The sequence below is a fragment of the Microcoleus sp. FACHB-831 genome (genome assembly GCF_014695585.1).
Lineage (GTDB): Bacteria > Cyanobacteriota > Cyanobacteriia > Cyanobacteriales > FACHB-T130 > FACHB-831.
This window is the reverse complement of record NZ_JACJON010000028.1, coordinates 57,672-115,342: the sequence shown is the minus strand read 5'-3', so window position 1 is coordinate 115,342 and position 57,671 is coordinate 57,672. Positions and strand designations below refer to the sequence as shown.

Genomic DNA, 57,671 nt, shown 5'->3' with positions numbered 1-57,671 from the left:
TTGACGTTCTCAATAAAGGGAATAAGCATCAACGCCAAGGGAATACCAGACATACAGGCGATACCCAGCAATTTACTAGGTAGAATTCGCAAAATCTGGAAAACAGGCCACAAGTACCATTCCGGCAGAATTTCCAACGGAGTAGCAAAGGGATTGGCTGGTTCGCCGACCACTGCTGGGTCAAGCACAGCCAAGCCGATGCACAGGGCTATCGACCCCATAATCACAACGGGGAAGATATACAGCAGGTCGTTTGGCCAAGCTGGTTCGCCATAATAGTTATGACCCATACCTTTGGCTAGCTTGGCACGCAAAGCTGGATCGGCTAGGTTGGGCTTTTTGAGTGTTGCCATTTTTTGTTCTCCTTACAAGTCTAAAAATTTTGAGCTATTGGAAGCCTAATCGCATTTTGAGTGATGAGTTTTAAATTAAAAATTCTAACTCACTCTCATCACTCAAAGCTCATCAGTGCTTACAATGGGCCAGAAATGCCCTGCTTGCGAATCATCAAGAAGTGTATCAGCATGAAAACTGCAATCAGCCAGGGCAGAACAAAGGTGTGCAGGCTGTAGAAGCGAGTCAGCGTTGCTTGGCCAACACTTTCACCACCGCGCATTAGTTCGACGATTTGATCGCCAACAACGGGTATAGCTGCGGGTACGCCGGATACAATTTTGACAGCCCAGTAACCAATCTGATCCCAAGGCAGCGAATAGCCTGTGACGCCAAAGGAAACTGTAATTACGGCTAGAATCACACCTGTCACCCAGGTTAGTTCGCGGGGCTTTTTGAAACCACCTGTAAGGTAGACCCGGAAAGTGTGCAAAATCATCATCAGCACCATCATGCTGGCAGACCAGCGGTGGATGGAGCGGATGAGCCAGCCGAAGTTGACATCTGTCATCAGGTACTGGACTGAAGTAAAGGCCTCTGTAACCGTCGGCTTGTAGTAAAAGGTCATTGCAAATCCAGTAGCAAACTGGACTAAAAAGCAAGTCAAGGTAATCCCACCCAAGCAGTAAAAAATATTAACGTGGGGAGGTACATACTTGCTGGTAACGTCATCGGCAAGCGCCTGAATCTCTAGGCGTTCCTCAAACCAGTCGTACACGTTGGCCATATAGACAAGATTTCCTAAAAATCGATTGCTGTTTTTTTCACGCTTAAACCCGTTGGCCGTGCTGCACAAAAGTTCAGAGTCTTACGCCTCCGGTTTTGAGTTAGGGCGAGCCTTGGAGCTTTGGGTCAAGGGTAGGTTAGCACGTAGGGCTAACTTTCCAACGTCAGTTGTCAGTTCTTAAGATACAACCAACGAAGGCTGCTGTCTAAAAGCCTTCTAGCAAGAGAGACACTCAAGCTAGAGACTCGTAACTAAGCGAGCTGATGGCCAGAACACTTGGTTGGTACATTTGGGCATAGCGCAGCCTCTATAAAAAAATGTAACATAGCCCGAAAGGGAGATTCTTTGTCATGCACAAACGATTTGTAAAAGCCGTATTCGTACTGATCTTACAAACTATTGTAACGTTTGGCTGGTGGGCATCGCCTGCTGCTGCTTTTACTTCTGAACAGCAACTTTTTCAGGAAGCTTGGCGAATTGTGAATCGATCTTACCTGGATGATACGTTCAATCATCAGAATTGGTCGATGCTGCGTCAACAAGCTTTGAAACAGCCACTGGAAAACCGGGAGGAGACGTACTCTGCCATTCAGGACGTACTGGGGAAACTCGACGATCCCTTTACGCGGCTTTTAAAACCAGTGCAGTATCGTAGCTTGCAGGTGAACACTTCGGGGGAATTAACGGGGGTGGGATTGCAAATTGCCCTGGATGGGGAGACTGGGGAACTGGTGGTGATCGCGCCAATTGCTGGTTCTCCTGCGGAGCAGGCTGGAATCAGATCGCGCGATCGCATTCTTAAAATTGATGGCGTTCCCACACCGTCGCTGACTATCGATGACGCAGCGGCGCGGATGCGTGGCCCAGCGGGTACCGCCGTTACGCTTACTGTTCAACAATCAGGTGTAGAGCCAACTGAAATACAGCTAGTGCGATCGCGCATTGCTCTTAACCCTGTCTATGCATCATTGGATTCTCAGTCTGGCAACGTTCCCATCGGTTATATTCGCCTCTCCCAGTTCAGCGCCAACGCACCCACTGAGGTAAGCCGCGCTGTTAGTCGTTTGAAGTCACAAGGGGCACAAGCCTACATTCTCGATCTGCGTAACAATCCTGGCGGTCTGTTGCAGGCAGGCATTGAAATTGCCCGCATCTGGTTGGATACGGGCACAATTGTCTACACTGTTAACCGCCAAGGTATTCTTGGCAGCTTTGACGCAGATGGAGGGGCGCTCACTGATTCACCCCTAGTTGTTTTAGTCAATCAGGGTAGTGCCAGTGCAAGTGAAATTCTTGCTGGTGCCCTACAGGATAACCATCGCGCCACCTTAGTGGGTGAGAAAACTTTTGGTAAAGGCTTAATTCAATCTTTGTTTGACCTCTCGGATGGCTCGGGCTTGGCTGTCACCGTCGCCAAGTATGAGACGCCAAATCACCGAGATATTCATAAACTGGGTATCAGCCCAGACAAGGTAGTTCCCCTAGAACCAATCTCGCTCGACCAAGTGGGTACGGCGGCAGATGGCCAATATCAGGCTGCTATAGAGGTATTAACATCCAGCTCTGTTCTGGCTGGTGCTGCTTAAATACAGCCCACAGCGCTGTCTTCCGCAACGTGCGCGGTTCGCCCGCGCACGACTAATATTTTGCTGACATCTCACGCAATAACCAGCAATATCCACGTTCGGAAATTTCTACTTGGCAAGCTTTTACTCTCTATTTTTTGCTAAAGGGCAATTTCTTTACAAAAACTTTATATTTACTTTGCTTTGCTTTGACAGAGATTAAATTCAAATTAAAATATGAGTGTAAATTAGGAATTAATCCAGGTTTGTCAATAACTTTATCGGTAAGAGTGAGTAATCGCCACTCACATAGTTGCCGGAGAGGAGTAAGAATAAACACTCAGTAAGCAAAAATGTTAAGTACCGATCGCGTTAGTGAATAAAAGATGGGAATCACCACCAGAAATTATTGACTATATGCGATCGCAATGACAAATGTTCATTGCTAGACCTGTAATTAGCACTAAGCGTTTAGTTAAAAGCTAGTTGCCGTCCAGCGCTTATATACAAAAATAGAGCCGTCGGGGTCATGTTCTTCTTCCCTAGTGCTGCAAAATACTCTCTTAAACAGTCATCTCTTTTGGCTGTATCTCAAGCGATAGTAAAATTACTAACCTCCCTTCCAGATACCAGAGTAGTAGTAATTGGCTCTAGCGATCCAAGCTTTAGTGCCCAAGTCGTTTTTGGCTCACAACTGGAGAAGCAAGATCGCTTGCTTGCCAACGGCATACTATCGCGATCGCTGGTGGAAATAGATGCAGAGCTTGGCGCCGACACACTAGCCGCAGCCGCTACCATATGCTCCTCCCGACTCGTACCACCTAGAGGAAAAAACTCCGGAGAAACCGAGGGGTATTCAGAATGGTGGAAATATGCTTTTACTGAAGGTTCTCCAGCCGAAGGACGCGCCCTCTCGGCGGTGAATAACTGTTATTTGAAGTTGGCAGGTAGCTTGCCAAATCAGAACGGTCATAGGTTATCTAGAGAGCCTCATACACTGCCAGAAGATTTTCTAGAAGCAAAGGGAACTGGGCCTTGGTTCCCCTACAATTTAAATTTAGAGGAATTTTTTGAGACAAAAATCTTAAACGGTAACAAGTCAATAGCAAACCAGGCAAATAGGCAGCAAAACAAAATAGTAATTTGGGGACTAGGCGATCGCTTTAATGTTTTGTTGCAAGCTACTGCAATTAATGATGTTGGGCAACAGCACAACCCGGCTAACCCTTATCAATTAAATTTAGTCTTCGAGCCAGCTATTGCAGCCACAATTTCTACAGAGATCGAACGATCTGTGCAAGAGAAACCAGAAATTCTTGCTGCATTTATCAAAGCCACTGATGGATGGTCTGCTCAACCCAATCTGCCAGCCTTGCAGAGCGAATTTACTTTGCACCTGCTAGCAGCACTGGACGCTATGGACAACGATGCGGACGATTGCTCAGGGCAGGAAAATTCAAATTTAGACCCTAGTGCTTTGCTTCTTAATGCTTCGCTAAAGCCCGTACACGAATTAAAACAAGAAGGTAAGAACTCAAAAACAGTAGAAGGCGGGTTGATAAAGAATGTATGGCCGATCTCAGAATTGCCAATTAGATCCGCAAAGACAAATCAAAACAAAGAGGGGAAAAATCGCGGCTCTACAAGTGAGGATGTTTACCCGCGATCGCAACAACAATTGTTGTTGCAAGAAAAGTTGCTGCACCAATTACTGCGCGTTAACCGTTCGCCTATGGGAGCGCAGGCAATATTACAGCGTTCGGCAACAGTAATTCAAGAAACATTGGGAGTAAGCCGATGTTTAATCGCGTTCTACAGTGGGAAAAATGCATCGCGAATATCGGGCGCGATCGCCTTTGCACAAGAAATACCATTGACACAGCGACAAAATAACTACCCCGATTGGCACGCCATCGAACAACACATTCAACAACATTATCCAGATAAATCTTGGGCAACCGAACCCCAAGAAAGCGATCGCGCTATCGATCCAATTTTTGCAACTCCTGCCGCTAAATCGCTATTTTTAAGTTGGTTTGTGCCAGGAGGCGAGCGCGCCAAAAATTCATCCCAAACCCAAGCCCCATCATGCGGGCTGCTGCTAGTTGAGCAATGGGAGCAAGATCGAGTCTGGCAAACCTGGGAAAAGCAATTGCTTCATCTGGCGCTTCACCAAGTACACCAGAGCCTAGAAGAAGCAGATCTTTACCAGAAAGCTCAAGAACGGGCAAACCACGCGGCACTGTTGAATCGTCTCGTTGAGCAGATCAGGGCTTCCCTAGAATTGCCTAAGATATTTGAAACCGTCACCAGCGAACTGGGACAACTGCTAGTGGCAGATCGTTGTTCAATTTTGCAGTATTTAGAAGAGCCACAAAGTTGGCAGCCGATTACTGAGTATCGCGCCCATAACGATATCCCCACCGCCATTAATCTGATAGTTCCCGATCAAAATAACCCAGTAATATCGCAACTGCACAACTTACACGTTGTTGAGGTCAGCGATACGCGGGTGCTAGAAGACCCATTTAATCAGTTTCTGGCGGAAAAGTATCCAGGGGCTTGGCTGATGGTGCCGATTCACCGCCAAGAAAAAATTTGGGGTTGCCTAGCATTTAATCAAGATCGATGTACCCGCTACTGGCACCATTCGGAGCTAAATTTTCTGATTGCCGTTGCCGACCAGCTAGCGCTCGCCATCCACCAAGCTACGCTATACCAACAGATTCAGCAGCAAAATCAAACCTTGGAAGCCTTAGTCTTAGCTCGCACGGCTGAACTGGAAAGTTTCTTTGACGCCCATCCAGATAGCATTTTTGTAGTCGAGCGCCAAGACCTGCGCCTTCGCTTTTGCAACCATGCCTTTGCCCACAGTCTTGGTTTGGAAAATTGCCACTCAGTTCAAGGCAGATCTATCCTTGAGTGCAAGTCGGGCTTGTTAGCCAATTCCTTTGCCAAACAAAATCTGCGCGTTTTTGAATCTGGTCAGACTCTACACGAGCAAGAAACCCTGCATCTCGCTGATGGCATCCACCACTTCGACACCTTCAGAGTACCCCTCAAACACCCCAACGGCGAAGTTTATGCCTGTTTAGGGACTTCACGCGATATTACAGAGCTAGTTCAGACCAAGCAGGCTCTATCCGATTTAACCGATCAACTCCAGCAAGCCTTAATCGACACGCGATCCGCTTCTCAGGCTAAAAGCGAGTTTCTAGCCAGTATGAGCCACGAGTTAAGAACGCCCCTAACCGCTGTGATTGGTATGTCCTCGGCTCTACTAAAGCAGTACTTTGGCTCGCTCAACCCCAAGCAGTCAGAATATATCCAAATTATTCATAACAGCGGACAACACTTGTTGCAGCTGATTAATGACATTCTCGATTTGTCTAAGATTGAAGCGGGTAAAGCTTCTTTGTCTATCGACCAGTTCTCCTTGCGTGACGTTGCCGAAGTCAGCATGGCACTGCTGCGGGAAAAAGCCCAAGTACAAAAAGTTAAACTGGTTGCTGACTTAGAAGGACTGCCACTAAACGATAACTTCTATGGCGATGAACGGCGAGTCAAGCAAATTCTGCTAAACCTGCTCTCGAATGCCGTCAAGTTCACGCCTGCTGGGGGGATGGTTCGCTTGTGTATATACTATGACGGCCACGCTGTCAAAATTGAGGTTGCAGATACTGGCATTGGTATTCCTCCGGAACAACAGCATCTTTTGTTTCAAGCTTTTCAACAAATTGATAGCTACCTTTCTCGCCAGCATCAAGGCACGGGTTTGGGACTGGCTTTGACTCGCCAGTTAGTTGAGATGCACGGCGGCAAGATTGAGTTTAAGTCTACTGTGGGTGTGGGGACGGTGTTCGCGGTTTATCTGCAAGCTCAACCGCCCCAACTGGATACAGCCACCGAGGACGTTGAATGCTCTGAGGTGGGAAATTCCCAATCTGTGAAATTCACAAAATTGAATGTCTCCAGCCATTCTGTCGCTTTGCCAAAAGGTGAAGAAACAGCAGTTCAAACTAATGGTTGCGACTGCAAACAAGAAGCTAAATCTAGTTGAGATAACTGCTGGTAAGCCTGTTGTACTGTCAACTTTCCGCGCAAAAACCCGGTATTCGCCCCCGGACAAATATAGTTCAAAGTTTCTGGTGTAAACCGCTCCAGCAGTAACTTAACGCCGTCGATTTGTCGCCGCCAGTGAAAGGTTTTAGATGTCCGCAACGGCATGATTTGCCCTTGTTGGTTGGGCAGCAAATGACGCCCGGAGAACAATACTCCATCGAGACCAGTGTAATATAGGCAGGATGAACCTGGAGAATGCCCAGGCGTCCAAATGACATATGTGCTGGAAGTAAGGGTACATTCTTTCTGAAATGGCGTTATCTTAAGTCCCGGTAAGAGATAAGCTTCCTGCTCTTGGATCGATATCTCGCACTGGGTAGCTTGCTGAATTTCTTTCGATGCGCCAATCCCACCCCGATGGGTGATAAACAGCCACTGCACACCTCCTTTGTCTTGAAGAAATTTTTGGTTTGCCTCATCCCACGCCGGACAATCGATCAGGATATTTCCCTGATTTTCTACAATGAGATAGGCGGTACCACCCAACGTGTCTCGATTGGGCGGAAAGGCAAAGATGTTGTCAAAAACAGGACGTGGCGGTTTTAGTGAGAGAGATGGAGTGTTTATCGCATTTGGGTTGTCAGCTTGAATGATGGATTCGTGTTCTGGGGAGTTGGGTTGCACTTTGGCTGTTGTCCGTTTTTATTTTTTAGTTGTTAGTTATTAGTTGATATTGTCACTAGCTACTATCTGTTAGCGACTATCCGCTACCAACTAACCAATGACCAATTCAAATTTTTAGCATGGAACTCTGGTTGCTCCTAATACTATTGGGTCTGTTCACCTACTTCATCGTAAAGCGCAGTGTGACAGGCATTACGCGGACGCCGATCTGGATTTTGTGGTTGGTGATGATGACACCAGCGCTGATTTGGACTGGCTGGGTTTTGGTTAACGGTGAAAAGACGCCTATGCCAATTGTGCTGGCGATCGCTCCTTTTGCGATCTGTCCGGTTGTCTATTGGCTGTTGGTTGAGTCGGGTCGTCCCAAAAATAAAGATCCTCATGCTTCCCAAAATGAACCCGTAGTCTCTGATTCTCAAAACAAGAATTCCGCGGGAACCGAGACAAACCCTCTCGCTGGCGAACAGTCAACGGTGCGTCCCATTAGTCAAGCAGAAGAAACCAGTTTGCGGAAGTGTTTTCCTTGGTCTATCTACTATTTGGAAGACATTGAGTACCGTCCTCAAACTGTCCTAATACGCGGTAAGCTACGCACCAATCCAGAGGAGGCTTACAAGACGATTCAGGAGAATGTTCAGGGATTATTTGGCGATCGCTTCTTCGTCCTTTTTCAAGAAAGTCTTACGGGAAAACCTTTCTTCGCCTTAGTTCCCAACCCCCACCGCCTAACTTCAGATGCTACAGCTAACACTGAGACTGTAACGCGACCAGTGGTAGCGTTAGGTTTACTATGCGTCACTTTGTTTACCAGTACGCTGATTGGAGCCAGTATTGCCGCCGATAAGCCTATTCCGAGTAGCCAGGTGGTATCTAATGCAAATTTATTAATTACAGGATTGCCCTTTGCCATTTCGCTGATCGCCATTCTAGGTATCCACGAATTTGCTCGCTACCTGTGTGCTGTCTTCTACAAGATTCGCACGACGCTGCCTTACTTTCTGCCCGTGCCTTTTTTCCCAGGTACGTTTGGGGCGTTTATGCAGATGCGATCGCCCGTTCCTCACCGTAAAGCTTTATTTGACATCGCTATTGTTGCTTCTGTAGCAGGCTTTGCGATCGCAATACCTATTCTGCTTTGGGGTTTGGCTCACTCAGATGTAGTTAAATTATCCGACAAGTCCGCAATATTCAATTTTCAATCGCTTAACCCCAGGTTTTCCCTTTTGCTAACCCTTCTGAGCAAATTGGCACTGGGTAGTCAATTTGCACCCAACTATGGCATTAACCTCCATCCCGTAGCGGTAGCTGGTTGCATCGGTTTGGTGTGGACAGCTTTCAAGTTGATGCCTATAGGCAGACTTGATGGCGGTCACATCGTCCACGCCATGTTTGGACAACGCACTGGTGCTGGCATTGGTCAAGTTGTTCAGTTGTTGCTGTTGGCTCTGTGTTTGATAAACTCTTTCGTAAACAAGCAGTCCGACTCTTTGCTCTGGTTTATTACGATTTTCTTTCTATTTATGCCCATAGTGGATGAACCAGCTCTCAACGATGTGTCAGAACTTGATAACAGGCGTGACTTTTGCGGCTTAGCAATCCTTGCTCTGCTAGTTAGTATTGTTTTGCCAGCCCCCGCAATTCTTACTACCCTCCTGCATATTTGAAAATTTTTCTAAATCCACTAATTTTCGCTTGCAAAAGGGTATCTCACTTAGCAGATAGCATGGGGCGATCGCCCCATGCTATCTATCAACCGAATGCGACGCTACCCTGAATCTGGATTCATCCCGGCTTTGCATCAAGGCTGGCGTCCGCCAAGAGAGGAAAGAACCGCCGCCCGACAAGCAACTAAAGGCTAGCCAGTAATTCTGTTGGCGATCGCCCCCATTCGCTCTGATGTGCTATAATGAAAAAACATATAAGGGCGCGTGGCTCAGTGGATAGAGCAACAGATTCCGGTTCTGTGGGTCGGGGGTTCAAATCCCTCCGCGCTCGTTTATAAAGCTAAAAGTAAAAAATAAAGGCAATAGAAGGATTTTCTATTGCCTTTATTTTTTACTTTCTATTCGTCGGGGATATCTCGTATTCCCTGCACGATCCGAGATAGTTCGCTCTTTTCGTCAACAGCAATGCGACTGGGGGAACCGCTGATAATTCCTTCGTAATTGCGGAAAGAATCTCGAATCTCAGCTCCATCCTGACTAATAGTGTATTCGCGGATGCCTTTATCATGCCAAGAACCCCGCATCTTAAACACGTTAATTGCACGAGACATTTCACCGCGAATTTCCACATACTGCAACATTAAAATGGTGTCTGTAATTGTGGAAATATGGGAATCTGTAATTGAATTAGAACCCATAAATTGATCGGAAGTATTAGTGAAGAAACCCGTAATTTCTTCTTGTTTAGCGTAGCCAGTTACGCCAATTACAAATTGCCGGAAAGCGTTGTTGCTGACACCTCTAGCTAACGCTGAAAGCGAGTCAATAGCAATCCGCGACGGTTTAAAATCTGCAATTTCTGACTTGATAATTTGTAAATGATCTTCCAAACCAGCGGATTCCGGATAAGTACAGAGGATCTTTAACAAGCCTTTTTGTTCGAGTTCCTCAAAATCAATACCCCAAGAGTAAGCATTGCGGGACAGTTGCGCTCGCGACTCTTCATAAGCAAATAGCATAGAGCGATCGCCCCGCAAGCAAGCGTCTTGGATGAACTTGCTAACTAAAAGAGTTTTTCCTGTACCTGTAGCACCAGTAGCTAAGATAATTGAATCTTTGAAAAAACCACCGCCGCACATTTCATCCAACGTTTTGACACCAGAAGAAACTCTTATGTTGGAAGAACGCTGCGTTAGTCGCATAGCTCCGAGGGGGAAAATGTTAATACCCCCAGAGGTGATAGTAAAAGGGTACTCCCCTTTCATATGTGTTGTGCCGCGTAGCTTGAGAATTTCCATCGTGCGGCGGCGACGCTCTCCTTCCAAAACGTTACGGGAAATCACAACATTATCCGACACAAACTCTTCCACCCCGAACCGCGCTACAGGGCCATATTCCTCAACCCGCTCGGTTGTCATTATAGTTGTTACGCCAATCTGTTTAAGACGAGCTACCAAGCGAAAAATTTCCCGCCTCACCACACTTGCAGCATCATACTGTTGAAATACTGCTGTTACAGAGTCGATAGAAACTCGCTTGGCTTTGTATTTGCGAATGGCGTATTGAATGCGCTCGATTAAGGCAGATAAATCAAAATTTCCGACAACTTCCTGTCCCTCTGGGTCGGGGGAAGCATCTAGAATAAATAGCTTGCCTTCATTAATTAATTTTTGTAAATCCCAGCCAAAACTACAAGCATTCTTGATGATATCGCTGGGTGATTCTTCAAATGTAACAAAGACGCCAGCCTCATCAAAATCTCTAATACCGTTATATAGAAACTGAACAGCAAACAGCGTCTTACCTGTACCAGAAGTTCCGCTGATGAGAGTAGTTCTACCAATCGGCATTCCGCCATGACTGATATCGTCGAAGCCTTCAATCATCGTGCGAATTTTTTGAACGCTTACAGGTATCGTTTTATCCTGCTGTTGCTCAGTTGGATTAATTTGATTCATTGCTTCGCTTAGAAAAAATGGAATTTAGTCGCCAAAAAAGATTCGAGCCTATGAATATGAAGTAGTCTTAAGCCTAAATTTTACAAATCAGAGTCGCCTTCCCGGAGTTCTTCATAAAGCAGATCTAGACCAATCAATACTTTTTCTCTATCCGACAGATCGCCAATAATTTTGCGGACTGGAGGTGGCAATACTTTTGCTAAAGTAGGCGTTGCTAATATTTTATCTTCCTCAGCCAGTTGCGGGTTTTTGAGTACATCAATTACCTTAAGGGCATAAACGCCTTGAAATTCTTGTTCCAGGATATCCTTGAGCATTTTCAAAGCCCGTACAGAATTAGCAGTGTTCCCAGCAACATAAAGCTTGAGAACGTAGGTTTTTTTCATAGCAGGCATATTTTAGCTAGTAGGCGGGGGAGGAAGGAGGCATTAAAGAACAGAAATGATGTTATTAATTCATAATTCATAGTTTACAAATCACACCTCTCGGGGAATAGACCGACGATACATTTCGCACAAGTGAGCAATTATATCAATTAATGTCAGGCGGTAGTCAAGCAAGACTTCCTCATTGCGGCCTTCTAATTTTAGTTGCTTGGCAAATTTATCCATTAATTCCATATGAATTTCCACAATTTGAGACACAGACATATCAGCAAAAAAAACTGTATTAACAAAGTTGTCAATTTTTTGATTCAGTCCCGTGTCATTTGAGAAGTAATTCAGAATAATCTGACGATAATCAGATCTTAGATTGATTAAAAGCTCTTGCTTGTCAGTTGCGGACAAATTCCGCAAGAAATAATGGGGATTTCGTTTGTAGTACACACCAAGGTATCCGAGGCGTTCTTTGAGTTTTTCAGCTAGCCGACGCTGCTGAAGCATTAAGAAATTCTGAGCAGTTAGCTCGGTTGTCAAATCGAGAGTTGTAGACTGGGATTGTAGGGGGTATGTGGGAGCCAGATTGATAAACTGAGCGATCGCCCGCTCAATAAAACTCGCAATTTGATCGAGTTGACTAAACGATAAGTGAACTTCAGCCGTGTGGTAAAGAATTGTTGCCAACGGTAAGGGGCGATCGCCCCCAGCCTGTTCGCTAATTGGTAAATGTATAGGCTGCAACTCATCTACGCTAATGGCACCTATTTCAGCCAGATGGGAAACTGCCGTTTGCTCGTCGGCGGTTTCTGCTTGCGGAAATATAATTGCAACTGGTAATAGCGTTCCTTGTTCGTACAATCGGTTAACTAAGGGCAGCAACGACCGATGTGATTGTAAGATCAAACAATCGATCTGCTGCTTGTGTTCTTCAATAAAGTCGAAGAATTCGCTCTGTGTAGTTAGCTGGGTCAAATTATAGCGATCGCTCTGCAAAAACTGCCTCAAAGACTGAGCCAGAGAGGAGGAAAGAACAAACGTACAGATAGAGAGTTGGGGATGCAAAAGGCTAGACCATTAAGAAATCAAATTTTTGTTCGCAATGCCGCATCAGCCGCAAGGAGGATATAGAGCTAGATGCACTACAAACCTACTTAACATTAATTTAAACATTAAAGTAATTGTAATTTATTGTAATTTCCAGGCTATTGGTATCCCCTGTTAAGAGCAATAATTAAGCTGTAGTTCTCGTTAGAGGCTAAGAAAGTAACTGCACGTCGCTCGCTATTATCAACAGCTTTTTGAGTTTTTAACGGCGCTGCTGGGAGGGGAGCGCAAGCTGCACGGTGGGGTAGCTCTTTGCAAGCGTTAGTAGGTAAGGGTTAGTCATTGTATTTGTAGGTTAGCCGAAAGTATGACGCATCGGGAACCGCGCCGACCAGCAATTAGAGAAAAAGCTGTCCGGGGGGGAACAAGACCTAACCAAAACCAGCCTAAAATCCATCCATAAGCCCAGGAAACTTTGTAGCATTGGCTGGCGCAGGCGCAGGGTATATCCCCCTTACCAACAACGCTCAAAACCCTACAAACTTAAAAACCTCTAAAAATTCAAACTCTCCCCAGTCAGGTTTCTCATGTCCATGCCAACTCGCAGTCTCAAGGAATTTATGGAACCAGTTCCCGTTTGTAACGAGACAGCGGGGCTGGCGACAGTATTAAAAATTTTTAGCTTTGGTAATTGCGATCGCCTCGTGGTGGTCGATAAAAACGAATTCCCAGTGGGAGTATTACGACTCCGCACCTTGATGCCTCATATCATCATAAAAAATAACTTACACAAAGGGAATTGTCTATTTACAGGCATAGGCTTCGATTTACAGCAACCGCTATCTCATATAGACCTGCCCCTAATTGAGCCAGTAACTACTATAGCTGGTCATTTTAGCCCGAGCCAATTTTGGCCGCAGCTTCAAGAAACTTTGAGCGAAGGAACTGGCCGGGAAGTAGCCCTAGTAGATCCCGATGGAAAATTTTTGGGAATGCTCGATAGCCTGCGCCTGTTAAAATTCCTACTTACAGAATCCCCTGTAAAAGATACCGCCGAATCGATAGCACATCCACAACACTATCCCATCAGCGAAGCGATCGCCAAGACCAACGCTCCTCCCGAAATTACAAGTCAGGAATTGGAGTCGGCTGGAATTCCCACACTTAATCCCCAGCCTCTAATAATAGCCCTCAAACCCTTAATGGAATTGATAGAACAACTGCCATTACCGTTGCGGTTGCAAACAGGGGATGGACTTGTTGTGAGCCAAAATCTGACCTGGCGGACTCAGATTGGGGATACAGACACAATTGAGAATGCAATAGTAGAGACGCCATTAATTGGGGTTTTACAAAACACAGACGCCTTTAGCCGGAATTCTGATAATGAAGAACCAGATCGACCCAGCTACTCACAGGCTGCAAACTACTCCGCAGTAGATGTAAATGCGCGAAAAAAAACGCCTCTACAAAGTACAGTTATGTTGTGTGGAGAAGGAGAGATAAAAGCACCCTCTGATGAGGAGGAAACATTTGCTGTCCCGTTAGAACAAACGCTACCAATTGCCGCTACAGAAAATGGTCAAGAGCGCGTCTGGGAGTTTGTCAAAATCCCCCTACACCAAAGCCGCAATCTTGAGCGGGGAGCGTTGAATAATCAGCAGACAAATTTAACTCAACTATGGCTAGTAATGGCTCAAGATGTCACAGATCAGCAACTTTTTGCCCAGGAACTGGTGGCGAAAAATGCAGATTTAGTGCAATTAAATCGATTTAAAGATGAATTTCTTGCCTGTATTAGCCACGAACTAAAAACACCGCTTACGGCTGTTTTAGGTTTGTCGAGTCTGTTGAAAGACCAATTAGTGGGTGGTCTGAATGAAAGACAACTACGCTATGCCCAACTGATACATCAGAACGGGCGCTCTTTGATGACAGTTGTTAATGATATTTTAGATTTGACGCGCATCGAAACACGTCAGATGGAACTGACGCTGGAACTTGTGAATATTTCAGCCGTGTGCGATCGCGCCTATTTGCAGGCACAGCAACTCCAGCAAGTAAAAGAAAACGGCTTGGAGCAATCGCTACCCCAAACTCGCTACACGTTTGATATTGAATCGGGTTTAGAAACATTTGTCGCAGATGAATTGCGTCTGCGCCAGATGCTAGTACACCTGCTTTCCAACGCCCTCAAATTTACCGAAGCAGAAGGGGAAATTGGCCTGAGAGTGCGACGGTGGGATGGATGGATTGCCTTTAACGTCTGGGATACTGGAATAGGCATCCCCGACGCCAAGCAGCATTTAATATTTCAAAAATTTCAACAACTGGAAAATCCTCTTACCCGCAAGTTTGACGGTGCAGGTCTGGGACTCGTCCTCACCCAACGCCTTGCTCGCCTACACGGTGGGGATGTTTCGTTTATCTCTAAACCAGGTGAAGGTAGCCAGTTTACCCTACTACTACCTCCCAACCCTCCAGATAATTCCGCCGCAGTCCGCAGTCGGGAGTTAGGGGAGAGTGACACAGAGGGAGATGAGGAGATGAGGAGAAATCCTTATCCACAATCCCTTTCTAGGTCGCCGTCTTTGGTGTTAATTGTCGAAGCTGTACCCCAGTACATAGAACAGGTGAGCGTTCAGTTAGCAGATTTAGGTTATCAGGTCGCGATCGCTCGTAACGGTACAGAGGCGATAGAAAAGTCTCGTCGGCTCCAGCCACTCGCCGTATTACTCAATCCCTTAGTACCGCTGCTTTCAGGTTGGGATGTGCTAACTATCCTCAAATCAGATCCCCAAACCAAAGACATCCCGGTATTGGTGACAGCAACACAGGCAGAAAAAGCAACTGCCTTAAAAAACCGAGCCGATGGCTTTTTAACTACCCCCGTACAACAGCAAGCATTACGACAGAGCCTAAATTTATATCGCCAGCAGCAGCGAAATAACTGCGATGCTGTCACAATTTTACGACTCGTTCCACCCTGGGAATTAACTCATTCCGAAGATGATGACTTACTTGGGTCGTCGTCGGAACGAGCAGTGAAATATCGGGTTCTAGAAGCCGATGATTTAGAGCAGGCAGACCTCTTGGCTAGGGTCTGGCATCCTGATGTTGTCTTGCTAGATGGTGGCAGCTTAGAAGACCCGCTTGCTTACCTCCATCAGTTCAGCGAGTGTAGATCCTTGGCATCTTTACCCCTAGTAACTCTCGATCGCCAAACCACTCAAGCGGCGAATCAAGTAAGTGGACTGTCTGTGTTTCCGTGTTTAACACCAGAGCGCAACCAGCTTACTGCTGCCTTATCCCAGGTTATTCAGGTTGCCGCCGGAATGAAATGCCAGCCGGGAATTTTAGTTGCAGACCTTACAACCCTGCCCGATTTGTGCAATGCCTCTAAGGAGGGGCAAAATCAAAGTAATATTATTCGAGAAAAATCAAAAGAAAACCTAGAAACGTTACAGGCAATACCTCAAGAAAAATCAGAAGAAAAAAGTGAAATTCATCCTTCATCTTTTATCCTTCCTCCTTCTCAGGAATGGCTCCAAGCGCTAATTCAGTACCTGCAAACAGCTGGATTTAGAAGTTTGCTCTCGCGCTCTTGGGGAGAAGTATGCCGACAAGTTGAACACCAAAGCGTTGATTTAGTTTTGCTTCATTTAGGAGATGTTTTACCTCCTCAACCTGCATTATTTGAAGCGCTGACATCGCTGGAGAGAATGTCTGGAAAACCGCCGATTTTGGTTCTAGATCATCGAGAGAACGCTGAAGTTGTAAGTGGAAAGGCGGCACTACAGCCAAACTCGTCAAACGATATTGAAGCAGCATTGGGCGCGGTTGCTACCCGCATTTTAAGGCAATCTCCCCAATCTATGCCAGACCTATTAGACCACATCAATCAGTTGTTAAGCGATCGCGAATGGGCGATGGAAGACTTATAAAGTAATAGAAAGTTATACTTTTTAAGTTAATAACTCCTAATTTTTACTTACTAAGTTTTTCCAAACTAATGACCGTCAACAACTAGAAACTGTTTTGGGCAACGACTTGTTTCGACACGCGAATCAACTCATAAACGCCAGCCTTGCCTAGCTCCTGGTATTGTTGTGGAGTTAGTTTGGTTTCCGCTATTTCTTTAGGTCTAGCCAGGATGAGGACTGAATAGGGATTGTCATCGCGGGCGGCTTGTTCTTCAAGGTACAACATTGCCTTGGGCGATTTGGAGAAGTAATTGACTGGTCGCTGCGTATAAAATACTACACTGGGTTTCTTGAAGCCAATCATGATCAATTCTTCACCGGGTTGCCTTACCTGGGTGGCGATCGCGCTCATTTGTCGCAGCGGTGACTGGCGCATATCATCCATCAAGAAGAATGCAGGCGTCACTACAAAAATGATAAAAGCCAAAAACCCCACCATATTGACGCTCCAAAGCCAGCGCCACTGGCGTTTTATCAACAAACAACCCAAGATTACCGCCGTTGTCCCCCAGATCGTTCCTGCCCACACTGGCAACCCTGACGCTTGCAGTAGTTCCTTCAAGTTGGGTGCAGCCGGATCGTATCCCAGTAGTTGCGGGCTGTAAAAAGAAGCACCAGCAAGAACTAACAAAAACACCAAGTTAAACAGCCCGCTGAAAAAGAGCTTTCGGTTTTGAGTCGTCTGTGCTGGTTTTGCCACCTCTTCTGACATCCCCGCGACACTTGGGAACGAGAAGCCAGCCTTTGTTTGAAATTCAGAACTAAAAAGCAGTGCCACCAGAATACCCGCAGCGGGCATTAATGGCAGCACGTAGCTGGGCAGTTTGGTAACGGCAATTGTGAAGAAGCCAAACACACCTGCAAACCAAAACAGGGCAAACAAACCAAGCTGAGTCGAACGGGGAGAATCACGCCAGCGATCGCGCTGCCAAAAGCGCAAACGAGCGATCGCGGCGGGCAAGTAAGCCGACCAAGGCGCAAAGCCAACCAGCACCACTAAAAAGTAAAAATACCAGGGTGCATCGTGGTGATTGACGACCCCCGTGAAGCGTTCTAGGTTGTGATATCCAAAAAAGGAGTTAATAAAAGCGTCACCATTGGCCAAGGTAACTAAAACATACCAGGGCAAAGTTATGGCCAGAACGAGTAACCCGCCTAGTAAGGGTCGCATCTCGCGCAAGACTTCCCTAAAGTTACCCAGATAAAACAGAAAAGCCCCCACAATCAGACACGGTAAGACAATTCCCACTGGCCCTTTAGTGAGAACAGCTAAAGCAATCAAAATATAAAAAGCCAGATACCATCCTGAAGGCAAAAGATTATTTTCTTTTTCTTCTACCTGTTGACTTTTGGCTTTTTCTTTTCCCGCATATCCCACAAAAAAGGCCAATAATGCACAACCCATACAGCCACTAAGCAGCATATCTGAGACGCCCGTCCTTCCCCAAGCAATAGTTTCAGGATTCAGGGCGATCGCGGCTGAACCAATTAGGGCTGACAGCCACAAGACTTTTGAGTTGTTGGCATGATTCTGACTTTCACCTTTAGCGATCGCACCAGGACTGGGAAAGCCAAAATAGCGTAGCGTGTAGAAGCCAAACACAGTTAGAGCGATCGCGCTTAAAGCAGAAGGTAGTCGCACCGCCCATTCATTGACGCCAATGGTTTTATAGGCTAGAGCCATCAGCCAGTAAATCAACACTGGCTTATCAAAACGAGTTTCAGTATTAAAATACGGCGTAATCCAGTCGCCAGTCACCGTCATCTGGCGGGCGGCTTCAGCAAAAAGCGGCTCAGTTTCATCTACAAGGCCGATATTGCCTAAATTCCACAAAAAAGCCAGCCAGCTAATCAAGAGCAACCACAGAATCGAAAGTAACCAGGCTTTTGTTGCTTCTGTGGAAAGCTTCATGGGTGTACTTGCGCGATCCAACCTATCTTTCATGCAACTCCAAACAGTCCGTCCATTAATAGCCAACCGAAATGGCGGTGTTCCAGACCTTAATCTAGCTGGAAATGCGATCGCACGCACGGGGCGTAAGCGTTGCGGTTTGATACGAGCTAGCGCCTGGGGGCTAAAACTATCACCGCATTTCTTGACTCTGACAACGCTAGAGAGTTCCGCTAGCAAGCATCCCAGCCAACCTATATAACTTAGAGCAACCGCCTATTACAATTCAAACAAGCCATTATCAAGTGCAAGCAAAGTTTTGCTCTTAGTTCCGCCGCCTAAACCTTTCAGCCTCAGACCTGTAAATTTAATGCAAAACACCCGTCTCAATACTCTTATCGATGTTGTAATTGGGCAGCTAAGGCGATGGTTTATCAATCCTTGGCGGCGCCTATCGGTTTTGGTTATTAGCTTCCTGCTTGGCACATTTCTCGGAACAGCCGTTCCCACCACCGCCGGACAAACAGCGGGGTGGGATGTGAGTGGCGCATTTTTCTTGGTTGTGTTTACCGAAGCTTCGTCTTGGTTGGTTTATCGCAAGAACAGACAAGCGCCAGCAGCCGAAACGGGCGTTCCAGTGCGTTCGTTCTTGGCAGAAATGTTGAATGCTCTTAAAATTGGCCTGACTTACAGTTTGTTCGTTGAAGCTTTCAAACTAGGCTCGTGATGCTATGTCGCAATCAAGTAAAAGCCTGAGCCAAATTTTAGGAGACTGGGCGGACAAACAGCAACCTACATCAGCCCAGCTAGAACAGATGGCTTTTTGGGAGCTAGAAGATAGAAGGCGGGCGATCGCATTTGGCATTACACCAGAAAATGTGGCAGAGGTAGTCAAAGCGCGATCGCTTGCGTATGCTGCTCTTATGGGCGGTTCGCGCCTTTTGCAATATGTCTGCTCAGTTCCAGTTGAAAATTCAACTATTCCTCAAAGCTACTCCCCCCTTGCATTAGAAACCCTCTGGAAACTCTGGCTTCCTTTGGCAATGCAGCTGGCAGAGTCCAGAAAAAAGCTGGGACGCCCCCTCGTCCAGGGAATTTTAGGGGGACAGGGAACTGGCAAAACCACGCTAGCGGCTATCGTGACCGTAATCTTAAGCCACTTGGGATATCGCGCCCTCAGCTTGTCATTAGATGACCTCTATAAAACTTATAGCGAACGTCTTGCCTTAAAAGAGCAAGACCCGCGCCTGATTTGGCGAGGTCCGCCAGGAACCCACGATATCGGTATGGGTATAGAGGTTTTAGACCAACTGCGCCAGCATAAGCCTGGATTACAGATTAAAGTACCTCGTTTTGATAAATCTGCTTGGGGTGGTGCGGGTGACAGGCGATCGCCTGAAGTTGTCGAAAATGTTGATATCGTACTGTTTGAAGGGTGGTTTGTTGGCGTCCGCCCCATCAACCCAAATTTATTTGACGATGCACCGCCGCCAATTCTAACTGAAGCAGATCGCTCTTTTGCACGCGATATGAATGGTCGATTGCAGGATTATTTACCTTTGTGGGAACGCCTAGATAGGTTAACTATCCTATATCCAGTTGATTATCGGCTCAGCAAGCAGTGGCGGCGGCAGGCAGAACAACAGATGATTGCTACAGGGTTGTCGGGTATGACGGATGCAATGGTTGATGAATTTGTCGAGTATTTTTGGAAGGCGCTGCACCCGGATTTATTTATCAAACCATTTACCACAAATCCGCGCTTTGTGGAGCTAGCAATCGAGATTAATCCAGACCATTCTTTAGGTAAGGTTTATAGACCAGGCGATCGCGTCTAGGGGGCAAAAACATTCTCAACCGAGGCAATATTCACAAAAGGCAAAAAAATATCTGTTCTTTTCTCTTCTCTTTTTACTTTTAACTTTTAACTTTAACAGTGCCCTACCATACTAAAGACCATCCACAACATTATTCCAGTTTGTTAGCGCGAGACCCCCCAACATTCCCCCTGCGGTTAATTTTGTTGGCGCGAGATGGCGCAGCATTCCCCCTGCTATTAGTTTTACTGGCGCGAGAGGATACAACATCGTCGGTTGCCCATAGGAGCCATCAACTCGCTAGACTGGTAGTGCTTTCGAGCTTCTGGGTGCTTTTTGAGAACAACATTAAATTAAGATGGCGAGTAGCGCGAGTACGCGCATACACTAGGCGATCGCAGTTTGCACCGCAAGTCATCCCAATCCTCGCGCGTAAGAGGGGCTTGTCCGGGCGGAGTTTTGTAACAGGCTTTGGTGCCACCATGATTGGCCGACTTTTGGATGGACGTTACCGAATTGTTGAAGTATTAGGATCGGGCGCATTTGGGCGAACCTATCTGGCAGCAGATACTCGCCGCCCCGGGCAACCGCAATGCGTGGTCAAGCAACTACAGCCTCCTCATGACAATCCTCAACTTTTCAAAACTGCTCTCCGTTTATTTAAACGAGAGGCAGAAACCCTAGAAAAGTTAGGAAAACACGACCAAATTCCCCAACTCTTAGCTTATTTTGAAGATAGCAAGCAATTTTATCTAGTCGAAGAATTTGTTCCCGGTCATCCTCTAACTCAAGAGATTGTAGCTGGTCAACCCCTAACCGAGGCGGCTGCAATTCGCCTGTTGCTAGATGTACTAGAAATTTTGGTGTTTGTGCATGGGCAAGGTGTGATTCACCGGGACGTTAACCCATCCAACATCATCAGACGCCAGACAGACGGCAAGTTGGTTTTGATCGACTTTGGCTCGGTCAAAGAAGTCAGCACTCAAATACTTAATTCTCAGGGACAAATGCCTCGGACAATCGCCACTGGCACTCCTGCCTATATGCCGATGGAACAATTCCAAGGTCATCCCCAATTTAGTAGCGATATCTATGCGGTGGGCATGATCGCTATCCAAGCTCTAACTGGCTTACCTGCTGGCGACTTGCCAAAATTACAAAATCAGAAACCGCAAGATTCCCCAAATGATAACGCTGGTAAAGTAGTTTGGCAGCACCGCGCTAATGTCAGCCCGGAGCTAGCAGAAATAATTGACAAAATGGTGTGTTCTTACTTTGGGCATCGCTACCAGTCAGCCATAGAAGTCCTTAACGGTCTAGTGCAGGTAGGTGTCAAGTTTGGAATTCCATCTCCTCTGCAATCAATCGTTTCTGCTAAGCAGAAAGTAGAGCCAGTACGTCGGCGTGGGGTAAATTGGCTAGTTTTGGGAGGAACAGCGGCTCTGTTGATCGCGGGCGGACTAGCTTTTGCCTTGTATAGCCGTTTCCCAGATACGCTGATGGCTCAAAAGTTGATAAGTCAGGGAGTGGATAAGGGGAAGGCGGGCAATTATCAAGGAGCGATCGCCGATTACAACCAAGCGCTGAAGGTAAAACCCGACAATAGCGCCGCCTACTACCATCGGGGTGCGGCTTACTATAGCCAAGGACAGCGACAGCAAGCACTTGATGATTTTACCCAAGCGATTCAAATCAATCCCCAGTACGCTGAAGCTTATAACCACCGAGGAAAAGCCCGCTTTGATGTCGGCGACGACCAAGGTTCCCTCAAGGATTTTAACCAAGCCATTCAGCTCGATCCTAAACTGGCCTCTGCCTATGTTGGTCGAGGAAATGTCCGCGCTGGACTTGGCAACGAGCAGCAAGCGATTGAGGATTACAACAAAGCAATTCAGCTAGATCCCAAAGAACCCAAAACCTACCTTAACCGATGCCTTTCTCACTCCAACATTGGCGAACAGCAGCAAGCCGTTGAGGATTGTACCCAAGCGATTCAACTAAAACCTAATTATGCTTTCGCCTACCAAAACCGAGGCTTGGCGCGTCGCCGCTTGGGAGATGTGCAGGGAGCTATTGAGGATTTCAACGTGGCAATTCAGATCGACCCCCAAGATGCAGATCCTTACTACAACAGGGGTATATCCCGCTCTGAGTTGGGGGATAAGCAGGGAGCTATTGAAGATTTCAATCAAGCAATTGCCCGCAATACCAACCACGCTCTTGTCTACTACGATCGCGGTTTAGTACGAGCCTCTGTGGGGGATAAGCAGGGAGCTATTAAAGATTTTCAGCAATCGGCTAAACTCTGTCTCGACCAAGGAAAGTTGAGCTGCTATAAAGATGCACAATACCAGATCGGCAGGCTTCAGCAGAGTCCCCCTCGTCCTTAGTCCAGCCACAGCGGGTGCAATTATAAATTATGGATTCTTCTAAGAACCATAATTTATAATTATTTTTTATAATTGCCAACGGCAAAAATTATGTCTTTAAATACATGGATTTTTGCTGATTTGACGGTAGAACATAGGTAAGATGCAAAAGAATAATATTTTTAGTAATGAAATCTGTTACTTTGACTAAGTTTTTAACCTTAAATTAGAAAAAGATATATTGCTGGAGGCAATACTTTTATCACAGGAATTGATACATTTTTTTCCTGGAAAGGTGGATCGACACAAGGTCGATATAACAGTAAAATTCCTTGGCTATAGAATAGAAACCGAGAAGGTATGGCGATTACAGGAAACCTAGTAGAATATTCCTTAGCAGAGATTTTTCAATTCCTCGATCATCATCAGGGTAGTGGATTGCTGTCAATTCACGTGCCAGGATGCGACGCCACAGAGGAGGCAAAAACGACTTATGTTTGGCTGAAAAAAGGACAAATTGTAGCTGTTGGTCACGCCCTTGACAATCAAGGCTTGACTAGGCTCATCAGCCAAAGGGGTTGGCTCAAGTCTGAGGAGATTCTTGAATTGGCTCAACTGTGCCCGCATCCTTCGGACACTCCGTTGGGGTTGTGGTTGCACTCGTCGGGCGCGATCGCCAAAGAACAGTTGAAACTGCTATTTTACGTGCAAGTGCTGCTGCCAGCTTGTGCTTTATTTAAGCTTAAAGAAGGTGTCTTTGTATTTGACACGCTGGCTGCTACGCCCTCAAAAGAGATGACGGGTTTCTCATTAAAGGCAACGGAAGCAACGCTTTTGGGTTTGCGGGTACTTCGCGACTGGACGCCATTAAGTGCCAAACTGCCTGTTGCTAGCTTGGTTCTTCGTAAGGCTGTTTGCGGCTACCCCCACTTAAAGCTAGATTCGCAAGAGTGGCAAGTTTGGGAGTTGATAGACGGCGTGCTGTCTTTACAAGCGATCGCCGTGCAACTTGACCTCCCCATCGAAACAGTTCAGCAGATTGCCTGCCGCCTTCAGATGGTTGGTTTGGTCGAAGAGTCTCCCAACGGTGGTTCTTCCATAACAATGCCAAGGGCTTTAGTTGACAAGACTATTGGGTTAGGATTTACTAAAAACTTCCGTTTTGGTCAATCGTTTGTCGATAGCCTGATGGGATTGTTCCGCAACAGAAAATTTGTCGAAAATGCAGCTACACCATAAAATCCCTATGGCAGGGACTTAATTATTGGTTGGAGGGGTTTCGTCCCTCACTTCAACCTAGAAGATGATAGTGCTTAATTCAGTTATTCTACTTCTCAGATGGAAATGATTGCGATTAAGCTCCGTCAAGGTAATTATGCTTTAACAACCGCTAAAATTATTTACTCGTTATTGATTTTTTTTAGCGAACAGATTAAAATCGCTAGCAGTTAGTACTAGATGGAACTTCTTACAGATACAAAATTTTGCCTTAAACTGAGGAAATGACTGTCGCGGCTACCATCTCAGGGTGAATTAAAAGCGACGCTTTGAAATTGAACCTACCAAACAGAGGAAAAGCATGGCGATCGCAGGGAACCTCGAAGAATTTTCCTTGCCAGAAATTTTTCAATTTTTGGAGACACAGCAGGGCACAGGCTTGCTTTCGATTCATGCAGCGTCTGAGTGTGAAACCCAGAAAAAGAGAGAAAGCTATCTCTGGCTACACGAAGGACGCATTGTAGCCTTTGCCAACACCCTTGACAATCAAGGCTTAACCTGCCTCATCAGTCAAAGGGGCTGGCTCAAGCCTGAAGAGATTCATGGGGTGGCTAAAAGCTGCCTTATCAGTGGAGACTCTAGCCTCGGTGTCTGCTTAAAAAAGAAAGAAGCGCTAAGTTCACAGCAGCTAAGCCTGCTATTCTACGTCCAAGTTCTACTACCAGTGTGTGCCTTATTTAAACTACAAACTGGGCAGTTTGTGTTTGATAGCATGGCTGTTATGCCAACCGTTGAGATGACGGGAATGAGCCTATCAGCAACCAAAGCCACTCTATTGGGGTTGCGGGTGCTGCGAGATTGGACATTTTTGGCTGACAAGCTACCCAACCCAAACTTAGTTCTGACCAAAACTGGTTATAGCAAGCCTTACTTAAAACTAGACTCGTGCGAGGGGCAAGTTTGGAAGTTAGCAAGTGGGAAGATAAGCCTTGAGGCGATCGCTCACCAACTCCAACTTCCTCTAAAAACGGTTCAGCAGATTGTATTCCGCCTGCAAATGGTTGGTTTGGTCGAAGAAGTTTCCAACATTGCCCCTGTTTTAACAGTGCCATTGGCAGAAACTCGTGCTTTACAGCAAGTAGTATCGGCTAAAGAAGCAAGCGGTAACACTTTTGTTCAAAGTTTTATAGGTTTATTCCAGAACAGAAAACCCGTCCAAGATACAACTAATGCTAATCAAAGTAGTGCGGTTTTATACCGCCTGCAAAAATTTGCCTAAAAGTAAGAATGTAGAGCGCCGACAGCTTCAACAATAGCCAAATATTATATAGCACTCCTATGCGTATTTGTGAGAGGACCGATCTTAGAAGCTGCCAAGGCGATATCCGTTAGCGTTAGCGTTAGCGTTAGCGAAGCCATGCCCGATAGGGCTATAGCCATGCCCGATAGGGCTAGAGGAAAGAGTGGAAGAGAGAGCTATCAAATAATTAAGTATTGCCATAGTTGATATTTGATATTTTTGCATCTGTGAAAGCCACATCCGTAATATTTCCTATGGCTTCCATCTCTTAGCTCTGCTAAGTTTTTCGGTATAACATCACATCAGCACCAATAATTCACTGGCAATCGGTTAAATATCATTGACAAATTGCCCCACGATCCATGACCTACTGCCAGCTAATTCTCCATGCAAAATCTAAGTAAAAACTCAGATATTGCATGGCTGAGATGACGGGCAAGAGGCTGGAATGACGGAAAATTGATTTTTCTTGTTGGATTGAGCTGGTAAAACCAGTTCCAGGCAAGAATGGTGCAAGATTTGAGTAGAAACCTACCATAAACGTTTGTTGGCGCGAGGCTGCGCCCGCTACTCGCTATTTATCCGTCTGGGGCGGCTCGAAAGGCGTCAGTACATAGCTGAGTGGCAAAATTAAATCTAGTCATCAGGGGAACATCATGCCGATTGCAGGGAACTTAGCAGAATTTGCTTTGGCCGACATCTTTCGATTCCTCGAAACACAGCAGGGAACTGGCTTACTTTCGATTCATCCAGCCGCTAGCAATGTAGCGCACAATCAAAAAGCACATTATCTGTGGCTCGTTCAAGGGCGCATTGTAGCGGCTGCCTGCACCCTTGACGGTAAAGGCTTAATTGGTTTAATCAGTCAAAGAGGCTGGGTCAGCCATGAGGAAATTTATCAAGTATTTAAGCTTCGCCATCAGGCTGGAAACATTCCCACTGGCTTGTTGCTAAAGACGAAAGGGGTTTTGCAAGCCGAGCAATTAAAATTGCTTTTCCATATCCAAGTGCTGCGACCCTTGTGTTCGTTGTTAAGGCTTCAAGAAGGGAAGTTTGTGTTTGATAGTATGGCGACTTTGCCAAAAGAAGAGATGACGGGTTTATCGATAAGCGCGACGGAAGCAATTTTGTGGGGTTTGCGGTTGCGACGCGACTGGAAATCTTTAGCTGATAAACTACCTCACCCGACTAAGGCGCTGGTTATGCGCGGTTGGGTTAAGCCGGAATTGAAGCTAGACTATCGCGAACGGCAAGTGTGGCAGTTGGCTGACGGGAAGGTGAGTATTGAGGCGATCGCGCACCAACTCGACTTCTCTTTAGAAATTGTCCAGCAGATTGCTTTTCGCCTTCAGAAGATTGGTTTGGTCGAAGAAGTTGCTATTGTTCCCCCCTCTACAGCAATGCGATCTGCTGAAACCAGGGCTGCGCGATCGCTCAGATCTCGCTTTAGTTTCAATTCACCCCTTGTGGCGGCGGCGATCCACGTAGGTATGGGTAGAGATCGACGGGTGATTACCTGAGCAAAACTTTATAGTCGCTTCATCGTATTTTTATATCTAAAATTTAAAAATACGTGATGTTTCTCATGATTCCTCTTAGTACCTCTGCTAAGGGTTTTATAGCTATCTTTCATGCTGCTTGGTTGATACTATTTTCGATGCTGGAGCTGGGAAGCTTTGCCAGTAGCTAGTTTCAGAACTTCAAACCCAAAATTTTAAGCCCAATGGTAGGAGGCGATCGCGTTCAAGGTTGGGTAGAGAGGGATACAATGCTTAACACGACGGCAATAGAGCCATTTTTATAGGTCAAAAACCAGGCAATTTTAGGAAATTTAGCTTTGTTGGTTTTGGCCAAAAAAGTTTTAGGGGAAAGAGGTGGGCGATCGCCCACCTCTTTCCCCTCACGGATTTTTTTATCGGCTAACTCTTAGCGTCTTTGTAAAATCAAGAATTCGTTTTTATCCGCCTCAATAGCTCATAAAAAGGCTCCCAATTATCCTCCTCAACGATTGGCTGCCAAATTCCTTCTATCACCGGACGCAATAAAACCGTTTTTGGATTATTCCGCCGCATATTTTTGGCAATATTATCCATCTCAGAAATCGGCAAATTGCTCAAAATCCGCTGGTATAAATTTCGCCAAAGTTCCCAGCATTCTGCTATGGCATCTGAGTTAACTACATCAGGCAAGCGGATAATAGAATTAGCATCCTCTCGCCAGCTAGGGGAAAAATTCTCTGCTAGTGAAGAAAAGAAAGCATGATAACCTATTTGGCTATCTTGTAAAAATACAAAAGTTAGCCTTAGCAATTCTTCAGCATCATCCCCAGAAATATGTTCAACCCCCAACTTTTTCAGCATTAAATCTCGGTAAGTTTCGCGACAACGCTCATCAAATTTAGCCAACCCAGCATCCAGATCTTGTTGGGAAATAATCGCCCCTAAAGGAGCCTGAAGCATCTGTAAATTCAATTTACAAATCCCTGGCTGATTGGCATAACAGTAGCGTCCGCCATAGTCAAAATAAGCGGCTGTAAAATTTGGCTCGTAAGTGGGGATAAAAGCATAAGGGCCATAATCAAAGCTTTCTCCAGTAATAGACATATTATCTGTATTCAAAACAGCATGACAAAAGCCAGCAGCCATCCATTGAGCAACAAGAGATGCCACCCGTTGCACTAATTCTGCGTAAAATAGTGCATAGCGTTCCGCTTCGTTTTGCAAAGCAGGATAATACTGCTCAATAACGTGGTCTAGAAGCTTTTTACTTAAATCAGCGCGATCGAAATAGTGCAACCGCTCAAACGTGCCAAAACGGATGTGAGAACGACTAAAACGCACCATCACAGACGACCGCGTGGGCGAAGGTTCATCCCCCCGCCACAACTGGTCGCCAGTTTCAATTAGCGAGAAACAGCGACTGGTGCGAACGCCCATCTGATATAGGGCTTCAGCGGCCAAAACTTCCCGCACGCCACCTTTAAGCGTTAGTCTGCCATCGGCATTTCTCGAATATGGGGTAGTTCCAGAACCTTTGGTTCCAAAGTCATAAAGTTCGCCGTCAGTACCGCGAACTTGGCCGTAGAGAAAGCCTCTGCCATCGCCTAAAAATGGGTTGTATTGGCCGAATTGATAGCCGTGATAGCGCAAGGCTAAAAAAGGCCGCACGCCTTGAAATTCGCCAAAGGCTTCGATGAAATGGCCGTCTTTGACGGTATTAGGGTCTAGCCCTAGCAGGGTGAGCAGTTCGTCGTTGCGAAAACGTAGGAGATGTTGTGGAAATTGAGCTGCTGCAACTTCATCAAAATAGTCGTTGCCCAAGGACTCTAGGGCTGGTTCGTAATTGAGGGTGAGTAAAGGGTTAGAAGAGGCTGTATTAATCATTAGGTAAGGTTGGGGATGCTTATAAGCAGATGCGTCAAATTAAAGTAAACCCGCGTTATGGCTGTTGAGTGTTGGCCGCTTGGGGGGACGAGTTAACAGCGATATAGACTAGGGAGCGGTTTATTAAAGCCGCCTATTTGCTTACCCTAGCGAATGTAGGATTAAAGCCACCCATCTGCGGAATGAAATGAGGAGGTAGTAGGTAGTAGATAGGATAGAGGGAATTTTCCAGGTACTACTTAGCTATGTAGGGCAAAGTTTTATGGGTTGCGTTGAGCGATCGCGCCTATCAATGACCCAAACATTACCATTAAACTAAAGCCTAACGTCGCTACCATAGAGAACCAAAAATGCCTGACTCCTTAATGTACAGTGAAGATACCTTCGTTTTGCTAGAACCCAACCAACCAGAGATATTTTTGACACCAATAGAGCTTTTAGAAAAACTCAAGGCAATTTTGGCAACTCGGCAGGATGACCTGCCGAGAGATTTGCAAAAATTTACCGACCTGGAGGAGCAGGCTAAATACCTGCTTAATACATCATGCGAATTTGATGTAGGGCCGGGGCAGTATTTGCAGTGGTACGCCGTGCGTCTGGAAAAATAAACTCAGCTAGCGCTGGGTGTAGCAATCAGGGATACTTCAACGCCTTTATCTAAAGCAGGTTGATTCACCTCAACTCGCAACCCAGGGCCAAAGAAAGTTTCCATTTTTTGCCGCTTTTGTTGCCAAACCTCAAAAGGAATCAAGGGCGAATCAAATTCCAGAATTAAAGTGTAAGCACCATCGACAGATGTTTCCCGCAAACCTTTGATGACTGGCCTTTCCTCATCTGTCGGACTCATACCCAGGTGGCTGAGGGAACTATCAAGATGGGCGTCTTGACCGTAGCGATATCGGGTGATGTCTTTTCGTATCTGGTTTTGGGTGGTTGTCGCTTGCTGCTCCCGCAGTGTCAGTATAGCGGGCGGAGTTGGTTGACTAAAGGGCACTGGTTTTAGTTCGGAGGCTTTGAGGGCTAGACCTCCCAGCAGCAGGGGAATTCCGTAGAAGAAGCCCGCTAGGTTCAGCGTGGCATTTCCCTGTGCATAGGCCACAAATCCCACAAAGGTAAGGATGCTACCAATAACCAGACCCAACGTTCCCAGAGAAGTTTTAGGTAACATTTTAATGAGGCCATCCTACAGATAATTACTTCAGCATTATTATCGTTGTCCTGGGTAACATATTCATTTATAGATATAAGGAAGTCTGTAACGCAGGCGATCGCATCCCCATGTTACAAATCACAAATTAGGCTTTGACGGCAATAGTTGCAGGTTTAACTGTTCGAGAACGCTGCAAAGTCTAATTTTGTAGTGCCTTAAGCTGGTAGGAACTACTAATTATCAGCCCAGTCGTAAGGATAAACTCTACGATCTATATAAGCCATCAGTATCTTTCGCCATCTACGCTATAACCCGAGTAATTAAGATGATTAAAGAAGATAGTCAGCCAGCTACAAAAAAAAGTAGTGCTATTCTAGAGCAGCTCAATACGCTGAAGCGAGAGGATGAAACCCTATATAACATACTCGCTGTAGATGTTTGGGCTTTAGCTAAAACTATGGATGAATTTCAACCAGGGTTTTGGTCTGCTTTTATGACAAATAGGGAAAAAGCGATGAAGCGGTTTATCGCCGAAGTGATTAAAAATAAGCCTGTTGACCCAAAACGCCCTCCGTTCCTGCGTTAAAGTTGTCTATGCTAGATGATAAGTGTAGGTAATATTGCAGACAATGGAACCACAGCTAATAAAAGAACGAATTGCCCTGATCGAGAGCAAGCGCGAGTCCCTGGTAGAGCTATTGGAGCAACCCAACCTGGGAACTCTGCGAATTGATGTAAATCAGGCTCTTGAAGAGTTAGACGATCTGATTGATGAGTTTAGGCGCACTTTCCCGGAATCGGGGCCATAGTTTGCTCGCCTAGTTAGTTTACAAAGGAAATATAAGTTATATAGCGTTGGTCGCGATAGTGCTAGCGAATGCCTATAACACAACCGCGACCAATGCAACAGAATAAGAATATAAAGTTATTTTTTAATTGGCTTTTTAGGTGGCGGTGGAGTATTTCCAGACAATGTGGGTAAACCTAGCTGCTTCCAAGTTTTTTTGAACGAAGCAGGTTGAACGGTTTGCCAGACAAATAAGCCAGCGATCGCTAGAGCGCCTATTGTTAAAAAACCCGAAATCTGTTTAAGAAAGCTCCCACTAGGGCTAGAAGCCTTTGGCAAGGGCGATCGCGTGTATGACCGTTGCACTGCTTGATTTGGTTGCACAGACGGCCTCGTTCTAGTCGTCGGGCGTGCCGTCGTAGGGCTAGCATGCACCATTCCTGTTAAGATAGGCTCCGATCCTGCCCTCATCATCATCTGCATATGCTCGGTAACTGCCTCTGGGCGCTGCCGCGTGCGACTCCACTGCAACAATTGCGTAGCGGTAATGCCGCATAAATTACTAGCTCTCAAAGCTTGAATTTTTTGCAACAGCGAGTGGCCATTACCTACAAAAACTACCAGCTTGCGTTCCTGCTCTTTAGACAAACCATAAGCACAGCGGACAGTTGCTACAGTCAGTCGCGCTTGTTTGCTCATAGCTTTACCAGCCGGAACCGTGACTGACAGGTGATTGGCATCAGCGCTTGTCAGTTGCCAGCCACTATTCGGATAAAAGTTGATGAACTCTCTAGCAGTTTTCTCCTGGCTAGGTTCAGGTGCCCGCTTGCAGAGAAATTCCAGCTCCTCATAGACAACTTGAGGCAGAAAACACTTTCCTAGCCGCGCATACCCCTGCCATTCCCGGCTGGTCCCAGCCAAGATAGCGCTGAGGTCTAGAAGAACTACGATCGGAGGAGGTGTATCCATGGCGGCAAGGATTTGGGGCTTAGACTTTAACTATAGATTGCAGCTTGCTAGTCCAAATCCAACATTCGATGGATTTGGCTAGCCAGATGAAATCTATACATCAACCCATCAAAAATGGATTTTTAGCCACCAATGCCCAAACGCCCTGCTAAACCTGGAGCTAACGGAATCAGTGTTGCCACCATCAAAAACAGAGCCAACAAAGCCAAAGCAGCTCGCGCATCATCGGGTTCTGTTATTTCGTTCAAGCTGGGGCGCTCTGAACCCCGCTGCAAGAACAAAATCACGATTGCCCAATAGAAAAGCACCGGATTTCCAGGATTAACCAGACATATTATCCCCAGCACAACTAAAGTGGCTACTGTAGTTGCCCGTGCGATTTTACGTCCGTAAATTGCCTGAACCATTCGGCCCCCATCTAAAAGACCAGCAGGCATCAAATTTAACGCCGTCAGCACCAAGCCCAGCCAGCCGATAATCGTCAGCGGGTGTACATCAACAAGAGTCTTTTGTAGGGCAGAACCGAGGACAACCTTGGAGAGCGTTCCCACCAAAATCGACCCCTGGAAAAACTGCGACGGCACTTTAAACAGGCTGCCATCATGGGAAAGCAGCAAGCCAGTTAGCAGCATCAATAGCGAGATAATGCCACTGGTGGCAGGCCCGGCTAAGGAAATATCAAACAAGACCGTGCGGTTGGGCAATAGCGACTCAAAGCGAGTAATCGCGCCAAAGGAGCCTATTTCCCACGAGGGGATGAAGAAAGGAAGACTGAGGCGGACGTTATAGCGACGCGCCATCCAGCGGTGGCCAAGTTCATGAGATGCTAAAACTGCCCAGATTCCCGCAGTAATGGGCAGCACTTCCCTGTATCGGCTTGGGTTGTTGAAGAAATCGAAGCCCAGGAAAAGCCCGCCTGTTTCTAAACTTGAGGCAATGGTGGCGACTAAAAGACTTAGAGCCAGGATTTTTTGGGGGAGAGTGGTGGTTTGCGGGTCATTGCTGCTGGGGAGAATAATGACGACGGGCTTGGCTTCTGGGTTTTCGACTAAGAATAGCCGATAGCGATCGCCCAATCTTTCTTGCAAACTAGCAGACAACCGCGAATGAACTGCATCAGGCTCTCCCCGCAAATTGCCCTTAAAGATAACGCCTTCTTGATACGGGATTGTTTCCGTAGCAAAGAACGTATCAATGCCAAAAATATTCTTGATGGTTTTCAGGTCCTCATCGGGGATGGGAACCACCTCAATAGCTTTGACTACCTCCGGTGTTGGCACGCTTGAGGCGGGCGAGGCGTCTGATGCAGTTATTTTTTCTGTGGAGTCTGATTCCTCCATTATCTGCGCCACTCTGGTACGCAGCGAGTTCATCACCTCTGCATCCTTAGCAGCGGTTCGCAGGCGTTTGCCCAGGAAGATGTATAATCCAGCTGACGCCACTATCAAAAACAGAATTCCGACCAAGTTGATGTAAATACCAGCTGCGAACAACCCAAAGAACAGCAGCCAGGGAGTCATCAACACTACTGACTGCAACCAGGCTAAGATTCCCAGTTTGCCGAACGGCTTGGCGCGGTAGAACCCCCAGCCCAGGATGCCTAGAGCAATCAGCACAATTAAACCCGTTGCAGCAGTCTCCGATGCATTAAACATTTTTGATTAGGAACCTTAGCAGCTAGAGCTAATAATAAATCATTTCCCTCCCGGATTTGCCGTTTCTAGTAGGGATTTCATTTTTGTGGGGCAAAGCCGACTGTATTATTAACCATAAATCTCGTTTAGTTCAAAGAGATTTATTATTAATACTAATAATTACTACCCAAAATTGGGGTTATTTAGAAAATTGAGCAAAGAAAACTTGGGTAACTTAATCAGAAGCGGGATAATAGCGATCGCTTCTGTTGTTGCCATACAATCTACGCTTACGGGATGTAATTTAACTTCCACTTCGGCGCTACCCAATAATTCCACTTCTTCATCAAAAAATATACAAAAAGACCAACTTCCTTCTTTTGTCATCACCCCGCAGTATGATGATGCTTTGCCTTTTTCTCAAGGATTAGCAGCGGTAAAAATTGGTGAAAAATATGGCTATATAGATAAAGCTGGCAAAACGGTTATAGAACCTCAGTTTGAAGAAGCTAATATTTTTGCCGATGGATTGGCGCTAGTAAAAATTAGCGATGGATATGGCTATATAGACACTACTGGTAACATGGCGATTAAGGTTGAATTTCCAGATGCTCAAAATTTTTCAGAAGGACTGGCGGCAGTAGGTAGACCAGCAGGAATTCAAAACGATTGGGGTTATATTGATAAGAGAGGAAACGTAGTTATTAAGCTAGAATTGTCTTATGCTTCCACCTTCTCTGAAGGACTGGCACCAGCCGCATATTGGGCTAAGGGTGATTTTGAGAACGAGGGAGCTTTGCTGGCAGGCTATGGTTATATAGATAAAACAGGCAAGATAGTAATTGAACAAAAATTTGATAGTGCTGGTAACTTTTCTCAAGGGTTCGCAGCAGTACAAATTGATAATAAATATGGCTACATAGATAAATTAGGTAAAATAGTTATTCAGCCGCAATTTAGTGTTGCTGGCGAATTTTCAGAAGGGTTGGCAGCAGTAAGGATTAAGGATAAATACGGCTATATTGATTCCAAGGGCAATGTTGTCATTAAGCCACAATTTGATAATGCTGGTAAGTTTTCTCAAGGTGTGGCGGCGGTAAAAATTGACGGCAATTATGGCTATATAGATAAGACTGGCAATATTGTCATTCAGCCGCAGTTTGATGATGCCAATCAATTTTCTTATGGGCTAGCAGCGGTAAAATATCAGGGTAAGTGGGGTTATATCAAAAAATAAGGCTGGGGAAGATTTTAGATTTGATGGTGTAGGTGCGTTAACGCAGCGTAACGCACCATTTAAATCAATACAATTCAGTTAGGTTAAAAACAAAAACCCAACCTACAATTGTTCTTGACTGACGTTTACAAACTGTTTCTACAAACCGGGCTTCTGGTAACTTAAAACAGCTTGTCGGAGATTACCTTTATGTTCGGCAAGCAAGCGATCGCTCTCTTGTCGGTTTAACCCCGTCCAGTGCATCACTAAAGCTAACTTAACAGATCGCCCGCTTTCCTCTAACAAATATCCCGCGTCTTCGCGGCTTAAACTTGTCAAGTCTTGCAACATTCGTAAAGCGCGATCGCGCAGTTTATTGTTAGTAACGGCGACATCTACCATGCGATTGCCGTAAACTTTCCCCAACTTCACCATCACGCTCGTCGATAAAATATTTAAAGCCATCTTGGTGACGGTTCCTGCCTTAAGTCGCGTCGAACCTGCCACGACTTCCGGGCCAACTATCAGGCGAATGTCTATATTCGCATCGATAGTAACTTGTTCGGCGGGCACGCAGGCAATCAATATTGTAGTAGCACCCCGCTGTTTAGCTGCCTGGATTGCACCGTGTACAAAAGGCGTAGTTCCCCCAGCAGTAATGCCTACAACGATATCCAGATGATTAATCTGACGTTGAGCGATCGCGGCGGCTCCATCTTCATCTTTGTCTTCCAAATCTTCCGAACTGCGGATTAATGCCCCAGCACCACCAGCAATAATGCCCTGTACCATCTCCGGCGGCGTGCAGAACGTGGGGGGACACTCAGCCGCATCCAAGACGCCCAAACGCCCGCTGGTTCCAGCTCCTATATAAAATAACCGTCCGCCTTGACGTAAAGCCTCGGCTGCGGCGTCGATTGCTTCGGCTAACTGGGTACGGGCGGCGGCGATCGCGGCTAAGGTTTGAGCATCCTCGCGATTGAACAAATCCACCAACTCCAAAGAACTTAGCTGATCTAAGTTTTGGCTGTTGGGGTTAACCTGTTCGGTTAAAAGATGTCCGCGCTCCTCTAGATTTTTCATCTGTTATCCTTTGTGCTTCTGATGAGCGTGAAGTGAGAAAATAGGCGTCATACCAGATCACAACAGTCCTTCTAGCTGACGGCGGATTCTATCCAAGTCAGATACATCTGGTTCCTTGGCTTCTGGTTGCCAGTCCATTTCCTCGACGCTATTCTCCGGCGGCAGTGCCAACATACCTTCCTCAATAAATTGCGAGTCGTAGTCGGCACTTTGACAAAATTCCTCTATTTCCTGTTTATCTATGGCTTCCACAGTAGGAGAGGGAAAATCTTGCGCCTCCAGCATCCCCGCAAAGCGGGTGGCGTCGTCTTCCGACTCAAACATTAACACCGTGTTGCGATCGCCTATTCTTATGCTGTGAATTCCTTCGTTTTCTGTGCGGGCATTGAATAAAAGAATGTAAACGTACATGAGTAGCCAAGAATTTCGTAATTATCTTTAAATTAGAATATCTGACTCTGGGGACTCAAAAGACTCAATGGATAGATGATTGCGTCAGGGCGGCGGCTTAAGCGACTCTTCCGTAACGTGCTGCACTAGGTTTATCGGGATTTTCTAGATTGCACAGCCACGCCCACATCTGATCGCCCAAGGAGAAATGCCACCATTCGTTGAGATGACGTTGGAAACCAGCCTCGCGCATGACATCGTACAACAGTTGGCGATGGAAATGATACTGGTATTGGAGTGGGCTGGTGCTGTTGGCGTAGTAGTTGGGATGCGATCGCTGTGATATTTCATCAATTTCGCCCCCCATATCAACAATTTTGCCTGTATCTAAAGTTAGGGTTACATCGACAGCAGCACCAGTGCTGTGAGGGGGAGGCGTAGTTGGGTTAAGGTTGGGTACAGCCCAAAATTCATAAACCTGCTCCCAAATTTTTTGCTTCTGAGTTTCTGTTAATTCAGCTAGGTTCAAATTTTGCTCTTGAACAAGTTGGGCAAAGGTGTAATCTACCATGAATTGTTGGACTTCAACGGGTCGATAGGCATCAAAAATCTGAATGCGCCAGCCTGGATGGTGCTTTTGCAAATTAGCTTGGGCTAACTTGAGGCTATCGAGGACGCTTTGGCGGAGATAATAAGGCGATCGCTCTCCATAATTAGCACCTAATATTTGATAAGGATGGGGAGAAGCGACGGCAAAGTTTTCTAATGGTATGGGGACGAGCGATTCGCCACACTCCAAAATAGGAATTAGCTGATAAGGTTTCATGGTTTTATTGCTTGCAGGATAGAAACAATTCTGACAAATTATATTCAAATAGCCAGGCAATTTAGCGCAGAAAGATAATTACTTGGAATCAAAATCTGTTACGCCTTCCCATTCCGGCGCTACACCATATTGTTGATGTTGCTGACAGCGCTTTATATAAACTAAGGCTGCTCGATCTTGAGGATTTTTATCTATTATTTCTTGGAATATTTCTTGCGCGATCGCAAACTTTTGATTGCTATAAGCTAGGGCGGCTTCCTCGAATTTTGGTTGCATTTGCGTCTTTAACTGATTGGATAAATCGAGTTCTTCATCATAGACTTCATAGATAGAAATAGGTTGATTTTTGCCTTTCACTCTAACGCGATCGAGAAATCTATAGGTATATTTATCTAAGTTTTCCAGGCGAGATAGAGTGCGATCGCTGATTAAAATTCCCGCTCCATACAGTTTCGTTAATCCTTCCAAACGCGAGGCTAAGTTAACAGCATCAGCAATTACTGTTGTATCCATACGTTCTGATTCGCCAACCGTTCCTAACATTAAATTGCCTGTATGTAAACCAATCCCTATAGAGATAGGAACTTCGCCTTTTTGTTGCCGATGTTGATTGTAGATAGTTACTTGTTTTTGCATCGCGATCGCTGCTTGTACGGAATCATCGGCTGAGTCAGGAAATAAAGCCATGATCGCATCGCCAATATATTTATCAATAAAGCCATTATGCTGGCGAATGACTGGGCTGACTTGGCTAAGATAAGAATTGATAAAATTAAAATTCTCTTGGGGTGTCATTGCTTCTGACAAAGTTGTAAACGAACGGATGTCAGAAAACAATATTGTCATTTCTTTCTGTACTTGGTCGCCTAATTGAACATCAATAATGCTTTCTTTATCTAAGAAACGCAGGAAATTGCGCGGGACAAATCTCCCGTAGGATAAAGTTAGCTTTGCGAGATAAAGATGAGTTTTAATTCGGGCAAGCATTTCTTGTTTTTGAATTGGCTTGCATAAATAATCATTAGCTCCTGACTCAAAGCCTTCTACTATGTCTGAAACTTGATTTTTTGCCGTAAGCATAACAATAGGAAGTTCGTATGCTGGAAAGCGATCGCGTATTTTTTTGCAAACTTCATAACCCGTCATGCGCGGCATCATCAGGTCGAGTAAGATCAAATCGGGAATAAAACCATTTTCCATTACTGTTAAGGCTTCTTGTCCGTTACTCGCTTCAGTAAGAGCGTAATTGTACAGCGAGAGATTGTTAACAAGTACCTGACGATTCACTTGTTCGTCATCGACAATCAAAACTTTAAACTGTTTTTCGTTAATATTTGTAAGTTGAAAGTTGGGGCTTGTTGTTGGGATTGCTAACTCTAGAGTTATGCTGTCTTTAATAGTAGCAACCTGTTGAGTTGGTTCAACAACGCCTTGAAATATGGGTAAAGTAAAAGTAAATTGCGAACCTTCCCCAACTTTAGATTTAACGCTAATTTTGCCCCCGTGCAATTCAACAAGTTGCTTGGTTACTGCTAGTCCTAGTCCTGTCCCACCATATTCTCTAGCAGTAGAGCCTTCTGCTTGTTCAAAGGATTCAAAGATGCTGTCAAATTTATCTTGTGGGATACCAATTCCCGTGTCTGAGACGGTGATGGAAATTTTGAATTGTGGATTTTGGATTTGGGATTGGTCAGCGATCGCTGATACCTCTTCCTCAGCGACCAATTCTGCTGAGATTTCTATCCTTCCAGAAGGGGTAAATTTAATAGCATTACCTACAAGGTTATGCAAAATTTGCTGCAATCTATCTTCGTCTGCTTCTGCGAGGGGAAGTTCCGTAGAAATATTGTCGAGCAGTTGCAAATTTTTGGGAGCAGCTAAAGGTTGGCTGAGAGCTAAAACTACATCGGTGACTGCTCGCAAATCTACGGGTTTGAGTTGCAATTCTAAATTTTTGTGCCTCAGTTTAGAGAAGTCTAGAATATCGTTAACTAAGTTGGCCAGACGGCGACCGCTGACAGCAATTAATGTTAGGTTAGCTCTAGTATTTTGGGTTAGTTCTCCAGTTGCGCCATCTATAAGCGATTCAGCGATACCGATAATGCCGTTAAGCGGGGTGCGGAGTTCGTGGGAGGTATTAGCAAGAAATTCATTTTTGAGTTGGTCAAGATGTTTTAATTCTTCATTTTGCTTCTCTAGCGTGGTAAAAGATTCTTGCAGTTGTCTTGCCATGCTGTTGAATGAGTTTGCCAATTTTTCAATTTCGATGATATTACTAGGTGCAATATGCTGTTCTAAATTACCTGCGGCAATTTCTGCGGATGCTTGAGAAACTTGTAGAACGGGGCGGGTAATCCAGCGAGCGGTGAGAATACCAATGATAATTGTCAACAGCAATGCTAAAATGCATAACAAGATGGTGCGTTGCGTATTGGCATAAATTTGTGTCATAAAATCCGCTTCGGGAACTACGATGACTATCAGCCAGTCTAGGCCAAATTCATCTTTATAGGAATCGAGCAATAGAAAATTTTTCTTCCCTTGTTGTGTAAAAGTTAGTTGTTGGTTATCACGAATATTGTTTAAATTGCTAAATTTATTAACGAGAAAGTCAGCGGCAGATTGGATGAGCGGATCGGGACTTTCCATCGCTGGTAATTGCTCGGCTTTGCCTTTGATAATTCGATAAGAAGGTTTGGTGCTGGAGGTAGCAACTAATTTGCCGGAACGTTCCATGATGAAAGCTTTTCCGGTTTGACCAATTTTCAGCTTTCGCATAAATTCATTCAACTGATCGAGGCTGAACTCAATGCTAATAACTCCTTGAATTTTTTTTGCCTTGTCGTACAAGGGTGTGTTGATACCAATTCCCAGATGCTCTGGTGCTACAGTCCAGCTGTAGATAGAATTCCAAATTGTTTTTCCGGCGGCAATGGTATCTATAAACCAAACTTCTTTAAGAAGTCCGACTGCGGCTCCTTTTTCTAGTAACACTTTTTTTGTGGGGTTATTACCGAATTCATCGGGGCTATAGACGATGTAATCATTAATATTTGGTTTAATGACTTTGGCAATTGTTGCTATTTCTTTTTCATAACCTGCACCAATGTAATTTCCGTCTGGAGTTGCGTAGCTGATATAGGATAGTTTGTAGGTTTGAACTTGATTCCAGAAAATTTTTCCTGTGGTATCAAAATCTTTGACTTGAATGCTGAGGTTTCCTGCTTTTATGGCACGCACGTCCATTTCTAGCACTCGTTTGGGATTTTCTAGGTAATTATCAACTTGTCCTTCAATTCGCGAATTGACTTCGGTTAATAGCTGATTGGCAAGGTCGTTGATGGCTTTTTGCCCGTTGCGGAAGGATAGATAACCGACTAAACCGACAGCAGCTCCAATTTCTACAATAAAAGGAATAATTAACGCGGTCCACAGATGAAATTTTTTATTAAATTTGCGTTTAGGCTGGATAGATACTTTGGTAGGCATTTTTTTAGCGCTTTATTTTCTATTTTGCGCTGAAATATAGGCTGACGCCAATTAAGGAAGGTGTTAAGATTTAAGACGCGATCGCCCCTCTCCCTTGGTTACTCAACTATTGCGCGATCGCCTGCTTTTTTGATAAGCATAAAGACTGGCGATCGCACGAGTGTAAAATAGGATTTCGCCCATCGGGTTTTATGGCTGTCTGGCGCGGATGGGTAGCTGTTTTTTTAGGGGATAAGAAGTTAGCGGCTGGATTGTTTAATTTACGGGTGTTTGAGGCGATCGCGCCCCAAACCGGACTCGCGCAATTTCTTCAACCTTTGTTAACGCTGGCTTTGGGGCAAAAATTCCGAATGGGTACTTTACAAGTTAGCGTCGGCAATGGTATTTTGTTCAGTGTTACGCGCAACCGCACCTCGAAAACCAAATATACGCTGGTTTCTAGACGGCTGGTCTTACAATTACCCAAAATCCCTATCAGGGATTGAAACTTGCCAATTCAATTGGCGTGATTGGTATCAAATTCTTACAATTACCCAAAATCCCTATCAGGGATTGAAACCTGGACTTTTATGCCGCAGCTTATCGCACGCTAAAACTTACAATTACCCAAAATCCCTATCAGGGATTGAAACTCAGCAGCTTTAGAGGCTTCATTCAAGAAAGAATCTTACAATTACCCAAAATCCCTATCAGGGATTGAAACTCTAAGGCTCCTTGTATTGGCTCGTCATTGGTTCTTACAATTACCCAAAATCCCTATCAGGGATTGAAACTCTATTGAGCTATTCAAAGGCAATCTGCGCCTGCGCTTACAATTACCCAAAATCCCTATCAGGGATTGAAACAGATTCTGGCTTTTATCAGGCTGCCGCCCTAGTGACTTACAATTACCCAAAATCCCTATCAGGGATTGAAACCAGGACTTCTTCAATCTCAGCCAGGAATTGCCTACTTACAATTACCCAAAATCCCTATCAGGGATTGAAACGCTACCACCATGAAGAAAGCATTACGCATGGGGCCGAATCCTTACAATTACCCAAAATCCCTATCAGGGATTGAAACAAAAGTAATTGTTACTTAATGGGGTATGTATGGCCTTACAATTACCCAAAATCCCTATCAGGGATTGAAACAGAGAAGTATCAGGAAACAGAACATGACAAGTTGTGCTTACAATTACCCAAAATCCCTATCAGGGATTGAAACGATTCAGAAGTTGGTAAAAGTCTTGTTTGGCGACTTACAATTACCCAAAATCCCTATCAGGGATTGAAACATTTCTACCCAACTGCGCGAGTCAGCAAATCCAGACAACTTACAATTACCCAAAATCCCTATCAGGAATTGAAACTTACAATTAACCAAAATTCCTATAGCAATCCTATGCAGAATTGTGAGATGTCAGAGGTTCAGATCCGCGACTTCTTAAAGAAGTCGGAGAGCTTGCAGGGCGAATCATTTACGACTGCTCTATCAGGGATTGAAACTTCTTTAACCTCGGTTTTGATGCTGGCATCACGCCTTACAATTACCCAAAATCTCTATCAGGGATTGAAACTTAGAATTAAGCAAAATTCTTATAGCAATAATATTTGAATTGTGAGATGTCAGAGTTTCAGATACCCGACTTCTCTAAGAAGTCGGGTATCTCGCAGGGCGAACCACCGCTCATTTTTCTTCCTTCGTAGACTCTAAGGGTGGGACGGGATCGTAACCGCCGGGATGCAAAGGATGACACCGCAAAATGCGCTTTATCGCCATCCACCCACCGCGCCAAGCACCAAATCGGTCTACCGCTTCCATTGCGTATTGCGAACAAGTCGGATGAAATCGACACACTGGGGGAAACAAAGGAGAAATCAGCACCCGATAACCGCGAATTAACCAAATCAATACAATTTTCATCGTGTCGCCGATATCTAATAAAGTGGAAAAGAGAGTATTTGCACTTTTATTAAGTCCTTGTTAAAAACTTTGCCTTGGTTAGAATCAATCCCGGCTGTATGGTTCCAAATTGCTCTTGTTGGAGTATGTTTGGGCGTAATTGTACTTTTAGCAGAATCGCTGCACCGCACTAACTCCCTAGACCCGGAAAGAGTGCGGAAAGTCGTCCATATCGGTACGGGTAATGTAATTTTACTTGCCTGGTGGCTGGAAATTCCCGCTTGGGTAGGCATCACTGCTTCGATCTTAGCCAGTACCGTTGCGCTTTTGTCCTACAAATTCCCCATCCTTCCGGGAATCAACAGTGTTGGACGCAAAAGCTTTGGAACATTTTTCTACGCTGTCAGCATTGGCGTATTAATTGCTTGGTTTTGGCCCATCCACCAACCCCAATATGCCGCAATGGGAATTTTGGTAATGACTTGGGGGGATGGACTTGCAGCCCTTATCGGTCAACGCATTGGCAGGCATCCCTACCAAATATGGGGAATAAAAAAAAGTTGGGAAGGTTCTGGGACGATGTTCGCGGTTAGCTATGCGATCGCCTCCCTTATTCTATTAAGCATTCAGGGGAATATCTGGCAAACTTGGGTAGTAGCGATCGCTGTTGGTTTAGTCGCCACTACCTTAGAAGCCTTCTCCAAATTTGGTATCGATAACATCACCGTTCCCTTGGGTAGTGCGGCTGTCGCCTTCTTCTTAACTCAGCTACTACTTTAAAGCCTTCTATCCACAAGAAAAGCGGTGGAGATACTTTTCTCTCCACCGCTTTTTCTACTAATGAACCCATCAAACCTGACAAAAACTTTAAGTATAATTACCAATTTGATCTATGCGAATCTTTGGAAGGATCTCCTGAAAATGGTTGCACGCCACTCAGAGGATACGCATCGTCACTTGGCCCAAAGATACGGGCGATCGCTTCAGAGAAATACTGAATGAGGCTGTCCATCATTTTGGAAATACCCATAACACTGCTCTCCCGCGAAACTTATTTTATTTATCTACTTCTAATTATCGATAACTCCCCCTAGTTTGAGGGGAAAAGCAATAATTGTTTGATTGTTTTTGCAATACTTTGCTTATATCTGATTAACTTGTCTTGTTTTAAGTCGAAATTATACATTTTTGTAAAACTACGTCATTTATATTGACCTTAGTTAATTTCAGATCCCCGACTTTTTTAAGAAGTCGGGGATCTCGCCTTCTACCCCAAACGTTCTCCCCTGCTTGGCATCCCCGCTATTTTATATAAAACTACCATTTTATTTTCAGTACATTTTGTTACATAGAGCTAAAAATCTAACCAAAGCACGGAAATTTTGAGTTAGTTATCCAAACCCTTGACATTATTATGGTGAAATTTACTATAATTTAAAAAACCAGCCTTGCTAGGAACCCCAGCAATGACGATTTCCCTAGATCGCCCATATTTGCAGCCTTATGCTCTTCAGGAACAAGAAAACACAGAAGACCAAGAACTCAGCATAGCCCCTGAAGATTACAGCCTGTTAACCGACCTCTATCAACTCACAATGGCAAGCTGCTACACAGGAGAAGGGTTAGAGCAGCAAACCGCAAGCTTTGAGTTATTTGCGCGGCGATTACCAGAAGGTTTTGGCTACCTTATTGCAATGGGGCTGGCGCAAGCGTTGGACTACCTAGAAAAATTCCGTTTTAGCCCCAAGCAAATAGCGGCTTTGCAGGCTACGGGAATTTTTGACAACGCACCGGGGCGATTTTGGTCGCTACTAGAGACAGCCCGCTTCACTGGCGATGTTTGGGCAGTTCCAGAGGGGACGGCGGTTTTTGCCAACGAACCGATGCTGCGAGTGGAAGCACCGTTGTGGCAAGCCCAACTGGTGGAAACTTACCTGCTGAACACCATCAACTATCAGACTTTAATAGCCACAAAAGCAGCGCGGATGCGGGATGTAGCGGGGCCGCAGGCGACCCTGCTGGAATTTGGCACGCGACGGGCATTTAGTCCCCAAGGCTCCTTGTGGGCGGCGAGGGCTGCTTTGGCGGCGGGTTTGGATGCGACGAGCAACGTGCTGGCGGCGCTTAAGTTGGGGCGCAAGCCTACCGGTACGATGGCGCATGCGCTTGTCATGGCTTTAGCAGCAAAAGAAGGAAGTGAGGGGGAGGCTTTTACAGCATTTCACCGATATTTTCCGGGTGCGCCGTTGTTGATTGACACTTACGATACAGTAGCGGCGGCTCAGATGTTGGCAGATAAAGTGCAGGCAGGTAGTTTGGAATTAGCTGGAGTGCGGCTGGATTCTGGGGATTTAGTGGAATTGTCGCAAAAAGTGCGATCGCTATTACCAGGCGTCCCCATCTTTGCTTCGGGCGACTTAGACGAGTGGGAAATTGCCCGCCTCAAAGCTAGCGGTGCTTGCATCGACGGCTACGGATTGGGTACGCGACTCGTTACTGGCAAACCAGTCAATGGAGTGTATAAACTCGTGGATATTGACGGCATCCCAGTGATGAAGGAGGCAAGCGGTAAAATAACTTATCCTGGTCGCAAGCAGATTTTCCGCTCTTTTGAAGGAAGTTTGCTTAAGAAAGACCGTTTGGGATTAGTAACTGAATGTCCTATAGGAGAGCAGCCGTTATTACAGGTAGCATTTAAACAAGGTGAGCGACTGTGGAAGGAAACTATAGCAGAAATAAGCGATCGCGTTGCTGTAAATGTAGCTAGTTTACCAGCCGAAACTCGCCAGCTAGATTCTCCCACTCCGCCCTTAGTAGAAATCTCTGACCCGCTGTTAGATTTGATTAAACAAACTCAAAAGCGGTAATGGGGAATGATGAATTAATTAACATTGCATATTCATCATCCATAATTATTCCAACGAACAATCAACAATGAACCATGAACAAAATAGCTTTGTTTGGTACGAGTGCCGATCCTCCGACTGCTGGGCACAGGGCGATTTTAGTTTGGCTTTCCCAACATTTTGATTTAGTGGCGGTTTGGGCTTCAGATAATCCTTTTAAGTCTCACGCTTCGCCCTTGGAACACCGCACAAAAATGCTAGGGTTGCTGATTGAAGAGATTGCTGCCCCCCAGCATAATATTAGTTTATATCCAGAACTCAGCCATCCCCGAACACTTGTCACCTTAGAGAGAGCTAAAGAAATTTGGGCTGATGGTGATTTTACTTTAGCAATCGGTTCTGATTTGGTGTGCGGTTCTTCTGGGGGTAACTCTGGCGATAGCGAAGCGCTGCTGAAAGCAGATCGCAAGGGGTTGGCGATAATGAGTTGGTACAGAGTTGAAGATTTGTTGCGACAAGTGAAATTACTCGTCGTACCTCGACCGGGTTATGCGTTGTCAGATAAGGATTTGGACGATTTGAGGGGACTGGGGACAGAGGTAGCGATCGCCGATTTTAACGCACCAGCAGTATCTTCCACAGCGTATCGTGAAAAAGGAGATACAACCAGCTTGACGCCTCCCATCGAGGCATATATCCATCAAGAACATTTATACGAATGCCAGGACGCCGCCAAAAGCAGATCGAGCCTATAAAAAATCCGACCTTAGCAGATTTTAAAGTCGGTGTAGATAATGCAATTTTTTCAGTTGATACCGCACAAAATCGGCTGTTAGTTTTATTAGTAATGCGGCATGAGGAACCATTTTTAGGGCAGTGGTGTTTGCCCGGTACTTTGGTACGTCAAGGGGAATCTTTAGAAGATGCAGCCTATAGGATTTTGTCAGAAAAGATTAGAGTAAAAAACTTGTATTTAGAGCAGTTGTATAGCTTTGGGGGGCCAGGACGCGATCCTAGAGAATCACCGGATAAATTTGGAGTGCGTTATCTATCAGTTAGTTACTTTGCTTTAGTGCGCTTTGAGGAAGCAGAGTTAATTGCCGATGGTGTTAGTGGAATTGCTTGGTATCCCTTGGCTCAAGTGCCAGAGTTAGCATTTGACCACAATCATATTTTACAGTTAGGTACGCGGCGACTGCGTAATAAGTTAGAGTACAGTCCAGTAGCTTTTGATGTGTTGCCGGAGGTGTTTACTTTGAGCGATCTTTATCAACTATATACTACTGTTTTAGGAGAAAATTTTTCCGATTATTCTAATTTTCGCGCCCGCTTGCTGAAGTTTGGTTTTTTATACGATACAGGGGTAAAAGTCTCGCGCGGTGCGGGGCGTCCAGCTAGTTTATATCGGTTTGATGCCGCAGCTTTTGCACCTTTGAAGGATAGGCCGTTGGTGTTTATTTAGTTGGTGGTAAAAAGCATACCGATGCATACGAATGTACCTGGCGATTACAAATCGCGGCTAAACAAACAAAGTCCGCCTACGCGGACTTTTAGAACCCGCGCAGGCGGGTTTAGTATGTATAGAAGCGAATTACATTCGCCCTTTTTACGAGAAGGAGATATGTGCTGATTGTGCGTTAAAACGCTAAAATTATACGGAATTTTATGAGCGCTCTACAGTCACTTCTACACGTTTGGAAAACAGTTATTGTGTATTTGGTAGTGGCTTCTACGATCCTGATACTATTCGCTTGGTGGTTTGGTTGGGTAGGTGCGATCGCTGTATTTTTACTAGAGGCTTTTCTCCATGTCAGTTGGTGGATTGAGTTGAAATCCAAATTGCTCAAAAATTTACCGACTGAATTCCGCTGTTCTCCCACACATCCTGAAGAGTACCCGCAGCTCGATCTAGGCTTGCTTATTCAATACACCGAGGGGGTAAAATCCCTAAATTTTGTTCATATAATAGATTACCAACTCGATACCGTAAACGGATTGTCGCGACTGTTTTCTCATTCACAACATTATTGTTTTGCCGATATATTTCAGGTCTATTCCCGTGCAAATATAAAACAAATGCCGATGGTATGTACTATTCATAGTGCTATGGAACAAGGCTGGAGTTTATCAACTACAAATCTTAAGCCAAACGGCCTTTCCCATACTTGGCGCAATCCTAAAAGTTTGTGGAGTTACCATCCATCTGCAACGCCAGATAAATTATTGCAAGCTCACAGGGAACGTCGCCAGCAGATTCAGGAGAATTTGAAAGTTACTATATTAACAGATCTTTCTTGGGAATTCTACTTTACTCAACAGGAGAGAAATGCGATTAAGCGCAGAGAAATATTTGAGCGAAAAAATATATTTATTGCTTTGATAGAAGCTACACTTTTTGAAATGAATCCTTTATCGGAGTGGATGGGCGAGTATCAACGTGCTATCAGAAAACGCCATTAATTTAGTTTCTACATCGCTAGTTAATAAGTAACAAACCCTAACTATATGAAAATTGCGATCGCTCAACTCAATCCCACAATTGGAAACCTCACAGGAAACGCCGAACAAATTCTAGAAGCCGCCAAACAAGCTGCTGATTCGGGCGTGCGTTTGTTGCTAACGCCGGAACTTTCTTTATGCGGCTATCCACCGCGAGATTTGTTGCTATATCCCAGTTTTGTGGAGTCGATGGCGACTACTCTACAAAAATTAGCACGCGATTTGCCGCGAACTATTGCAGTTTTGGTGGGAATAGTGTCGCCAAACCCAAAAGCGCACTCTACAGGCGAAAAGCCGCTATTCAATAGTATGGCTTTGTTGGAACAGCATGAAGTTCAACAAATATTTAACAAGCGCCTTTTGCCTACTTATGATGTGTTTGATGAAGACAGATATTTTGAGCCTGGACTTCAGCCTAATTCTTTCAATCTCGATAATCTTCACATTGGCGTTACTATCTGCGAAGACTTGTGGAATGATGAGGAATTTTGGGGCAAACGCAGCTATGAAGTTAATCCCATTACTGACTTAAGTAATTTGGGCGTAGATTTTATTGTCAATCTATCAGCTTCGCCTTACAGAGTTGGCAAGCAAAAGTTGCGAGAGGAAATGTTGCGACATAGTGCATCTCGCTTCAATCAACCCATTATCTACGCAAACCAGGTGGGAGGAAATGACGATTTAATATTTGATGGTGGTAGTTTTGCCTTAAATCGTACTGGCGAAGTTGTGTGTCGCGCCCGTGCTTTTGAAACAGATTTGGTGATGCTGGAATTTGATGAAACAAAGCGAGATTTATTAAATTCCCCGCCCTCACCAGAAGGGAATTTAGGGGAATTTTCTCCTCTAATTGCCAGTGAAAATGAAGAAATTTGGCGTGCGCTGGTATTAGGAGTTAGAGACTATGCATATAAGTGCGGATTTTCTAAAGTTGTACTTGGGCTGAGTGGTGGAGTAGATTCCGCTTTAGTAGCAGCGATCGCAGCCGCAGCGCTTAATCCAGAAAATGTTCTGGGCGTTCTTATGCCTTCTCCCTACAGTTCCGAACACTCAGTTACAGACGCCCGGAAATTAGCAAAAAGTATCGGAATTTCTACCCAAACATTGGCCATCGGAAATTTGATGAAAGGTTACGATGAAACGCTAGCCGATATGTTTGCGGGGACGACTTTTGGACTTGCCGAGGAGAATATTCAATCGCGGATTCGGGGTAATTTATTGATGGCGATCGCCAACAAATTTGGCTATCTCCTCCTCTCGACTGGTAATAAGTCAGAAATGTCAGTTGGTTACTGCACTCTTTATGGTGATATGAATGGTGGGTTAGCAGTAATTGCCGATGTTCCCAAAACCCGCGTTTATTCCCTGTGCGAATGGCTGAATCGCAATGGCGAAATCATCCCCAGTAATATCATTACCAAAGCCCCCAGTGCTGAACTAAAACCGGGACAAGTAGATCAAGATTCCCTACCGCCTTATGAAATTTTGGACGACATTTTGCAGCGTTTAATTCACGACCATCAATCGCCAGATCAAATTATTGCAGGCGGTCACGATGCAATTATTGTTAACCGCATAGTACAGCTAGTAGCGCGTGCTGAATTTAAACGGCGACAAGCACCGCCGGGGTTGAAGATTACTGACCGCGCCTTTGGTACTGGTTGGCGGATGCCTATTGCAAGTCGATGGGTAGTGGCGAATAAGTAATGGCGAGTAAGTTTTGAGTTTAATATCCTACTTTCTAGAGTTCAAAGTCCGGACTTTCTTTTTACCACTGCATTTCTTTAGCCATTAACGCTTCGGCTGCTATAGCGTCTAGAGGATGTGAAAAAAAGTAGCCTTGAGCGTATTCGCAATCAAGCGATCGCAGTTGTTTTAGCTGTTGGGCATTTTCCACGCCTTCTGCGATCGCTTCGATACCCAAATTGTGAGCCAGCGTCACCATCGTTCGCACAATTTGCAGCGCTAGATCTCCCTCTAGCTGTCCTTCGCCCTCATCAACACCCATCTGGCTAACAAAAGAGCGGTCAATCTGTAACCCCTTGATAGGCAATTGGTGCATGAAGCTAAGAGAACAATTGCCCCTTCCGAAGTCATCAATACATACTTCAATTTGACGTTTTTTTAATTCCAACAAACAAGCCGCTGCTCTTTCGGCATTTTTTAGCAAGCAAGTCTCGCTAATTTCTAGTTTCAAACTGCATCCATCTAACTCAGTTTCGTGCAAAATTTGGTCAATTTGCTCTAGCAAGTTTGGTTGCGAAAACTGTCTGCAAGAAAGATTCACAGTTATAGTCAAACATCGTCCGGGAAATGCTAACTGCCAACTGCGTAACTGACAGCAAGCCTCGCGCAGCATCCACCAGCCCATAGGAATAATTAGCGCCGTTTCTTCAGCTACTGATATAAATTCCGAGGGAGGTATTAACCCCTTTATAGGGTGCTGCCAGCGCAGGAGTGCCTCGAAACCTGTAATACTGCCTTTTGAGAGGGAGACAACGGGCTGATAGTGGATCTGGAATTCTCCACGCTCAAGGGCGTGGCGCAAGTCTATTTCTAATTGCAACAGCGCAACGGCGCTCTGGTGCATGGTCATGTCGAAAACTTCATGGCGACCTCTGCCCAATGTCTTGGCACGATACAGCGCTGTGTCAGCATCCCGCAAAAGGTCTTCCGGGCGATCGTAGAAAAGTTGTGAATTTTGCTCGTGGGGCAGTCCCCCTGCTGTTGGCGTGGAGGGGGATGTATTGTCCTTACTGCCATTAAGGACGATGCCAATACTGGCAGCAGTAAAAACTTCGTGTCCATCCAGATAGATGCAGCCTGCAAGTGCTGCATGAATTCGCTCGGCAACTGCTGTAGCGTTGTGGATATTTTCAATATTTTCTAGGAGGATAGTGAACTCATCTCCCCCCAAGCGGGCGACGGTATCCTGAGAACGCACGCAAGCTTCTAAACGACGAGCGATCGCCACTAGCAATTGATCTCCTACCAAATGCCCCAGGCTATCGTTAACTACCTTAAACCGATCTAGATCTATAAAAAGTACGGCTAATAAATAGCGATCGCTACTTTTGGCACGTTCAATCGCCCGTTGCAATCGCTCCATGAATAAAGCCCGATTTGGCAAGCCCGTCAGCGTATCGTAAAACGCATGGTGCAGCAGTTGCTCCTTAGCCCGCTTCCGTTCGGTTATATCTTCCACCCTACCTTCGTAGTAAAGCAGCGCCCCAGTAGCATCCCTGACAGCACGGGCGTTTTCCGAAATCCAAATTATGCTGCCGTCTTGGCGATACACTTGCGACTCAAACTCCGACACTGCATGGTGTTCTTGCAACAAACTAATAAACTCTGCACGGCGGTTCGGCTCCACATATAGCTGATGCTCAATATCCGTCAGACGCGCCATTAGTTCTGCTGGGCAAGCGTAGCCATAGATACGAGCCAGCGAGGGATTGGCGCTGATATAGTGTCCGTCGGGAGTTGTCTGGAAAATTCCCTCGATTGCGTTCTCAAAAATGCTGCGATATTTTGCTTCCGCTTCTCGCAGCGATACGATTAACTCGCTTCGCTCTTCCTCTGCTCGCTTAAGGTCGGTGATATCGGTAATGAAGCCTTCCAGACAGCGTAGCTGCCCGCCACTATCAAAGACACCATTGCCTTTTTCCCACACCCATTTCTCGCTGCCAAATTTGGTGCGAATCCGATACTCGACCACGTAAGGCTGTTTCCGGGCTACGCTTGTCTCAATAACTTCTAGAACCTTTGGTAAATCTTCAGGATGCGTAATCGCATCATAGGAACCCGCCCGATTTCCGATGAGTTCTTCGCTATGATAACCAGTCAGCTGCCAGCAACCTTCGCTAACGTAAGTCATCGACCATTGGGGATCGTTGGCACAGGAGAAGACAATCCCCGGCAGCGAGTCAATCAAAGAAGAAAGGCGGCGCTGGCTCTCTTGGAGTGCAGCTTGGGCTTGTTTGTGCTGCAACACGGTTCCTAACTGCGCGGCTACCGCAGAAACCAACTCGACGAGTCGTTTATCTCTCTGGCGCGACTCAAACATGAAGAATGTCAACACTGCCAGTACGCGATTTTTGGTAACAATCGGCACGCCAAACCCAGCTCTGAGTCCGCAATCTTTAGCTATCTCACAGCGAAAAAAAGAAGCTTTAGTTGCAACGGAAACATCTGGAATCCATTGTGGCTGTTGGGATGACCACACTTTCCCTGGCAGTCCAACGTTGGGTGCAAAAGTAAGCGAAACTGATTGCCGTCGGAATGTTTCTAGAGCCTGTGTGCTGCTGTACCAAGCCGGGGTGGATTCTAAAACGGTACCGCTTGGGTGGGGAATCCAAGCTTCGCCAAAATCCCAGCCTGTCGTCTCGCACACTTTGCGTATAGCTACTCCCAGCGATTCGTTAAAATCTTCAGCGTCAGCGATCGCCTGGGTAAGCGTTTGTAAGAGTTTAATTTCTTCTTCAGCCCGTTTGCGACTGGTAATGTCTACGATCAAGCCTTCTAGAGCCAGCAATTCTCCCTCATCTGAGAATACACCACGACCCTGCTCCCAAACCCATTTTTCTTCGAGATCGGCTGTGGTAATGCGGTATGCCAATTGGAAGTTCTGCCCTGCGAAGCAAGCTGCTTGCAGTTCTTTCCACACCAACTCTCTATCTTGCGGATGTATGATTTCTGTGTAGGACACCTTATCCTTACCAATTAGTTCGTGTGGGTGGTATGCGGTCAAGTTATAGCAGCCCTCGCTAACGAACTCTAGCGTCCGAGCGCGGTCGTTGCGACAGCGGTAGGCCATGCCAGGAATGTTTTGCATCAGCGTCGCGAGGGTACGTTGGCTCTCGCGCGATATCTCCGAAGTCAGACAAGGCACGTTGGTGATGTCAAAGCTCGTTGTAAACACCGTTATAGGGATTCTCGTGAGGATAAAATACAACGATTGAATTGCTCTAGGGGTATAATTTACCTACTACCGATGCTGGAGCAAAAGTTGTTCGTAAGCGGCTCGTTTTGTGTTAATCCCTATTAGGGATTGAAATATATTTACTGTGAGAGCGATTGGTTTTAACCGCATCACTCTCGACAGATTTTTGCGAGCGATCGCGAAAAAGTCAACAAAAATGATGCAGATTTGTAAATGAGCTGCGTCTGATGCCGCAAAACACCGATGTACCCTTTGGAAAATTAAACTACGGTAAGGAGTAGTAAACAGTGTAAGCGACTACACTCTGATATTAATGAGCGATAGCCAAAAATCGCTGACAAAAGGCGGCTTCAGTTTAAGCTACAAACGTACATTATTGGCGATCGCTATTGTATTCTTTTCACCATGTCCAGTTAGATGCCCAAAAATATAAATGCTCTTACCCAGAGACTAACCCCGTACTTATTTTTGCTCCCAGCTCTATTCCTATTGGGGCTAACTGTCTTTTGGCCAGCTCTACAAGCCTTCTATTTATCCTTTACAAATTACGATTTGCTCGGTTCGCCGCAATGGATCGGTTTTGCTAACTTCCAACGTTTGTGGGGAGATCGAGTATTCCGACAGGCGCTCTGGAACACCCTGCTGTATCTTATTGTCGTAGTGCCGATTTTAGTTATCGCGCCTCTAGCACTAGCTATTTTGGCGAACAAAAAACTACGCGGTATTCGCTGGTTGCGGGCGGCTTTTTATACACCTGTAGTGATATCAATTGTAGTTGCTGGTATTGCTTGGAAATGGATATACGCAGAAAACGGTCTGCTAAATCAACTACTAAATCAACTAGGTTTCAAGACTGGCATCCTCTGGCTTACACATCCAAACTGGGCGCTATTTAGCGTCATGGCGGTGACGGTGTGGAAAGGACTGGGATATTACATGGTTATTTACTTAGCTGGGTTGCAATCTATCCCTGCTGACATTTATGAAGCCGCCGCAATAGATGGCTCTGATGGTGTAAGCAAGCACTGGGATATAACAGTACCGTTGATGCTACCTTATCTAGTGCTAGTGACGGTAATTTCTGCAATTTCTGCGACCAAAGTCTTTGAAGAAATTTACATAATGACCCAAGGAGGGCCGCAACCCCACAGTTCTACTACCCTTGTTTATTACTTATACGAACAAGCTTTCAAAAATTTAGAGATCAGCTACGCTTGCACAATTGGGATGGTGCTATTTTTAGCAATTTTCTTGCTTTCAATTTTGCGGTTGGCTTTTACTCGCTAGCGGTTGCTGAAATTTAAAGAACTGTGATATGCCAGTCTTTCAGATCCCCGATTTCTCTAAGAAGTCGGGGATCTCGCCTTCTTGGAATTATTTAGGACTGCTATAAGCGACTTCCCAATTACCCATTACCTAAAATCGCTTTTCATACTCAACCAAAGCTCTGCTATCGCTAGAAAAGTCAGTCCCGCCGCGCAGCAGAACATCCTCATTCACTCGGTAGCGCAAGTTTAACTGGGGAGCCTGATCCGTTGTCAAAACCTTCGACACAGAAGTAGAAAGCTTGGGAGTAATGTCAATACCAGCCTCAGCAGCTACCCCCAGCGTAGAGCCGCGTGACTTGTCATTAGGAACAAGCGTCGGGTAGAGACGAAACTCGCTCAATCCCAGAGCATCCCCAATGACATTCTGAACATTACCCAAAAGCGCCGACCCAGCCAAATTAGCCAGTCCCAGCGTACCGTCACCCTGGCCTAAAGTTTCCGCAAAACTACCACCCAGCAGAGCCACAATTTCCGCTTCGCTGCGGGAGGGGTTGCTTGTCAGCTCCAAATTATTAGATAACTGACTGGCAGGGCCATCTACCCTAGCCTGAATGCGAACAGTTCCTACAGATCCCAAATTAGTGACTGAAACATCGCTGATCTCAGAACTAGACGTGGCCGCGGTGACAAATCCTCGGCGGGTTGCTTCTGGCACCGCCGCTATTAAGCGAACATCCAGAACGGGGTCGAGTCCTCGTTCTGGGACAAACTGGGCTGTTTGGGGGTAGCCTCTATCCAAACGGAACTGAGTAGTAAACAGATTAACTTGGCCGCGCTTCAGCTCAATAGTCCCGGAAGGACGCGGATTATCCAGAGTGCCGTTGACAATCAGATCGCCAGTCGCGAGAAAATTGAGAATTGGCGCGCGCGTCACTTGCACATCTTTACCCAAAACCAGCTTAAGGCCATTAAGCTCAGTTGTGCGGTTTGCGTTGCTATCTCCACCAGTATTACCCACTTGCTTTGTACCAGATGTCCCCGAACTTGCCAGTGTCGTTTCAGGGGTTCTTTCTTCCAGCAGCACCTGACCGTTAAACAACTGCACTTCGCCGCCAATTTTAGGAGCTAAGGCAGTACCTGTAATATCCACGCCACCTTTGACGCGACCGCTATAGAGTCCTTTGAGGTTTAGAGCCAGTTCGCCAATATTTACTCGCAGGGGGTTATCGGTAGTTATGGGTGTGGAGATAGGCAAAACGCCAGCAGCCGCAACGACGCCGCCGCTGAAATTGCCCTGCAAGTTTTCCACATTTATGCGGTCAAAGTTAAACAAGACTTTGCCGCCTACTTGTGTTAGCGGTTCGGGTAAAGCTGTAGCCCTAATTGTGGCATTTGCCACATCTGCCGTTCCCTCTGCTACAAGATTGTTGACTTGGAAAGTGGCAGGGTCAAGAGTTCCTTTGACTTTGAGTTGCAATTGCCCCTGACCGTCTACCCAGGTGACTTGTTTGCTGGTCAGCAGGTTTAACAAAGCTAGCCCTTCATTTTTTACGTCCACGTTGAGAGCGATCGCATTGTTATCTGGCTGCGTAGAAGCAAAAGGCAGTTTATAGGGAATACTGCCGCTGATGCTGATTGGCTGTGTGGAAGCAACGAGAGTCGGTTGGGCGTCGGCGACTGGCAGGGTGGTAGCGGTCGGCGAGGTATTTGGTGTTTGTTCTATGACAATGTTGCTACTGAAAGCAAGGCGGGAGTCAGCATAGTTAAAACCGCCCTGCGCCGCCTGCACTGGTGCGCCGTTCAGCCTGCCATCTGTAAGGGTTAGCTCGCCTCTAGCTTGCGGGTTTTGAATGCTGCCCGCGATCGCTACTGTGCCATTGAGCTGACCGGAAATATCAACGGGCAAATTAGCAAATTGCTCCAGTGCCTCAGCAGGGACGTTTTGCACCCGCAACTGGCCTGTTTGCTGATCTCCTCCGATATTGCCAGAGAAGGCTAACAGCGTTTTGTCGGATTCAATTCGCAGCGGCAAAAGGGTCAAGACTCCATTCTCAAAGTTACCTTTGACAATGACTTGATTAGCAGTGTAAGGGCAGCGATCGCGGCTGGTACACCACTTCCACTCGCTCCCTCCCAAGTCGAATTCTGCCTTAATACCCTGTTTTAGCGAACCTTCGGCAATGATTTCGCCCGTAAAGTTACCCTCTAAATCCCTCAATTCCGGAAGGGGTGAAGCCTCGCGGCGACGCTGGCTCTGGTCGAGCAAAGCTTGTATCTCTGAAAACCGACGCAGTTGCGTTTGCAGCGTTTGTTCCGGCAAACCAGCAGAAGCAATCGGCTTGATGTCGTCCGCCTTGGCGTAGCTAGCAGCGTTGCCAAATCCTTTGCTCAGGTCTGCTAATTCAAAAATCTGTAGCGTTTTTAAAACGTCCTGAACTTTTCCTTGAGCAACTTTCACGCTGCCTTTAAACTGCGGACTGGCTGACGGATCTTGGTTAAAACTACCAGCTAGCGTGTATCTACTACTGCCTTGATCGAAGGTGGCATTAGTAACATTTGCAACGCCGTTGGTGTAGGTGAAGGAATTGATAGCGAGTACATCGCCTTGAACGGGACCCAAAACAGGTTTGGCGATCGCGACATTATTGGCGACGACGCTGTTTTGCGCCAGATTAAGGGAAAAATTGCCGCTTAACTGTCCGCCTATATTTTGGGTTGCGATTTGAGGGGGAAGATTAGCGATCGCTTCCTTGGGTGCCAACCCCTTCAAAATTTTTAAAGGAAAATTCTTCACGTCCGCCACCAACAGATCCCCTTGGGTCTTGCCAGTAGCCTCTATTTGTTGATCGGCAGGAACTCCCGCAGTGCGTTTAATAGCAAACGCCACTGGTTGCAACTTCGGCGAAAGTTCCAACTCAAGCCGATCTTCCGTCCCCTGAAGCCGCAAATTAGTCCCCTGTCCCGCCACCGACTGTACGGTTCCAGCTAATTGGGCTTCAAACTTAAGTCCGGCAACTTCAAAATTCCGCACTCGCAACGAGTCGCCAACTACATTAGGAGCAGAAGGCGTACCCGTTACCCGCCCGTTAAAATCTACCAAACCTGCCACCTTCAAGTTATTTGGCAGCGTTACTGGCAGCGATGTCAGGTTAAAGTTATCGGCTCGTACATTCAGATTAAAATCTTTCACAGGCGGAACGCCCGCGCCGCGTACTTGACCGAATGCCACCACTCCACTAGCCTCTAAACCCTGACCAGTCGCCCGCTGTATCTGGAGATTTTGCCCATCCCAACTAAATGCTGCTGTCAGGTCGCGATCTATCGCCGCCAACCCTTCGCTAAAATTTAGCTGTCCCGACGCCTTGAGATCCGAGGGATTGAGAGCAGCAAGGCTTCCAGATACATTCAGATCTCCCGTCAGCCGTCCCCGCAATTGATCGGAAAATCGACTCAGCAAAATTTTCGACGGCTGCAAGTTAGCCTCAAAGCGACCTGCCGCTAGACGGGCATTTGTTGCAGTAATGGTTCCACCAGCAACATTCAGCGTCCCCGAAGCAGTTCCTTCAATTGTTTGAGGTTGGAAGTTAGCCAAACTTCCGGCTAAATTAAATGAACCCGAAGCCAGCTTTCCCCCTTTTAACTGGGGTGGTATCTGTGGCGATAGAGTTTCGAGGGCGAAATTAGATGCTTCGCCTCTAGCTTGCCAGCGACCCGACGCCAGTTGTAAGGAATCCGCCTTGATTGTTCCACCCGCAACGAGGAGGGTTCCCGACGCTGTTCCTTGTATTGTTTGAGGTTGGAAGTCAGCCAAACTCCCGACTAAATTAAATTCAGCATTATTTAGCTGTCCGCCTTTTAGTTGTGGCGGTACTTGTGCTGAGAGAGTCGCTAATTTTACGCCATTTGCGCTGCCAGTTGCTTGCCAGCGACCGGATGCCAGTTGTAAGGAATTTGCCTTGATTGTTCCACCAGCAACAACAAGGGTTCCCGACGCTGTTCCTTGTATTGTTTGAGGTTGGAAGTCAGCCAAACTTCCGACTAAATTAAATTCAGCATTATTTAGCTGTCCGCCTTTTAGTTGTGGCGGTAGTTGTGGTGAGAGACTGCCCAATCTTACGCCATTTGCGCTGCCAGTTGCTTGCCAGCGACCGGATGCCAGTTGTAATGAAGTAGCTTTGATTGTTCCACCAGCAACAACAAGGGTTCCCGACGCTGTTCCTTGTATTGTTTGAGGTTGGAAGTCAGCC

Annotated in this window: 42 protein-coding genes, 1 tRNA gene and 1 CRISPR repeat array (2 of these 44 cut by a window edge); of the genes, 24 read left to right on the top strand and 19 right to left on the bottom strand. The window is 45.8% G+C overall.

Annotated features, from left to right (window positions below; all coding sequences use genetic code 11):
* Positions 1-353, bottom strand: partial view of a cytochrome b6-f complex subunit IV gene (gene petD, locus H6F77_RS05000; RefSeq protein WP_190485979.1) — the 5' portion only. It extends 130 nt beyond the left edge of the window; 353 of the gene's 483 nt are visible here — the first part of the coding sequence; it begins with the start codon at positions 351-353; its stop codon lies off the left edge, out of view.
* Between the two features lie 119 nt (positions 354-472).
* Positions 473-1,120: a cytochrome b6 gene (gene petB / locus H6F77_RS04995; RefSeq protein WP_190485977.1), complete on the bottom strand. Its 648-nt coding sequence runs from the start codon at positions 1,118-1,120 to the stop codon at positions 473-475.
* Positions 1,121-1,470: 350 nt separating this feature from the next.
* On the opposite strand from petB, the gene ctpA reads away from it, so the two are divergent.
* The gene (gene ctpA / locus H6F77_RS04990) at positions 1,471-2,706 is read left to right on the top strand and encodes a carboxyl-terminal processing protease CtpA (RefSeq protein ID WP_190485975.1); all 1,236 of its coding nucleotides are present in this window, start codon (positions 1,471-1,473) and stop codon (positions 2,704-2,706) included.
* Between the two features lie 508 nt (positions 2,707-3,214).
* Positions 3,215-6,745, top strand: coding sequence for a GAF domain-containing sensor histidine kinase (locus H6F77_RS04985; protein WP_190485974.1), 3,531 nt, complete (start codon positions 3,215-3,217; stop codon positions 6,743-6,745).
* Here the strand turns inward: H6F77_RS04985 and H6F77_RS04980 are convergent.
* A complete protein-coding gene (locus H6F77_RS04980; RefSeq protein WP_190486091.1) occupies positions 6,700-7,374 on the bottom strand; it encodes an MBL fold metallo-hydrolase in 675 nt (224 codons plus the stop codon). The genes H6F77_RS04985 and H6F77_RS04980 overlap by 46 nt on opposite strands.
* A gap of 176 nt (positions 7,375-7,550) precedes the next feature.
* Here H6F77_RS04980 and H6F77_RS04975 point away from each other — a divergent pair, with 176 nt between their 5' ends.
* Positions 7,551-9,095 carry a site-2 protease family protein gene (locus H6F77_RS04975; protein WP_190485972.1) on the top strand — a complete coding sequence of 515 codons (1,545 nt, stop codon included), beginning with the start codon at positions 7,551-7,553 and terminating at the stop codon, positions 9,093-9,095.
* Between the two features lie 258 nt (positions 9,096-9,353).
* Positions 9,354-9,426, top strand: a tRNA-Arg gene (locus H6F77_RS04970).
* A gap of 67 nt (positions 9,427-9,493) precedes the next feature.
* On the opposite strand, the gene kaiC is transcribed toward H6F77_RS04970, so the two are convergent.
* From kaiC to H6F77_RS04955, 3 genes are all read right to left on the bottom strand, one after another.
* Entirely contained in the window at positions 9,494-11,053 is a 1,560-nt protein-coding gene (gene kaiC / locus H6F77_RS04965; RefSeq protein WP_190485970.1) for a circadian clock protein KaiC, read from the bottom strand.
* Positions 11,054-11,133: 80 nt separating this feature from the next.
* A complete protein-coding gene (gene kaiB / locus H6F77_RS04960; RefSeq protein WP_190485968.1) occupies positions 11,134-11,448 on the bottom strand; it encodes a circadian clock protein KaiB in 315 nt (104 codons plus the stop codon).
* Between the two features lie 81 nt (positions 11,449-11,529).
* Entirely contained in the window at positions 11,530-12,495 is a 966-nt protein-coding gene (locus H6F77_RS04955) for a circadian clock protein KaiA (RefSeq protein ID WP_190485966.1), read from the bottom strand.
* 569 nt (positions 12,496-13,064) lie between these two features.
* Between H6F77_RS04955 and H6F77_RS04950 the strand changes: the two genes are divergently transcribed.
* Complete coding sequence (locus tag H6F77_RS04950) at positions 13,065-16,421, top strand: ATP-binding protein (protein ID WP_190485964.1); 3,357 nt, start codon at positions 13,065-13,067, stop codon at positions 16,419-16,421.
* 82 nt (positions 16,422-16,503) lie between these two features.
* Here the strand turns inward: H6F77_RS04950 and H6F77_RS04945 are convergent, their stop codons facing one another.
* Positions 16,504-18,372, bottom strand: a complete 1,869-nt coding sequence (locus H6F77_RS04945) for an ArnT family glycosyltransferase (protein ID WP_190485962.1) — start codon at positions 18,370-18,372, stop codon at positions 16,504-16,506.
* Between H6F77_RS04945 and H6F77_RS04940 the strand changes: the two genes are divergently transcribed.
* The 7 genes from H6F77_RS04940 (at position 18,371) to H6F77_RS04910 (ending at position 26,575) form a co-directional block, all read left to right on the top strand.
* Positions 18,371-18,613 carry a hypothetical protein gene (locus H6F77_RS04940; RefSeq protein WP_206753444.1) on the top strand — a complete coding sequence of 81 codons (243 nt, stop codon included), beginning with the start codon at positions 18,371-18,373 and terminating at the stop codon, positions 18,611-18,613. The genes H6F77_RS04945 and H6F77_RS04940 overlap by 2 nt on opposite strands.
* 108 nt (positions 18,614-18,721) lie before the next feature.
* Entirely contained in the window at positions 18,722-19,078 is a 357-nt protein-coding gene (locus H6F77_RS04935; RefSeq protein WP_190485958.1) for a DUF565 domain-containing protein, read from the top strand.
* Between the two features lie 4 nt (positions 19,079-19,082).
* A complete protein-coding gene (locus H6F77_RS04930; protein WP_190485956.1) occupies positions 19,083-20,189 on the top strand; it encodes a glycerate kinase in 1,107 nt (368 codons plus the stop codon).
* Positions 20,190-20,287: 98 nt separating this feature from the next.
* The gene (locus H6F77_RS04925; protein ID WP_309228804.1) at positions 20,288-22,558 is read left to right on the top strand and encodes a tetratricopeptide repeat protein; all 2,271 of its coding nucleotides are present in this window, start codon (positions 20,288-20,290) and stop codon (positions 22,556-22,558) included.
* Positions 22,559-22,897: 339 nt separating this feature from the next.
* Positions 22,898-23,776, top strand: a complete 879-nt coding sequence (locus H6F77_RS04920) for a DUF4388 domain-containing protein (RefSeq protein ID WP_190485954.1) — start codon at positions 22,898-22,900, stop codon at positions 23,774-23,776.
* Between the two features lie 340 nt (positions 23,777-24,116).
* Complete coding sequence (locus H6F77_RS04915) at positions 24,117-25,034, top strand: DUF4388 domain-containing protein (RefSeq protein WP_190485952.1); 918 nt, start codon at positions 24,117-24,119, stop codon at positions 25,032-25,034.
* Positions 25,035-25,711: 677 nt separating this feature from the next.
* Positions 25,712-26,575 carry a DUF4388 domain-containing protein gene (locus H6F77_RS04910; RefSeq protein WP_190485950.1) on the top strand — a complete coding sequence of 288 codons (864 nt, stop codon included), beginning with the start codon at positions 25,712-25,714 and terminating at the stop codon, positions 26,573-26,575.
* 423 nt (positions 26,576-26,998) lie between these two features.
* Here H6F77_RS04910 and H6F77_RS04905 read toward each other — a convergent pair whose 3' ends face one another.
* Complete coding sequence (locus tag H6F77_RS04905) at positions 26,999-28,438, bottom strand: protein adenylyltransferase SelO (RefSeq protein ID WP_190485949.1); 1,440 nt, start codon at positions 28,436-28,438, stop codon at positions 26,999-27,001.
* 350 nt (positions 28,439-28,788) lie between these two features.
* On the opposite strand from H6F77_RS04905, the gene H6F77_RS04900 reads away from it, so the two are divergent.
* The gene (locus H6F77_RS04900) at positions 28,789-29,046 is read left to right on the top strand and encodes a CRR7 family NDH-1 assembly protein (protein ID WP_190485947.1); all 258 of its coding nucleotides are present in this window, start codon (positions 28,789-28,791) and stop codon (positions 29,044-29,046) included.
* Positions 29,047-29,048: 2 nt separating this feature from the next.
* On the opposite strand, the gene H6F77_RS04895 is transcribed toward H6F77_RS04900, so the two are convergent.
* Entirely contained in the window at positions 29,049-29,606 is a 558-nt protein-coding gene (locus tag H6F77_RS04895) for a DUF2854 domain-containing protein (RefSeq protein ID WP_190485945.1), read from the bottom strand.
* Between the two features lie 307 nt (positions 29,607-29,913).
* Between H6F77_RS04895 and H6F77_RS04890 the strand changes: the two genes are divergently transcribed.
* Complete coding sequence (locus H6F77_RS04890; RefSeq protein WP_190485943.1) at positions 29,914-30,174, top strand: hypothetical protein; 261 nt, start codon at positions 29,914-29,916, stop codon at positions 30,172-30,174.
* A gap of 43 nt (positions 30,175-30,217) precedes the next feature.
* Positions 30,218-30,397, top strand: a complete 180-nt coding sequence (locus H6F77_RS04885; RefSeq protein ID WP_190485941.1) for a hypothetical protein — start codon at positions 30,218-30,220, stop codon at positions 30,395-30,397.
* Between the two features lie 116 nt (positions 30,398-30,513).
* Here H6F77_RS04885 and H6F77_RS04880 read toward each other — a convergent pair whose 3' ends face one another.
* Positions 30,514-31,344: a PIN domain-containing protein gene (locus tag H6F77_RS04880; RefSeq protein ID WP_190485939.1), complete on the bottom strand. Its 831-nt coding sequence runs from the start codon at positions 31,342-31,344 to the stop codon at positions 30,514-30,516.
* Positions 31,345-31,466: 122 nt separating this feature from the next.
* On the bottom strand, positions 31,467-32,999 hold the full coding sequence (locus H6F77_RS04875; protein ID WP_190485937.1) for a site-2 protease family protein: 1,533 nt from the start codon (positions 32,997-32,999) through the stop codon (positions 31,467-31,469).
* A 190-nt stretch (positions 33,000-33,189) separates the two neighbouring features.
* Here H6F77_RS04875 and H6F77_RS04870 point away from each other — a divergent pair, with 190 nt between their 5' ends.
* Complete coding sequence (locus H6F77_RS04870) at positions 33,190-34,215, top strand: WG repeat-containing protein (RefSeq protein ID WP_242021910.1); 1,026 nt, start codon at positions 33,190-33,192, stop codon at positions 34,213-34,215.
* Between the two features lie 138 nt (positions 34,216-34,353).
* On the opposite strand, the gene murQ is transcribed toward H6F77_RS04870, so the two are convergent.
* The 4 genes from murQ to H6F77_RS04850 form a co-directional block, all read right to left on the bottom strand.
* Positions 34,354-35,277 carry an N-acetylmuramic acid 6-phosphate etherase gene (murQ, locus tag H6F77_RS04865; RefSeq protein WP_190485935.1) on the bottom strand — a complete coding sequence of 308 codons (924 nt, stop codon included), beginning with the start codon at positions 35,275-35,277 and terminating at the stop codon, positions 34,354-34,356.
* Between the two features lie 57 nt (positions 35,278-35,334).
* On the bottom strand, positions 35,335-35,688 hold the full coding sequence (locus tag H6F77_RS04860; RefSeq protein WP_190485933.1) for a DUF3110 domain-containing protein: 354 nt from the start codon (positions 35,686-35,688) through the stop codon (positions 35,335-35,337).
* Between the two features lie 97 nt (positions 35,689-35,785).
* Complete coding sequence (locus H6F77_RS04855; protein ID WP_190485930.1) at positions 35,786-36,493, bottom strand: M15 family metallopeptidase; 708 nt, start codon at positions 36,491-36,493, stop codon at positions 35,786-35,788.
* A 78-nt stretch (positions 36,494-36,571) separates the two neighbouring features.
* The gene (locus H6F77_RS04850; RefSeq protein ID WP_190485929.1) at positions 36,572-39,982 is read right to left on the bottom strand and encodes an ATP-binding protein; all 3,411 of its coding nucleotides are present in this window, start codon (positions 39,980-39,982) and stop codon (positions 36,572-36,574) included.
* 451 nt (positions 39,983-40,433) lie between these two features.
* Positions 40,434-41,336: a CRISPR direct-repeat array (repeat unit 37 nt; unit sequence CTTACAATTACCCAAAATCCCTATCAGGGATTGAAAC).
* A 47-nt stretch (positions 41,337-41,383) separates the two neighbouring features.
* Between H6F77_RS04850 and H6F77_RS04845 the strand changes: the two genes are divergently transcribed.
* Positions 41,384-41,581, top strand: coding sequence for a hypothetical protein (locus tag H6F77_RS04845; RefSeq protein WP_190485927.1), 198 nt, complete (start codon positions 41,384-41,386; stop codon positions 41,579-41,581).
* Positions 41,582-41,653: 72 nt separating this feature from the next.
* Here H6F77_RS04845 and yidD read toward each other — a convergent pair whose 3' ends face one another.
* Positions 41,654-41,890, bottom strand: coding sequence for a membrane protein insertion efficiency factor YidD (yidD, locus tag H6F77_RS04840; protein WP_190485925.1), 237 nt, complete (start codon positions 41,888-41,890; stop codon positions 41,654-41,656).
* A gap of 69 nt (positions 41,891-41,959) precedes the next feature.
* On the opposite strand from yidD, the gene H6F77_RS04835 reads away from it, so the two are divergent.
* Positions 41,960-42,649, top strand: coding sequence for a diacylglycerol/polyprenol kinase family protein (locus H6F77_RS04835; protein WP_375335920.1), 690 nt, complete (start codon positions 41,960-41,962; stop codon positions 42,647-42,649).
* A gap of 97 nt (positions 42,650-42,746) precedes the next feature.
* Here the strand turns inward: H6F77_RS04835 and H6F77_RS04830 are convergent, their stop codons facing one another.
* Complete coding sequence (locus tag H6F77_RS04830; protein WP_190485921.1) at positions 42,747-42,899, bottom strand: hypothetical protein; 153 nt, start codon at positions 42,897-42,899, stop codon at positions 42,747-42,749.
* A gap of 436 nt (positions 42,900-43,335) precedes the next feature.
* On the opposite strand from H6F77_RS04830, the gene H6F77_RS04825 reads away from it, so the two are divergent.
* From H6F77_RS04825 to H6F77_RS04805, 5 genes are all read left to right on the top strand, one after another.
* A complete protein-coding gene (locus H6F77_RS04825; protein WP_190485919.1) occupies positions 43,336-44,736 on the top strand; it encodes a nicotinate phosphoribosyltransferase in 1,401 nt (466 codons plus the stop codon).
* Positions 44,737-44,810: 74 nt separating this feature from the next.
* Complete coding sequence (locus H6F77_RS04820) at positions 44,811-45,470, top strand: nicotinate-nucleotide adenylyltransferase (protein ID WP_190485917.1); 660 nt, start codon at positions 44,811-44,813, stop codon at positions 45,468-45,470.
* Positions 45,434-46,177 carry an NUDIX hydrolase gene (locus H6F77_RS04815; RefSeq protein ID WP_190485915.1) on the top strand — a complete coding sequence of 248 codons (744 nt, stop codon included), beginning with the start codon at positions 45,434-45,436 and terminating at the stop codon, positions 46,175-46,177. Before H6F77_RS04820 ends, H6F77_RS04815 begins: the two co-directional genes overlap by 37 nt.
* A gap of 203 nt (positions 46,178-46,380) precedes the next feature.
* Positions 46,381-47,175: a hypothetical protein gene (locus H6F77_RS04810; RefSeq protein WP_190485914.1), complete on the top strand. Its 795-nt coding sequence runs from the start codon at positions 46,381-46,383 to the stop codon at positions 47,173-47,175.
* Positions 47,176-47,220: 45 nt separating this feature from the next.
* Positions 47,221-48,921: an NAD+ synthase gene (locus H6F77_RS04805; RefSeq protein WP_190485913.1), complete on the top strand. Its 1,701-nt coding sequence runs from the start codon at positions 47,221-47,223 to the stop codon at positions 48,919-48,921.
* Between the two features lie 61 nt (positions 48,922-48,982).
* On the opposite strand, the gene H6F77_RS04800 is transcribed toward H6F77_RS04805, so the two are convergent.
* On the bottom strand, positions 48,983-52,135 hold the full coding sequence (locus H6F77_RS04800; protein WP_190485912.1) for an EAL domain-containing protein: 3,153 nt from the start codon (positions 52,133-52,135) through the stop codon (positions 48,983-48,985).
* 438 nt (positions 52,136-52,573) lie between these two features.
* Here H6F77_RS04800 and H6F77_RS04795 point away from each other — a divergent pair, with 438 nt between their 5' ends.
* A complete protein-coding gene (locus tag H6F77_RS04795; protein ID WP_190485911.1) occupies positions 52,574-53,443 on the top strand; it encodes a carbohydrate ABC transporter permease in 870 nt (289 codons plus the stop codon).
* Positions 53,444-53,572: 129 nt separating this feature from the next.
* Here the strand turns inward: H6F77_RS04795 and H6F77_RS04790 are convergent, their stop codons facing one another.
* Positions 53,573-57,671 carry the 3' portion of a translocation/assembly module TamB domain-containing protein gene (locus tag H6F77_RS04790; RefSeq protein ID WP_190485909.1) on the bottom strand. Its footprint extends 3,506 nt past the window's final position, so 4,099 of the gene's 7,605 nt are visible here — the last part of the coding sequence; its start codon lies off the right edge, out of view; the stop codon is at positions 53,573-53,575.

Bases quoted from the DNA above. Each gene is read 5' to 3' on its own strand.
- H6F77_RS04880 (WP_190485939.1), bottom strand. From the start codon at position 31,344: ATGGATACACCTCCTCCGATCGTAGTTCTTCTAGACCTCAGCGCTATC.
- murQ (WP_190485935.1), bottom strand. From the start codon at position 35,277: ATGAAAAATCTAGAGGAGCGCGGACATCTTTTAACCGAACAGGTTAAC.
- H6F77_RS04935 (WP_190485958.1), top strand. From the start codon at position 18,722: ATGCAAAACACCCGTCTCAATACTCTTATCGATGTTGTAATTGGGCAG.
- H6F77_RS04975 (WP_190485972.1), top strand. From the start codon at position 7,551: ATGGAACTCTGGTTGCTCCTAATACTATTGGGTCTGTTCACCTACTTC.
- H6F77_RS04830 (WP_190485921.1), bottom strand. From the start codon at position 42,899: ATGGGTATTTCCAAAATGATGGACAGCCTCATTCAGTATTTCTCTGAA.
- H6F77_RS04890 (WP_190485943.1), top strand. From the start codon at position 29,914: ATGATTAAAGAAGATAGTCAGCCAGCTACAAAAAAAAGTAGTGCTATT.
- H6F77_RS04910 (WP_190485950.1), top strand. From the start codon at position 25,712: ATGCCGATTGCAGGGAACTTAGCAGAATTTGCTTTGGCCGACATCTTT.
- H6F77_RS04920 (WP_190485954.1), top strand. From the start codon at position 22,898: ATGGCGATTACAGGAAACCTAGTAGAATATTCCTTAGCAGAGATTTTT.
- kaiB (WP_190485968.1), bottom strand. From the start codon at position 11,448: ATGCCTGCTATGAAAAAAACCTACGTTCTCAAGCTTTATGTTGCTGGG.
- H6F77_RS04860 (WP_190485933.1), bottom strand. From the start codon at position 35,688: ATGTACGTTTACATTCTTTTATTCAATGCCCGCACAGAAAACGAAGGA.
- H6F77_RS04930 (WP_190485956.1), top strand. From the start codon at position 19,083: ATGTCGCAATCAAGTAAAAGCCTGAGCCAAATTTTAGGAGACTGGGCG.
- H6F77_RS04895 (WP_190485945.1), bottom strand. From the start codon at position 29,606: ATGTTACCTAAAACTTCTCTGGGAACGTTGGGTCTGGTTATTGGTAGC.
- kaiC (WP_190485970.1), bottom strand. From the start codon at position 11,053: ATGAATCAAATTAATCCAACTGAGCAACAGCAGGATAAAACGATACCT.
- H6F77_RS04845 (WP_190485927.1), top strand. From the start codon at position 41,384: ATGTCAGAGGTTCAGATCCGCGACTTCTTAAAGAAGTCGGAGAGCTTG.
- H6F77_RS04905 (WP_190485949.1), bottom strand. From the start codon at position 28,438: ATGATTAATACAGCCTCTTCTAACCCTTTACTCACCCTCAATTACGAA.
- ctpA (WP_190485975.1), top strand. From the start codon at position 1,471: ATGCACAAACGATTTGTAAAAGCCGTATTCGTACTGATCTTACAAACT.
- H6F77_RS04850 (WP_190485929.1), bottom strand. From the start codon at position 39,982: ATGCCTACCAAAGTATCTATCCAGCCTAAACGCAAATTTAATAAAAAA.
- H6F77_RS04815 (WP_190485915.1), top strand. From the start codon at position 45,434: ATGCCAGGACGCCGCCAAAAGCAGATCGAGCCTATAAAAAATCCGACC.
- H6F77_RS04915 (WP_190485952.1), top strand. From the start codon at position 24,117: ATGGCGATCGCAGGGAACCTCGAAGAATTTTCCTTGCCAGAAATTTTT.
- petB (WP_190485977.1), bottom strand. From the start codon at position 1,120: ATGGCCAACGTGTACGACTGGTTTGAGGAACGCCTAGAGATTCAGGCG.
- H6F77_RS04805 (WP_190485913.1), top strand. From the start codon at position 47,221: ATGAAAATTGCGATCGCTCAACTCAATCCCACAATTGGAAACCTCACA.
- H6F77_RS04810 (WP_190485914.1), top strand. From the start codon at position 46,381: ATGAGCGCTCTACAGTCACTTCTACACGTTTGGAAAACAGTTATTGTG.
- H6F77_RS04855 (WP_190485930.1), bottom strand. From the start codon at position 36,493: ATGAAACCTTATCAGCTAATTCCTATTTTGGAGTGTGGCGAATCGCTC.
- H6F77_RS04875 (WP_190485937.1), bottom strand. From the start codon at position 32,999: ATGTTTAATGCATCGGAGACTGCTGCAACGGGTTTAATTGTGCTGATT.
- H6F77_RS04820 (WP_190485917.1), top strand. From the start codon at position 44,811: ATGAACAAAATAGCTTTGTTTGGTACGAGTGCCGATCCTCCGACTGCT.
- H6F77_RS04825 (WP_190485919.1), top strand. From the start codon at position 43,336: ATGACGATTTCCCTAGATCGCCCATATTTGCAGCCTTATGCTCTTCAG.
- H6F77_RS04940 (WP_206753444.1), top strand. From the start codon at position 18,371: ATGGGTGTACTTGCGCGATCCAACCTATCTTTCATGCAACTCCAAACA.
- H6F77_RS04945 (WP_190485962.1), bottom strand. From the start codon at position 18,372: ATGAAGCTTTCCACAGAAGCAACAAAAGCCTGGTTACTTTCGATTCTG.
- H6F77_RS04900 (WP_190485947.1), top strand. From the start codon at position 28,789: ATGCCTGACTCCTTAATGTACAGTGAAGATACCTTCGTTTTGCTAGAA.
- H6F77_RS04795 (WP_190485911.1), top strand. From the start codon at position 52,574: ATGCCCAAAAATATAAATGCTCTTACCCAGAGACTAACCCCGTACTTA.
- yidD (WP_190485925.1), bottom strand. From the start codon at position 41,890: ATGAAAATTGTATTGATTTGGTTAATTCGCGGTTATCGGGTGCTGATT.
- H6F77_RS04950 (WP_190485964.1), top strand. From the start codon at position 13,065: ATGTCCATGCCAACTCGCAGTCTCAAGGAATTTATGGAACCAGTTCCC.
- H6F77_RS04985 (WP_190485974.1), top strand. From the start codon at position 3,215: ATGTTCTTCTTCCCTAGTGCTGCAAAATACTCTCTTAAACAGTCATCT.
- H6F77_RS04885 (WP_190485941.1), top strand. From the start codon at position 30,218: ATGGAACCACAGCTAATAAAAGAACGAATTGCCCTGATCGAGAGCAAG.